This is a genomic window from Pseudomonas sp. MDT1-85, assembly GCF_054898065.1.
The window spans coordinates 3372613-3430283 of the sequence record NZ_CM142715.1; the positions used below are offsets into that span (position 1 = coordinate 3372613).

Annotated in this window: 49 protein-coding genes and 2 pseudogenes (2 of these 51 only partly in view); 27 read left to right on the forward strand and 24 right to left on the reverse strand. The window is 58.4% G+C overall.

The window, feature by feature from the left end; genetic code table 11:
* The 6 genes and pseudogenes from ACYZT2_RS15150 to ACYZT2_RS15175 all read left to right on the forward strand — a co-directional run.
* Positions 1-90 carry the 3' portion of a hypothetical protein gene (locus ACYZT2_RS15150; RefSeq protein ID WP_461965186.1) on the forward strand. It extends 36 nt beyond the left edge of the window, so only the last 90 of its 126 coding nucleotides appear in the window; the start codon falls outside the window, past its left edge; its stop codon occupies positions 88-90.
* Complete coding sequence (gene arnE, locus ACYZT2_RS15155; RefSeq protein WP_008072369.1) at positions 87-431, forward strand: 4-amino-4-deoxy-L-arabinose-phosphoundecaprenol flippase subunit ArnE; 345 nt, start codon at positions 87-89, stop codon at positions 429-431. Before ACYZT2_RS15150 ends, arnE begins: the two co-directional genes overlap by 4 nt.
* A gap of 65 nt (positions 432-496) precedes the next feature.
* Positions 497-841, forward strand: a complete 345-nt coding sequence (arnF, locus tag ACYZT2_RS15160) for a 4-amino-4-deoxy-L-arabinose-phosphoundecaprenol flippase subunit ArnF (RefSeq protein ID WP_461973120.1) — start codon at positions 497-499, stop codon at positions 839-841.
* Entirely contained in the window at positions 838-2217 is a 1380-nt protein-coding gene (locus ACYZT2_RS15165; RefSeq protein WP_461965188.1) for a UDP-glucose dehydrogenase family protein, read from the forward strand. Before arnF ends, ACYZT2_RS15165 begins: the two co-directional genes overlap by 4 nt.
* Before the next feature lie 213 nt (positions 2218-2430).
* Positions 2431-2925: pseudogene (locus ACYZT2_RS15170) on the forward strand (Hcp family type VI secretion system effector).
* Complete coding sequence (locus ACYZT2_RS15175; protein WP_461965190.1) at positions 2913-3623, forward strand: DUF4225 domain-containing protein; 711 nt, start codon at positions 2913-2915, stop codon at positions 3621-3623. Before ACYZT2_RS15170 ends, ACYZT2_RS15175 begins: the two are co-directional and overlap by 13 nt.
* Before the next feature lie 349 nt (positions 3624-3972).
* On the opposite strand, the gene ACYZT2_RS15180 is transcribed toward ACYZT2_RS15175, so the two are convergent.
* Positions 3973-4938 carry a LysR family transcriptional regulator gene (locus ACYZT2_RS15180; protein WP_461965192.1) on the reverse strand — a complete coding sequence of 322 codons (966 nt, stop codon included), beginning with the start codon at positions 4936-4938 and terminating at the stop codon, positions 3973-3975.
* Between the two features lie 321 nt (positions 4939-5259).
* Between ACYZT2_RS15180 and argH the strand changes: the two genes are divergently transcribed.
* From argH to ACYZT2_RS15235, 11 genes are all read left to right on the forward strand, one after another.
* Positions 5260-6687 carry an argininosuccinate lyase gene (argH, locus tag ACYZT2_RS15185; protein WP_461965194.1) on the forward strand — a complete coding sequence of 476 codons (1428 nt, stop codon included), beginning with the start codon at positions 5260-5262 and terminating at the stop codon, positions 6685-6687.
* Between the two features lie 173 nt (positions 6688-6860).
* The gene (locus tag ACYZT2_RS15190) at positions 6861-7739 is read left to right on the forward strand and encodes an amino acid ABC transporter permease (protein WP_461965196.1); all 879 of its coding nucleotides are present in this window, start codon (positions 6861-6863) and stop codon (positions 7737-7739) included.
* A 10-nt stretch (positions 7740-7749) separates the two neighbouring features.
* Positions 7750-8514 (forward strand): amino acid ABC transporter ATP-binding protein, encoded by a 765-nt coding sequence (locus ACYZT2_RS15195; protein ID WP_150727267.1) that lies wholly within the window; start codon positions 7750-7752, stop codon positions 8512-8514.
* A gap of 53 nt (positions 8515-8567) precedes the next feature.
* Positions 8568-9392: an ABC transporter substrate-binding protein gene (locus ACYZT2_RS15200; protein WP_461965199.1), complete on the forward strand. Its 825-nt coding sequence runs from the start codon at positions 8568-8570 to the stop codon at positions 9390-9392.
* A gap of 258 nt (positions 9393-9650) precedes the next feature.
* The gene (locus ACYZT2_RS15205) at positions 9651-10499 is read left to right on the forward strand and encodes a polysaccharide deacetylase family protein (RefSeq protein WP_461965201.1); all 849 of its coding nucleotides are present in this window, start codon (positions 9651-9653) and stop codon (positions 10497-10499) included.
* A complete protein-coding gene (locus ACYZT2_RS15210) occupies positions 10492-11379 on the forward strand; it encodes a polysaccharide deacetylase family protein (protein ID WP_461965203.1) in 888 nt (295 codons plus the stop codon). Before ACYZT2_RS15205 ends, ACYZT2_RS15210 begins: the two co-directional genes overlap by 8 nt.
* A 92-nt stretch (positions 11380-11471) precedes the next feature.
* Positions 11472-12830, forward strand: coding sequence for an MmgE/PrpD family protein (locus ACYZT2_RS15215; RefSeq protein ID WP_461973122.1), 1359 nt, complete (start codon positions 11472-11474; stop codon positions 12828-12830).
* A gap of 174 nt (positions 12831-13004) precedes the next feature.
* On the forward strand, positions 13005-14180 hold the full coding sequence (locus tag ACYZT2_RS15220) for an MFS transporter (protein ID WP_461965205.1): 1176 nt from the start codon (positions 13005-13007) through the stop codon (positions 14178-14180).
* Between the two features lie 158 nt (positions 14181-14338).
* A complete protein-coding gene (locus ACYZT2_RS15225; RefSeq protein ID WP_461965207.1) occupies positions 14339-15037 on the forward strand; it encodes an HPP family protein in 699 nt (232 codons plus the stop codon).
* A gap of 255 nt (positions 15038-15292) precedes the next feature.
* Positions 15293-16399, forward strand: coding sequence for an enoyl-CoA hydratase/isomerase family protein (locus ACYZT2_RS15230; RefSeq protein WP_461965209.1), 1107 nt, complete (start codon positions 15293-15295; stop codon positions 16397-16399).
* Between the two features lie 3 nt (positions 16400-16402).
* Entirely contained in the window at positions 16403-17554 is a 1152-nt protein-coding gene (locus tag ACYZT2_RS15235) for an acyl-CoA dehydrogenase family protein (protein WP_461965211.1), read from the forward strand.
* Positions 17555-17667: 113 nt separating this feature from the next.
* Here the strand turns inward: ACYZT2_RS15235 and ACYZT2_RS15240 are convergent, their stop codons facing one another.
* The 7 genes from ACYZT2_RS15240 to pssA form a co-directional block, all read right to left on the reverse strand.
* The gene (locus ACYZT2_RS15240) at positions 17668-18441 is read right to left on the reverse strand and encodes an enoyl-CoA hydratase (protein WP_461965213.1); all 774 of its coding nucleotides are present in this window, start codon (positions 18439-18441) and stop codon (positions 17668-17670) included.
* Positions 18442-18571: 130 nt separating this feature from the next.
* Positions 18572-19699, reverse strand: a complete 1128-nt coding sequence (locus tag ACYZT2_RS15245) for an acyl-CoA dehydrogenase (RefSeq protein WP_461965215.1) — start codon at positions 19697-19699, stop codon at positions 18572-18574.
* Positions 19700-19847: 148 nt separating this feature from the next.
* On the reverse strand, positions 19848-21041 hold the full coding sequence (locus tag ACYZT2_RS15250) for an acetyl-CoA C-acyltransferase (protein WP_461965217.1): 1194 nt from the start codon (positions 21039-21041) through the stop codon (positions 19848-19850).
* A gap of 12 nt (positions 21042-21053) precedes the next feature.
* The gene (locus ACYZT2_RS15255) at positions 21054-21815 is read right to left on the reverse strand and encodes an SDR family NAD(P)-dependent oxidoreductase (RefSeq protein WP_461965219.1); all 762 of its coding nucleotides are present in this window, start codon (positions 21813-21815) and stop codon (positions 21054-21056) included.
* 15 nt (positions 21816-21830) lie between these two features.
* Positions 21831-23495, reverse strand: coding sequence for an AMP-binding protein (locus tag ACYZT2_RS15260; protein WP_461965221.1), 1665 nt, complete (start codon positions 23493-23495; stop codon positions 21831-21833).
* Between the two features lie 275 nt (positions 23496-23770).
* Positions 23771-24787, reverse strand: coding sequence for an AraC family transcriptional regulator (locus ACYZT2_RS15265; protein WP_461965223.1), 1017 nt, complete (start codon positions 24785-24787; stop codon positions 23771-23773).
* Positions 24788-24943: 156 nt separating this feature from the next.
* A complete protein-coding gene (pssA, locus tag ACYZT2_RS15270) occupies positions 24944-26287 on the reverse strand; it encodes a CDP-diacylglycerol--serine O-phosphatidyltransferase (RefSeq protein WP_461965225.1) in 1344 nt (447 codons plus the stop codon).
* A gap of 216 nt (positions 26288-26503) precedes the next feature.
* Here pssA and ACYZT2_RS15275 point away from each other — a divergent pair, with 216 nt between their 5' ends.
* From ACYZT2_RS15275 to ACYZT2_RS15285, 3 genes are all read left to right on the forward strand, one after another.
* Positions 26504-27067: a TetR/AcrR family transcriptional regulator gene (locus tag ACYZT2_RS15275; RefSeq protein ID WP_461965227.1), complete on the forward strand. Its 564-nt coding sequence runs from the start codon at positions 26504-26506 to the stop codon at positions 27065-27067.
* A gap of 56 nt (positions 27068-27123) precedes the next feature.
* Positions 27124-27600 (forward strand): nuclear transport factor 2 family protein, encoded by a 477-nt coding sequence (locus ACYZT2_RS15280; RefSeq protein WP_461965229.1) that lies wholly within the window; start codon positions 27124-27126, stop codon positions 27598-27600.
* Positions 27601-27834: 234 nt separating this feature from the next.
* The gene (locus ACYZT2_RS15285; protein WP_095631017.1) at positions 27835-28614 is read left to right on the forward strand and encodes a TSUP family transporter; all 780 of its coding nucleotides are present in this window, start codon (positions 27835-27837) and stop codon (positions 28612-28614) included.
* Here the strand turns inward: ACYZT2_RS15285 and nudC are convergent.
* Positions 28582-29412 (reverse strand): NAD(+) diphosphatase, encoded by an 831-nt coding sequence (gene nudC, locus ACYZT2_RS15290; RefSeq protein ID WP_461965231.1) that lies wholly within the window; start codon positions 29410-29412, stop codon positions 28582-28584. The genes ACYZT2_RS15285 and nudC overlap by 33 nt on opposite strands.
* Before the next feature lie 6 nt (positions 29413-29418).
* Positions 29419-30231 (reverse strand): crotonase/enoyl-CoA hydratase family protein, encoded by an 813-nt coding sequence (locus ACYZT2_RS15295; protein WP_461965233.1) that lies wholly within the window; start codon positions 30229-30231, stop codon positions 29419-29421.
* Positions 30232-30645: 414 nt separating this feature from the next.
* On the opposite strand from ACYZT2_RS15295, the gene ACYZT2_RS15300 reads away from it, so the two are divergent.
* Together ACYZT2_RS15300 and ACYZT2_RS15305 are read left to right on the forward strand one after the other, a co-directional pair.
* Positions 30646-31641, forward strand: coding sequence for an IS110 family RNA-guided transposase (locus tag ACYZT2_RS15300; RefSeq protein ID WP_461965059.1), 996 nt, complete (start codon positions 30646-30648; stop codon positions 31639-31641).
* A 201-nt stretch (positions 31642-31842) separates the two neighbouring features.
* Positions 31843-32174 (forward strand): annotated as a pseudogene (locus tag ACYZT2_RS15305) (isochorismatase family protein).
* Positions 32175-32281: 107 nt separating this feature from the next.
* On the opposite strand, the gene ACYZT2_RS15310 reads toward ACYZT2_RS15305, so the two are convergent.
* Positions 32282-33583, reverse strand: a complete 1302-nt coding sequence (locus ACYZT2_RS15310) for an ATP-binding protein (RefSeq protein ID WP_461965235.1) — start codon at positions 33581-33583, stop codon at positions 32282-32284.
* A gap of 4 nt (positions 33584-33587) precedes the next feature.
* Complete coding sequence (locus ACYZT2_RS15315; protein WP_461965237.1) at positions 33588-34289, reverse strand: response regulator; 702 nt, start codon at positions 34287-34289, stop codon at positions 33588-33590.
* Positions 34290-34559: 270 nt separating this feature from the next.
* Here ACYZT2_RS15315 and ACYZT2_RS15320 point away from each other — a divergent pair, with 270 nt between their 5' ends.
* The 4 genes from ACYZT2_RS15320 to ACYZT2_RS15335 all read left to right on the forward strand — a co-directional run bounded on the left by ACYZT2_RS15320 (position 34560) and on the right by ACYZT2_RS15335 (position 40324).
* Complete coding sequence (locus tag ACYZT2_RS15320; protein WP_461965239.1) at positions 34560-35717, forward strand: efflux RND transporter periplasmic adaptor subunit; 1158 nt, start codon at positions 34560-34562, stop codon at positions 35715-35717.
* Between the two features lie 15 nt (positions 35718-35732).
* Positions 35733-38831, forward strand: coding sequence for a multidrug efflux RND transporter permease subunit (locus tag ACYZT2_RS15325; protein ID WP_461965241.1), 3099 nt, complete (start codon positions 35733-35735; stop codon positions 38829-38831).
* 180 nt (positions 38832-39011) lie between these two features.
* The gene (locus ACYZT2_RS15330) at positions 39012-39653 is read left to right on the forward strand and encodes a DUF1345 domain-containing protein (RefSeq protein WP_461965243.1); all 642 of its coding nucleotides are present in this window, start codon (positions 39012-39014) and stop codon (positions 39651-39653) included.
* A gap of 170 nt (positions 39654-39823) precedes the next feature.
* On the forward strand, positions 39824-40324 hold the full coding sequence (locus tag ACYZT2_RS15335; protein ID WP_461965245.1) for a hypothetical protein: 501 nt from the start codon (positions 39824-39826) through the stop codon (positions 40322-40324).
* Between the two features lie 67 nt (positions 40325-40391).
* Here the strand turns inward: ACYZT2_RS15335 and ACYZT2_RS15340 are convergent, their stop codons facing one another.
* The 9 genes from ACYZT2_RS15340 to ACYZT2_RS15380 all read right to left on the reverse strand — a co-directional run bounded on the left by ACYZT2_RS15340 (position 40392) and on the right by ACYZT2_RS15380 (position 52999).
* On the reverse strand, positions 40392-42524 hold the full coding sequence (locus ACYZT2_RS15340; protein ID WP_461965247.1) for an autotransporter outer membrane beta-barrel domain-containing protein: 2133 nt from the start codon (positions 42522-42524) through the stop codon (positions 40392-40394).
* A 328-nt stretch (positions 42525-42852) separates the two neighbouring features.
* Positions 42853-44868, reverse strand: coding sequence for a hypothetical protein (locus ACYZT2_RS15345; RefSeq protein WP_461965249.1), 2016 nt, complete (start codon positions 44866-44868; stop codon positions 42853-42855).
* A gap of 103 nt (positions 44869-44971) precedes the next feature.
* Positions 44972-45775 carry a hypothetical protein gene (locus tag ACYZT2_RS15350; protein ID WP_461965251.1) on the reverse strand — a complete coding sequence of 268 codons (804 nt, stop codon included), beginning with the start codon at positions 45773-45775 and terminating at the stop codon, positions 44972-44974.
* Positions 45776-45971: 196 nt separating this feature from the next.
* Positions 45972-46139: a hypothetical protein gene (locus ACYZT2_RS15355; RefSeq protein WP_461965253.1), complete on the reverse strand. Its 168-nt coding sequence runs from the start codon at positions 46137-46139 to the stop codon at positions 45972-45974.
* A gap of 155 nt (positions 46140-46294) precedes the next feature.
* On the reverse strand, positions 46295-47116 hold the full coding sequence (locus ACYZT2_RS15360; protein ID WP_461965255.1) for a WG repeat-containing protein: 822 nt from the start codon (positions 47114-47116) through the stop codon (positions 46295-46297).
* Between the two features lie 254 nt (positions 47117-47370).
* The gene (locus ACYZT2_RS15365) at positions 47371-48558 is read right to left on the reverse strand and encodes a pyridoxal phosphate-dependent aminotransferase (RefSeq protein ID WP_461965257.1); all 1188 of its coding nucleotides are present in this window, start codon (positions 48556-48558) and stop codon (positions 47371-47373) included.
* A 40-nt stretch (positions 48559-48598) separates the two neighbouring features.
* Complete coding sequence (locus ACYZT2_RS15370) at positions 48599-50224, reverse strand: methyl-accepting chemotaxis protein (protein ID WP_461965259.1); 1626 nt, start codon at positions 50222-50224, stop codon at positions 48599-48601.
* 222 nt (positions 50225-50446) lie between these two features.
* On the reverse strand, positions 50447-51595 hold the full coding sequence (locus tag ACYZT2_RS15375) for a glycerate kinase (RefSeq protein WP_461965261.1): 1149 nt from the start codon (positions 51593-51595) through the stop codon (positions 50447-50449).
* 276 nt (positions 51596-51871) lie between these two features.
* Positions 51872-52999: a sugar diacid recognition domain-containing protein gene (locus tag ACYZT2_RS15380; protein WP_461965263.1), complete on the reverse strand. Its 1128-nt coding sequence runs from the start codon at positions 52997-52999 to the stop codon at positions 51872-51874.
* 169 nt (positions 53000-53168) lie between these two features.
* Between ACYZT2_RS15380 and ACYZT2_RS15385 the strand changes: the two genes are divergently transcribed.
* Positions 53169-54479: an MFS transporter gene (locus ACYZT2_RS15385; RefSeq protein WP_461965265.1), complete on the forward strand. Its 1311-nt coding sequence runs from the start codon at positions 53169-53171 to the stop codon at positions 54477-54479.
* Between the two features lie 125 nt (positions 54480-54604).
* Here ACYZT2_RS15385 and ACYZT2_RS15390 read toward each other — a convergent pair whose 3' ends face one another.
* The 3 genes from ACYZT2_RS15390 to ACYZT2_RS15400 form a co-directional block, all read right to left on the reverse strand.
* Positions 54605-54958: a DUF6124 family protein gene (locus ACYZT2_RS15390; RefSeq protein ID WP_461965267.1), complete on the reverse strand. Its 354-nt coding sequence runs from the start codon at positions 54956-54958 to the stop codon at positions 54605-54607.
* Positions 54959-55436: 478 nt separating this feature from the next.
* A complete protein-coding gene (hppD, locus tag ACYZT2_RS15395) occupies positions 55437-56513 on the reverse strand; it encodes a 4-hydroxyphenylpyruvate dioxygenase (protein WP_461965269.1) in 1077 nt (358 codons plus the stop codon).
* A 246-nt stretch (positions 56514-56759) separates the two neighbouring features.
* On the reverse strand, positions 56760-57671 hold the 3' portion of the coding sequence (locus tag ACYZT2_RS15400) for a DMT family transporter (RefSeq protein ID WP_461965271.1). It continues 36 nt past the right edge of the window; the window shows 912 of its 948 coding nt (coding positions 37-948); its start codon lies beyond the right edge, outside the window — the gene reads right to left on this strand; the stop codon is at positions 56760-56762.

The window sequence follows — 57671 nt, forward strand, 5'->3', positions numbered from 1 at the left end:
CTCGAAGTCCACCAGCGACTGCCCAAGGATGGCAAACGTTATGAACAAGGCAATCTGATGATGCTGATTTTGCCTCAGGAGGCATCATGAGCCTGCTGCTCGTATTGGCTGCCTGCCTGCTGACCTGCCTGGGCCAGATCGCCCAGAAGTACGCCGTGGAAAGTTGGCGCGGCAAGACGTCGGGCTGGGGCGAGAAACTGCGCTCGCCGTGGCTGTGGCTGGCGCTCGCCTCTCTGGGATTGGGCTTGCTGGTCTGGCTGCTGGTGTTGCAGCGCCTCGAAGTCGGCGTCGCCTATCCCATGCTCAGCCTGAACTTCGTGTTGATCACATTGGTTGCCCGCTTCGTCTTTCACGAAACTATCGACCGCCGTCACTGGCTGGGCGTGGCGCTGGTGATCGCTGGTGTGGCCTTGCTGGGGCAACACGCTTGAGCCTGCGTCGCGGACTCGCCTTCGCCCTGGGCAGCGTGCTGTTGGGCAGCGCCGCGCAGTTGGGCATGCGCTGGAGCATGACCCGCCTGCCCCATCCCGGACAGTTGATAAGCGCCTTGAGCAACGGCAGCGTCGATGCGTTCGCCGTGGCTGTCGTGCTGGCCGCCATCCTCGCCTATGCCGTGTCGATGTTCACTTGGCTCGCCGCCCTGCGGGATTTGCCCTTCGGTCGGGCCTATTCACTGCTGAGCATCAGCTACGCGCTGGTGTACGTGCTGGCGGCCAGCCTGCCGCTGTTCAACGAAACCTTCAGCTTTTCGAAAACCCTGGGGGTGGCGTTGGTCATCCTCGGTGTCATCACTATCAACTCTCGACCTGCTCACGCGCCCACTATCAGGAGAGCTCCATGAAAATCAGTGTATTTGGCAGCGGTTACGTTGGCCTGGTGCAAGCCGCCGTGCTGGCTGAAGTCGGCCACGACGTGGTGTGCATGGACATTGACGAGGAAAAAGTCGCGCTGCTGCAACAAGGCCACGTCAGCATCTTCGAACCGGGGCTGGCCAGCCTGGTGCGCGAAAGCCTGGAAGCCAAACGGCTGCAGTTCACCACCGACGAAAACTTCGCGGTGCAACATGGCCAGGTATTGTTCATCGCCGTCGGCACGCCGTCCCGGGACGATGGGTCGGCGGACCTGCGCTACGTGTTGTCAGTGGGTGAAGCGGTGGCGCGTCACCGTGAACAACCGGTGATCCTGGTGGAGAAATCCACGGTGCCGGTGGGCACGGGCGATACGCTGCGCGCGCATATCGAAAAGTGCCTGCTCAAGGTCGGTCGGCTGCTGCAGTTCGATATTGTCTCCAACCCCGAGTTTCTCAAGGAAGGTTCGGCCGTGGCCGATTGCCGGCGCCCGGACCGCATTGTCATCGGCTGTGAACGCGATGACGTGCGCGACGTGATGCGCGACCTCTACGCCCCGTTCAACCGCAACCATGACCGCATCATGTTCATGGACCTGCGCAGCGCCGAGCTGACCAAATACGCCGCCAACTGCATGCTGGCGACCAAGATCAGTTTCATCAACCAGATCGCCGAACTGGCCGAGCACCTGGGCGCCGACATCGAATCGGTGCGGCTGGGCATCGGCGCCGATTCGCGCATCGGTTATCACTTTATCTACCCCGGCTGCGGTTACGGTGGCTCGTGTTTCCCCAAGGACATGCGCGCGCTGATTCACAGTGCCGAAGCGGCCCACTGCTCCAGCGACCTGCTGCAAGCGGTGGAAGCCATCAACCAGCGGCAGAAACACAAACTGTTCGAACGCATCAACGCCTTCTACAAGGGTGATTTGCGCGGCAGGACCTTCGCCGTGTGGGGCCTGGCCTTCAAGCCCAATACCGACGACATGCGCGACGCGCCGAGCCGGGTGCTGCTGGAATCGCTATGGGCTGCCGGGGCTCATGTGCGGGCGTTCGACCCGGAAGCGATGCAGGAAACCCAACACCTTTACCCTGACGAATCTAAGCTGATGCTCATGGGCACGCCGGAATCGGTGCTCGCGGGGGCCGACGCACTGATCATCTGCACCGAATGGCAGCAGTTCAAGGCGCCGGACTTCAACCTGATCCAGCAACGGCTTAACGCGCCGGTGATCTTCGACGGGCGCAACCTGTACGACGCCGAACGCCTGGCCCGCAGCGGTTTTCTGTACTTCCCGATGGGCCGCGGTGAATCGCGCAACCTGCCGATTCCCCATCAGCAATGGCCAGCGGCCTCGGTCGTGGCGTGAACACGGTATCGCCCGGTATTCGTCGGGGTAAGTTGCAACCGGTATTGAGCGGCCGATTCGATAAGAACGATTTCGTGTTGCTGCACTTCGTGCAGTAACGCGGGAACGCTCTAGGTAAAACGCTCTCGTCCCACCGAAAATTCGGAAACCTCCTACATCCCCCCTGAGACATTTTCAATAAGGTGCCCCTCCGATGAAAAGGAGTGCACCCCTATGGCCAATCACGGCTACATGACCATCACAGGCAACACCCAAGGACTGATATAGGCAGGCTGTTCAACTCAAGCGTCCATTGGCAATAAATGTCAAACAGGACATACAGACGAAATCATGGTGCTGTCTTACAGCCACAATATGGCCAATATAGGCAACATCAATAAGCCTACACACAGCCCACTCGTCATCACAAAAAATGTCGACAAATCCTCCCCTTTGCTCGCTCAAGCGCTATCAAGTAGAGAGGAAATTAGCTGCGCAATAAATTTCTATCGAATTTCTTCGTTTGGCCTTCAGGAGAAATTCTTCAGCATTGAAATCGAAGGCGGCATTATTGCCAGCCTGACACTTGATATGCCCCATGTTGTTTTACAAAACGACGTCGAACCCCAAGAGCACGTCGCTATTCGTTATCGCGAAATCACCTGGAGGCACCACCTCGCGGGCACCAGTGGGCACGGATCCTGGGGGCACAGCGAATGGGACAACTGAAGGGCGATTACTGGGTGGTTAGCAAGGCCGCAACTAACTTGACCCAACAAGCCTGCACATTGGGCGCCCGTCATATCAATGACGGCACGCTGCGTCTGCAATTCAATCGAGAGGTGTCTTATTACGCTCGGGGGATTGTTAATGATGTGGCGCAGGGGCGAAAGAGTGCTGAGCAGGGTTTGAAGGAGATCAAGAGCGAACAGGGTAGTTTGCTGAGTCAGGCATCGGAGATTGCACAGAAAGGTGTCGGAGCAATTGCAGGAGCACTTCAAATCGCGACAGGTGCTGGGATTTGCTACGGATCGGCGGGTACGCTGTGCCTTTTATTCGGGGCGCCAATAATGGCCCATGGTGCAAATAATGTTTATGAAAACGGACGTAATATCCTAGAGAATCGCACTGATACAGTAGGTCCGGTAAGAAAAACATACCAAGCAGTGGCACAGTCATTTAAATACACGGAACGAGAAGGAAACATCGCCTATGGTTCCTTCGATGTGGGAATGTCGATATATGGAGCTGGAAGATTTGTATTGAAACCTGACTCGTGGCGATTGTTTCGGCACGTTCGAGCAGACTATGTTCGCGCATACCAAAATACACCCACTCCTATATTTATATTGGAGCGCAGCGCTGATGCAATAACCACAAATGGAATATATAAAGAGTGGAAAATCAAAGATGGGACCAATCAATGATTATCAACAAAATCATAAAAATTATATTTCTCGTCCGAATGTATTTATTGATCATTTCTTGTGCCGGCTTCCACACTGTAGTCATTTTATCCATAATCTCTTACTTCATAGAAGTTGATTATATGATTGCTAGGCTAATGGGCGTCATTTGCTTTGCCGGCTTATCTGTTTATTTTCTGGCAGCTTTCCCTAAAAAACTTCAGGAGGCGTTACAGGGAAAGCGAGAATAACAAACGGTAGTTGCCGCACGGTATTAGTCCAACTAAAAAACTTAACTTTTACCGTATTCCGGGCTCCCGATGCGCTGTCTGAATTCATCCCTGTTTTACAAGTTTGATGTGTCTGGCTTTCAAATCGACGCCTTCAAATCCACACCCAGCGCCCGCGCAAACGCCTTTACCAGCGGACTACGCACAGTGTTGTGACGCAGGATCAAATTGAACGGCGTAACGATGTTGATCAGGTCCGGGCGTACGGCGCGAAGCTGCCCTTGAGCGACCATATTGGCGGCGTAGTGCTGCGGAAGGAAACCTACGAACCGACCAGTTTTGACCAACAGCGCCACGGCTTCCACCTGAGTCGCCAAGGCAGAGAAGCTGTCGTACTGGGCAAAATTCAGCTTGTCGCGGTGAATCGCATAGCGATGGTTGATGCACTCGTAATCCTTGAGCACCTTGCCGCTCATTTCGGCCTCGGACATGGAGAACAACGGATGACCGACCGCGCAGTAAACCTCCGAGCGTTCTTCATATAACGCGTAGTAATCAAACTCTTCCCGTTTTTGGTACACCGGCACGATGCCCGCCACCAATCGCCCCTCAACTACGCCTCTTTCCACTTCATCTAACTGAGATGCCTGAAGTTGAAACCTTACTTTTGGCGACTCTTCATTCAGTTTTCTAAGCGCAGCAACTAACGGCGAATGATCATCGGTGATCGTATTATCAATAACACCCACCCCAAGGTCGCCGACAAGTTCGTTCTGCGCCGAACTAAGCCGATCACGAAAGTTATCGACCGAGGCAAATAGATCAATTGACGCCTGATACACCAGACGCCCTTCTTCGGTCAGGTGAAAACCCTCTCGGCCTCGAGTACACAGGCGCATACCGATGCGAATCTCAAGGTCGGAGATCTGTTTGCTGATGGCCGCCAGGCCCACATTCAGCTCATTCTGCGCTGCACTGAAGCCGCCGGCTTCGACCACGGCCTTGAACACTTTGAGCAGTTTGAAGTCCAGGCCGCTGAGGGCCAGCGGAGCCCGATGTACCGTTTTTGGCGGCGGGTTTCCGGAATTGGAAAGTGGGGTTTCCATAATGCTTATTTACCTCTGGCGCCCTATTCAACACTCTGTGTCCAACAACAAAAACAGTGCTGGCTAATAATAATGAACACAGAAAACAAGGCTTGGCAACCGTTAATAAATCCCGCACATCAGTGCCAACTCACTGATTTAGAACTATTAAAAGCTGACACTTCGATGTAGGAGCTGCCGAAGGCTGCGATCTTTTGATCTTGATCTTTTATGGGTCAACCAAGATCAAAGGATCGCAGCCTTCGGCTGCTCCTACATGAAATATCGCTTCCGCCTGACGGCACACTGATTTCAGTTCGTTTACCGACGAGGAAACCAACAATGTCTCAAACCACCGACCGTCTCTGGGGTGCCCGCTTCAAAAGCGGCCCGTCCGAAGCCCTGGCGGCCCTGTCCCGTTGCCCCGAGCGCTACTTTCGCCTCACCCCGTACGACCTCGCCGGCTCCAAGGCGCATGCCCGGGAATTGCAGCGCGCAGGGCTGTTGAGCGAGCAGGAAACCCAGACCATGCTCGACGCCCTGGAGCGCATCGGTGATGACTTCCGTGCCGGCAGTATCGCGCCGACGCTGGACGACGAAGACGTCCACACCTTCATCGAGCGCCTGCTGACCGAACGCCTCGGCGCATTGGGCGGCAAGCTGCGCGCCGGCCGCTCGCGCAACGACCAGACCGCCAACGATCTGCGGCTGTTTCTGCGTGATCACGTGCGCACCCTGGCCGTCGAAGTGCTGGCCTTGCAACAAGCGCTGGTGGATCAGGCCGAGCAACACATCGAGAGCATCTGCCCGGGCTTCACTCACTTGCAACAGGCCCAGCCGATCGTCTTCGCTCATCACTTGCTGGCTCATGCCCAATCGATGCTGCGCGACGTGCAGCGTCTGGTGGATTGGGATGTGCGCACCTCGCTGTCGCCTCTCGGTGCCGCTGCCTTGGCCGGTTCCGCCATCGCGCGCCTGCCGCAGCAGTCGGCCAAGGAAATGGGCTACAGCGGTGTTTGCGAAAACTCCATCGACGCCGTGGCCAGCCGCGATCACGTTGCCGAGTTCCTGTTTATCGCCAGCATGCTGGGGATCAACATTTCCCGACTCGCCGAAGAATTCTGCCTGTGGTCGTCGCGGCAATTTCGCTGGGTCGCACTGGACGATGCCTATGCCACCGGCAGTTCGATCATGCCGCAGAAGAAAAACCCGGACATCGCCGAACTGGCCCGGGGCAAGGCTGGCCGCCTGATTGGTAACCTGACTGGTTTGCTGTCGACCCTCAAATCCCTGCCGCTGTCGTACAACCGCGATCTCAGCGAAGACAAAAACGGCGTGCTCGACAGCGTCGACACCCTGCTGCTGGTGTTGCCGGCCATGGCCGGAATGGTCGCGACCATGAAGGTCAACGTTGAAGAACTGCGTCGTCAGGCGCCGCTGGGTTTCACCCTCGCTACCGAAGTCGCCGACTGGCTGGCAGTGCGCGGTGTGCCGTTCAAGGAAGCACACGAAATCACCGGCGCGCTGGTCCAGGCCTGTGAGAAGCACGATATCGAATTGTGGGAAGCGTCCCCGGCGCTTCTGGCGGAAATCGATCCGCGTCTCAAGCCTGAAGTGCGCGACAGCCTGACCCTCGAAGCCGCCATCGCCGCCCGTAGCGGCTGGGGTGGTACCGCGCCGCAACAGGTGCGCGAGCAGATTGGCCGCTTGAAAACCGCCCTCGCGGCGCAGCAGCAATGGACCGAGAACTATCAGGGTTTCCGTCTTTAAGTCAGAGCGCAAAACCTGTGGGAGCGAGCCGGCTCGCGATTGCGGTATTACATTCAACATCCATGTTGACTGACCCGCCCCCATCGCGAGCAGGCTCGCTCCCACAGGGATTGCGCTTAACCTGAAAAACCATTCGCGCCGTCTTGATTGAGCGCGGCGTACGGAGAAACAACATGAGCCAGACTCAGGCAGAACGACTCCAGGCGGAGCGCAAACTGGCGGAAAACCAGTTCGATATCACCCAGTACCAACATGTGCCACGGCGTTACTACGGGCGGATTTTCTTCGCCACGGTGATCGTGATTGCGATTGTCGGCCTGGTGCAGGCCTTCGCCGAAGGCAAGATCGAATGGTCGTACATCGGCCAGTTCCTTACCTCTCAGGCAATTATGTGGGGCTTGCTCAACACCATCGTCATGGCGGTGCTGGCGATGGCGCTGGGCATTGTCTTCGGGGTGATCACGGCGATCATGCGCATGTCGGCCAACCCGATCCTGCGCTATGTGGCGCTGACCTACACCTGGCTGTTCCGCGGTACACCGCTGATTTTGCAGCTGCTGTTGTGGTTCAACCTGGCGCTGATTTTCCCCACCATCGGCATCCCCGGCCTGTTCGAAATGGACACCGTGAGTCTGATGACGCCGTTCGTGGCCGCCCTCCTCGGCTTGAGCATCAACCAGGGCGCCTACACCGCCGAAGTGGTGCGCGCCGGCCTGCTTTCGGTGGACACCGGGCAGTACGAAGCCGCCAAGTCGATCGGCATGCCACGCCTGCAAGCCCTGCGCCGGATCATCCTGCCCCAGGCCATGCGGATCATCATTCCGCCGGTGGGCAACGAGTTCATCGGCATGGTGAAAATGACTTCCCTGGCGAGCGTCATCCAGTACTCGGAACTGCTCTACAACGCCCAGAACATCTACTACGCCAACGCCCGCGTGATGGAGCTGCTGATCGTCGCCGGTATCTGGTACCTGGCCACCGTCACCGTCCTGTCCTTTGGTCAAAGCCGTCTGGAGCGTCGTTTCGCTCGCGGCGCCGGCAAGCGTTCTTGAGGAGCCCCACATGAGAAGCATCGTCAAGGCCGTGAGCCTGAACAAGTACTACGACCATTTCCACGCGCTCAAAGACATCAACATCGAAGTCGAGCAAGGCGAAGTGCTGTGCATCATCGGCCCGTCCGGCTCCGGTAAAAGCACCCTGCTGCGCTGCGTGAATCAGCTGGAAAAAATCGACAAGGGTGGGTTGTGGGTCGACGGCGAACTGGTGGGTTACCGCATTGCCGGCAACAAACTGCACGAACTCAACGAGTCGCAGATCGCCCGTCAGCGCCTGGCCACCGGCATGGTGTTTCAGCGTTTCAACCTGTTCCCGCACATGACTGTGCTGCAAAACATCATCGAAGGGCCGTGCCAGGTGCTCAAGCGTTCGCCCAAAGAAGCGCACGAAGAAGCCTTGGAATTGCTCGCCCGCGTCGGCCTGGCCGACAAGCGCAACAGCTACCCGATCGAACTGTCGGGCGGTCAGCAACAACGGGTGGCGATTGCTCGCGCGTTGGCCATGCGACCCAAGCTGATGCTGTTCGATGAACCCACTTCGGCACTCGACCCGGAACTGGTCGGTGAGGTGCTGTCGGTGATGCGCGATCTGGCGCAGACCGGCATGACCATGATCGTCGTCACCCATGAACTGGGCTTCGCTCGCGAGGTTTCCAACCGCATGGTGTTCATGGACGAGGGACAGATCGTGGAGGCTGGAAGCCCCGAAGAAATACTAATAAGTCCACAAAACCCACGCACCCAAAGCTTCATTTCTGCCGTTCGAACCTAAGCGCCAGCCTCGGAAACCAAGAGCTGCGTAACAACACTCATAAGAGAACGACCATGAAGAATTTCGTTATTCCAGCAGTACTCGCAAGCGTTATGGCTTCCGGCTTCACTTGGGCCGCCGAGCTTCCGGCCAGCATCAAGGACAAGGGCGAGGTCGTTGTGGCAATCATGCCGAACTACCCGCCGATGGATTTCAAGGACCCGGCCACCAACACCCTCACCGGCCTCGACGTTGACCTGGGCAACGCCTTGGCCGAACGTTTGGGCGTGAAGATCAAATGGCAGGAAACCGGTTTCGAGCAAATGATCAACGCGCTCACCACCGACCGCGTGGACATGGTGATGTCGGGCATGACCGACACCGCCGAGCGTCAGGCCAGCGTGACCTTCGTCGACTACTTCACCAGTGGTCCGCAGTTCTACACCTTGCAGAAAAACAAGGACACGAACGAGATCATCGACCTGTGCGGCAAGAAAGTCGGCACCAGCCGACGTACGACCTTCCCGGCGGAAATCGCCGAGTGGAGCAAGGCCAACTGCGAGGCCGCCGGCAAGCCTGCGATCAACGTGATCGGCACCGAAGGCTCGGCCGACGCCCGCGCGCAATTGCGCCAAAGCCGTATCGACGCGGCCATGCAAGGCAGCGAAACCCTGCCGTACCTCAAGACCCAGGAAAAGGACATGTACAAAACCGTGGGCCTGCCGATTTCCAAGCAGTTCACCGGCCTGGGCGTGAGCAAGAAAAAGCCTGAGCTGAGTGAAGCGGTGAAAGTGGCGATGCAGAGCATGGTCGATGACGGCAGCTACCAGACCATCCTGAAAAAATGGGACCTGGAACTGGGCGCGATCAAGACCGTGACCATCAACGCCGGCAAGTAATGCTTGCCCCGTAGGAGCGAGGCTTGCCCGCGAAGGCGGTCTGTCAGGCGACATAGATGTTGAATGTGCTGGCCTCATCGCGAGCAGGCTCGCTCCCACAGGTTTGCTGGCTGACCACAGAATTGTGATCGACTCAAAACCAGTGTGGGAGCGGGCTTGCTCGCGAAGGCGGTGTGTCATTCAACGTCAATATTGACTGGCAGGGCCTCTTCGCTCCTACAGCGACTGTGTTTTACCTATAAATAGTTGGAGCACCAAATGTCCTCCTCACCCCAGCCGACCTGGCCCGATCAGCACACAGCCTGCCTCGCCCTGGCCTTCGACCTCGATGGCCCGACCGGCGATGCGATGCTCAACGGCTCGATCTGGCGCAAGCCCGAGTATTTCGGTTTCGGTGGTTACGGCCCCTATCGGGCGTTGCCGCGGATTCTCGATTTGCTGGATGAGTTCCGGATCCCGACGACATTCTTCGTCCCGGCCTGGGTCGTGGAGAACTGGCCGAAACAGTGCCAGGCAATTGTCGAGCGCGGGCATGAGGTGGCGTACCACGGCTACAAACACGAATCCTTTTACGCCCTGACGCTGGATCAGCAAAAGGACGTGATGCACAAATCCCGTGGGGTGTTCTGGAAGCACCTGAACATCCGCGCCGAAGGTTTTCGCACGCCGTCCGGCGACTGGCGGGCCGAAACACCGGCCATGCTGGTGGAAGCCGGTGTGACCTATTCCAGCAGCATGCGCGGCGATGACCGGCCATACCTGGTCAACGTGCCGGGCTTCGATACGCCGCTGGTGGAAATCCCCGGTCGCTGGGAAATGGACGACTATGCCTCCCTCGCCTACACCCGCGCGCCGGACTTTCCTTCGGGACTGGACCGCACCGCCAGCTACGCGCTGACCCTCGACAACTGGTGCCGCGAGTTCGACGGTGCCATGGATGAAGGGTTGTGCCTGACCACCCTGTTCCACCCCAAGATCACCGGCAAGCCGGGGCGCATCCTCCTTCTGGAAAAACTCTTCGAACACATGCGTCAGCGTAACGACGTCTGGTTCGCCACCTGCCGCAATGTCGCTCACTGGTGGCTGAAGGAGCATCACCATGGCTGATTTCAATGTCTGGCCCGAAGGCTATCGCTGCGCCGTGGTACTGACCGTCGATTACAACGACATCCACGGCATTCTCACCCAGGCGCCGGAAGTCGCCGGGCGCGACAAGACTTTGTCGGTGTGGCGCTACGGCACCCAACGCGGTGTCGAGCGTTTGCTCGGATTGTTCGAAGAACTGGGGGTTTCCAGCAGTTGGTGCATTCCCGGCATCGTCGCCGAGGAGAACCCGCAGCACATCCGAGCGATCCAGGCCGACGGGCATGAAATTGCCTGCGCCGGGTATCGCCATCAGAACTACGACAACCTGACGCTGGCCGAGCAAAGCTCTGAAATCGCCAAGGGTTGCGAGGCTTTAAAAATGCTGACCGGTCAGCGCCCGACAGGCTTTCGCATCCCGGCTGGCAACGGTGCGCCGGGTTTCATCGAGGCGTTAAGGGAGCAAGGCATCCGCTGGTCCTCGTCATGGCGCGGCGATGATTTGCCCTTCGCGCACCCGACCGCGCCAGACGTGATCGAGCTGCCGTTGCACTACGAATTGGAAGACGAGCCCTACTTCGCCTTCAACCTCAGCCCGGCAGTGCCGCCAGCGCAATCGCGGATCGCCTCCTACAGCCACACCCTGGGCAACCTGCAAATGGACTTCGCTGGATTTCACCGCTTCGGGCTGTGTTACGTGCTGCGGCTGCACCCGGAGATCATCGCCACGCCCGGGCGGATCGGCGTATTGCGCGAATTGCTGCAAAGCATTCAGCAGCGCGATGACGTGTGGATCGCCACCGGTGCCGAGGTCGCTCAGTGGTGGGCCGAGTCGGCAACGCCCGTGACCAAGGATCATCCGGCGGCCGTGTACGAACGGCATTATCGGGATTACGGCGTATGAAAGATCAAGATCAAGATCAAGATCAAGATCAAGATCAAGATCAAGATCAAGATCAAGAGATCGCAGCCTGCGGCAGCTCCTACGATGGGGTGATGCGGATGGAGCGGTTGGCGCAGTTCTGTGTCGATAGTTGCTTTGAAGATTTACCACCCGCTTTGGTGGCGCAAGCCAAGCGGCACATCCTCGACACCTTCGGCGTAACCCTGGCTGGGGCTGGCAGTGATGTGGCCAGACAGGCGCGTCAGGTTTTCGAGGGTGAAGCTGGCAGCACGTTGGTCTGGGGCACCGATCAGCGAGTCGGCGCGGCGCAGGCCGCCATGCTCAACGGCATCGCCGCGCATGCCCTGGAGCTGGACGACACCGGCGGCTGCGACCATTCCGGCGCGGTGGTGTTGCCGGCGGTGATGGCCGCTGTGTCGATGTCTGAGCTATCGGTCTCTGAAACACCGGTAAGTGGCCGCGAGTTGATTACTGCTGTAGTGATCGGCTACGAAATCGGCCGTCGGGTACTCGAAGCCTGCGGCAGTTATTCGGCCCACAACGGCGCTGGTTGGCACTCCACGGCGACGTGCGGAGTGTTTGGCGCAGCGGCGGCCAGTGCGCGGATTCTCGGTCTGGATGCACAACAAACCCTGGCGGCACTGGGTATCGCCGGCAGCTTCAGCGGCGGTCTTTGGGCCTTCATTCATGACGGCTCGCAAAGCAAAAAACTCCACAGCGGTCGGGCCGCCGAAGGTGGATTACTGGCGGCGCGGTTTGCTCAACAAGGCATCACCGGGCCGACAAAACTGTTCGATGATGTCTGGGGCGGTTTTCTCAAGACCCTCGCGGCGGATACCGCTGTGCCCGAGGCGCTGGATGCCGAACTGGGCCAGGTATGGAAACTCGCCCGCTGCTCGATCAAACCCTACGCAGCATGCCGGGGGACGCATTCGGCGATCGATGCATTGGGCCTGTTGCTGGATCAATTGCAGGTCAGCGCGTTTCAGGTCGAAAGCGTTCAGGTTTCGTTGTGCGGATTCCTTCAGGACATGTGTGGCGGTCAGGACATTAACTCCCTGCCGGCGGCGCAGATGAGCTTGCGTTATGCCCTCGCGGCCCGGCTGGCCCATGGTCATTGCCGGTTGGAAGCCTACGACGATGAACAACGCCACCACCCACGGATTGCTCACTGGATGTCGCGCATTCGCCTTGAAGTCGACCCGCTACTGTCGGAGGATGGCGAGCCTGTGGTCAGCCTGCAGACCGTGGACGGTCGGCAAGCGAGCCTATGTGTTGAAGTGCCGTTGGGTGCGCCGGGCAATCCGCTGAGTGATAAGGCGCTGGAGGAGAAATTCTTCAATCTGGCGGGGTGGGTGATGCCGCGGCAGCGGGCGGAAGGATTGATTGAGCAGTTGTGGCGGCTGGAAGAACTGGAATCGGTTCGGGTGCTTGAGCGGTGGCTGAGTTGAGTATGTGTTGTTTGTGCTGGCCTCTTCGCGGGCAAGCCTCGCTCCTACAAGATTCGCGTCGAGCCACGATTAAATGATCGACACCAAACCTGTGGGAGCGGGCTTGCTCGCGAATGGCAGCAACTCGGTATCACGTCGATACCATAGAAACTGAATAAGGACATTTGCCTCACCGTGTTCACTTACTCGCTCGTTATCCGCCGGCTGATGATCTGCTCGCTGACCATCGTCGTCAGCCGCGCCATCACAAGCCCGTTGCTCACTCTGTTTCTGAGCAACAAACTCGGCCTCAACCAACAGGATGTCGGCCTGCTGCTGGGCATCGCGGTGTTCATCGCCACCCTGCTCGCCCTTTACGGCGGTTACACCATCGACCGCCTCGAAAAGCGTCGGCTGCTGATTCTGACCATGCTTTCCAGCGCCATCGGTTTCGTGCTGCTGACCTTCGCCGAAAACCTTTACCTGACCACCGCCACCCTGGTGATCACCGAAACTGCCTCGGCGCTGTTCCTGATCGGGTCCAAGGCGATCCTCAGCGAAAACCTGCCTATGGGCCAGCGCGCCAAAGCCTTTTCGCTGCGCTACACCCTGACCAACATCGGCTACGCCACCGGCCCGATGCTTGGCGTGGTGATCGCCGGGGTGCAGCCAACAGCGCCGTTCCTGATCGCCGGCGGCATCGCGTTCTTCAGTATTTTCCTGATGAGCGGGATTCCCAAAGACCCGGCCCAGACACCCGCCATTGGCCAGCCCCAGAGTTTCCCCAAAACCCTGATCACCCTGAAGAACGACCGTACACTAATCATGTTCACTTGCGGCTGTCTGCTCAGCACCGTGGTGCACGGTCGTTTCACCCTGTACCTGTCGCAATACCTGCTGGTCACCCAAGACACCAAACGTGCCCTCGAAACAATGGCCGCCCTGCTCGCCTGCAACGCCATCAGCGTGATCCTGCTGCAATACCAGATAGGCCGTTTCCTCAAACGTGAACAACTGCGTTACTGGATTGCCGGCGGCACCAGCCTGTTCATCCTCGGGTTGATCGGTTTCAGCCTGGCTGACAGCTTGAGTTGGTGCGTGGCGATGTTCATTTTCACCCTCGGCGAAATGATCATTTACCCGGCCGAATTCCTCTTCGTCGACACCCTGGCCCCGGAAGAACTGCGCGGCAGCTACTACGGCGCGCAAAACCTCGCTGCCCTCGGTGGTGCTCTCAGCCCGGTGATCTGTGGCTATCTGCTGTTGCACACGCCCGCGCCCACCATGTTCTATGCCCTGAGTGCGTTGACGGCGATGGGCGGTTTGCTGTGCTTCATGAGCGGTCGGCGCGTGGCAATACTGCAAAAATAATGCACTGAAGCAGCATTAATATGAATTTGTCAGTACAAGGATTGATCGGCACACTGTGCGGCGTTCCTCCCCCAATAGTTGGAACTACTTCAAGGGCTTTCTGGGTATCCCAGCTAAGCCTTTTTTTTGCCTCGATTTTTGTACGGACCGTTTGCCTCATGTTTGCTCGCTGGTTACCTGCCGCCATCAATACCCGTCCTTCAGAATGGAGCCGCGCCGCTATCGGCATGTCGCTGGGCACGATGTTCAGCGTCTGGCTCTGCAGTCAGGTATTCGGCATGCAAGTGGCGCAGCACCTGATCGGCCCGCTGGGTGCATCCGCAGTATTGCTGTTTGCTGTGTCCTCGGGCGCCCTCGCCCAGCCGTGGTCGATTCTTGGCGGTTACTTGAGCGCGGGGGTGATTTCGCTGCTAGTCGCTCACGTACTCGGACGCACCCTCGGCAGCGCCTGCCTCGCGGCGGGCATGGCGTTGATTCTGATGTGCTGGCTGCGTTGCCTGCACCCGCCGGCGGGGGCGTTGGCATTGCTGTTGGTGTTGGCAGACCCGGCGACCATCGCATTGGACTGGAAAGCCCTCGGCCCGGTGATGCTCAGTGGTTCGACGATGCTGCTCAGCGCACTGGCGTACAACAATCTGACGCGCATTCGTTACCCCAAAATTGCCAGCGAACAGGCACCGCTAATGATCCCCGCCACCGACAGCCAGGCGATCACTGCCGCGGATCTGAAACTGGCCCTCGCCGACATGGAGGCCTTCTACGACGTCACCCCCGAAGACCTCGAACAGTTGATTCATGCCAGTGAATTGCATGCCAAGCGTCGTAGTATCGGAGCTGTATTTTCCAGTCAGGGTTGAAGATCAAAAGAAAGATCAAAAGATTGCAGCCTTCGGCAGCTCCTACATTGACCGCGTCCACCGCGATTTTTCAGTATGAACGCCCATCCCGTAGGAGCTGCCGACGGCTGCGATCTTTTAATCTTGCTTTAAGGTAAAAACGCAAACTAACCCTGCACATATGCCGGTTGTACATCACAAATTTGCACTGATACGATCCAGCATCGCTCGCGCGCGAGCTTCTCTATAAAGAACAATAAAAGCAGGGAGTTAGTGATGACTGCTCAGGTTTCATCCCCGACAACACAGCCCATGGATGCCACGCAAAACGAAGTGTTGGCCGAGGTTCGCAATCACATCGGTCACCTGACCCTCAATCGCCCCGCCGGCCTCAACGCCATTACCCTGGACATGGTCCGCAGCCTGCAACAGCAGCTCGATGCCTGGGCACAGGATCCGCAGGTGCGCGCGGTGGTGTTGCGCGGCGCGGGTGAGAAAGCGTTCTGTGCCGGCGGCGATATCCGCTCGCTGTACGACAGTTTCAAAAGCGGCGACACACTGCATGAAGACTTCTTCGTCGAGGAATACGCCCTCGACCTCGCCATCCATCACTATCGCAAACCGGTCCTGGCCTTGATGGACGGCTTTGTGCTGGGCGGTGGCATGGGGCTGGTGCAAGGCGCCGATTTGCGGGTGGTCACGGAGCGCAGCCGTCTGGCGATGCCGGAAGTGGCCATCGGTTATTTCCCGGACGTTGGTGGCAGCCACTTCTTGCCGCGCATTCCTGGTGAACTGGGCATTTATCTCGGCGTCACTGGCGTGCAGATTCGTGCCGCCGATGCACTCTATTGCGGCCTGGCCGACTGGTACCTGGAAAGCAACAAGCTGGGCACTCTGGACGAGCAACTCGATCAGCTCGAATGGCACGAAACTCCATTGAAGGACCTTCAAGGTCTGCTGGCGAAACTCGCCGTGCAGCAATTGCCGGTAGCGCCCCTGGCGGCGTTGCGGTCGGCTATCGATCACTTCTTCGCCCTGCCCGATGTGCCGAGTATGGTGGAACAACTGCGTGAAGTGACCGTCGCCGACAGCCATGAGTGGGCCATGGCCACCGCCGACTTGCTGGAAAGCCGTTCACCGCTGGCCATGGGCGTGACCCGGGAAATGCTGCGACGCGGTCGGCACCTGAGCCTGGAACAGTGCTTCGCCCTCGAATTGCACCTGGATCGCCAGTGGTTCGAACGCGGCGACCTGATCGAAGGCGTGCGCGCCTTGCTGATCGACAAAGACAAGAACCCGCGCTGGAACCCGCCGACTCTGCAGGCGCTGGACGCCGAGCACGTGGCGAGTTTTTTCACCGGGTTCGACCAGAGCTGGAGCTGAGCCATGCACGATATCGAATTAAGCGAAGAGCAAGTGATGATCCGCGACATGGCCCGGGATTTTGCCCGCGGCGAAATCGCGCCCCACGCACAAGCCTGGGAAAAGGCCGGCTGGATCGATGACGGTCTGGTGGCGAAGATGGGCGAACTGGGCCTGCTGGGCATGGTAGTGCCGGAGGAATGGGGCGGCACTTATGTCGACTACGTCGCCTACGCCTTGGCGGTGGAAGAGATTTCCGCCGGTGACGGCGCCACTGGTGCACTGATGAGCATCCACAACTCCGTGGGCTGCGGGCCGGTGCTCAACTACGGCACCGAAGAACAGAAACAGCAATGGTTGCCGGACCTCGCCAGCGGCCAGGCCATCGGTTGCTTCTGCCTCACCGAACCTCAGGCCGGTTCCGAGGCCCACAATCTGCGCACCCGCGCCGAACTGCGCGACGGCCAGTGGGTGATCAACGGCGCCAAGCAATTCGTCAGCAATGGCAAACGGGCGAAGCTGGCGATCGTGTTCGCCGTGACCGACCCGGAGCTGGGCAAGCGCGGCATTTCGGCGTTCCTGGTGCCGACCGAAACCGCGGGTTTCATCGTCGACCGCAGTGAACACAAGATGGGTATTCGTGCTTCCGATACTTGCGCCGTCACTCTCAACAATTGCACGATCCCCGAGGCCAACCTGCTGGGCGAACGCGGTAAAGGCCTGGCCATCGCCCTCTCCAACCTCGAAGGCGGCCGCATCGGCATCGCCGCGCAAGCCTTGGGCATCGCCCGGGCGGCGTTCGAAGCGGCGCTGGCTTACGCGCGGGATCGGGTGCAGTTCGACAAGCCGATCATCGAGCACCAAAGCATCGCCAATATGCTGGCCGACATGCATACCCGTCTGAACGCTGCGCGCTTGCTGATCCTGCATGCCGCACGGTTGCGCAGTGCTGGCAAACCGTGTTTGTCGGAGGCTTCACAGGCCAAGCTGTTTGCATCCGAGATGGCCGAAAAGGTCTGCTCGTCGGCGATACAGATTCATGGCGGGTATGGGTATCTGGAGGATTACCCGGTGGAGCGCTACTACCGGGATGCGCGGATCACGCAGATTTATGAAGGGTCGAGCGAGATACAGCGGATGGTGATTGCCCGTGAGTTGAAAAACTATCTGGTGTGATGCCTAAAAGCTTCGCGGGCAAGCCTCGCTCCTACAAGGATATGCATTCCCCTGTAGGAGCGAGCGGTGCGGCGATCCGACTTGCCCGCGAAGGCGTCCGCGAGAACGCTACATCACTTACCCTGGAACTCCGCCTCACGCTTGGCAATAAACGCCGCCATCCCTTCCTTCTGATCCTGCGTGGCAAACGCCGCATGGAACACCCGGCGTTCAAAGCGCACGCCTTCCGACAGGCTGACTTCAAAGGCGCGGTTGACGCTTTCCTTGACCATCATCGCAATCGGCAGCGACTTCCTGGCAATCAGCGCCGCGACTTTCAGCGCTTCTTCCAATAGCTCATCCGCCGGCACGATACGCGCAACAATCCCGCAACGCTCCGCTTCCACTGCATCGATCAAACGCCCGCTCAGGCACATTTCCATGGCCTTGGCCTTGCCCACTGCGCGAGTCAGACGCTGAGTGCCGCCCATGCCCGGCAACACGCCGAGATTGATTTCCGGCTGACCGAATTTGGCGTTGTCGCCGGCCAGAATGAAGTCGCACATCAACGCCAGTTCACAACCACCGCCCAAGGCGAAACCGTTGACCGCGGCGATGATCGGCTTGCGGCGGTTGGCCACGCGATCGCTGTCGCTGAACAGGTCATCGAGGTAGATCTGCGGGTAGGTCAGCTCGGCCATTTCCTTGATGTCGGCACCGGCGGCGAAGGCTTTTTTCGAGCCGGTCAGCACGATGCAACCGATGTTCAAATCGGCTTCCAGACCATCGAGGGCGTGGTTCAATTCGCTGACAATTTGCGCATTCAACGCGTTCAAGGCTTGCGGACGGTTGAGGGTAATCAGGCCAACGCGGTCCTTGATCTCCAATAAAATCGTTTCGTAGCTCATACATGACTCCTGATAAAGACTCGATCCCCCGTAGGAGCTGCCGAAGGCTGCGATCTTTTGATCTTGCTCTTTAAAAACAACATCAAAAGATCGCAGCCTCGTTGCACTCGACAGCTCCTACAGGTTCCTTTTAAAGATTGCGCGAAATGACCATGCGCTGAATGTCGCTGGTGCCTTCGTAGATCTGGCACACCCGCACGTCGCGGTAGATCCGCTCCAGCGGGAAGTCGTTCAGGTAACCGTAACCGCCGAGGGTTTGCAACGCCGAGGAACAGACCTTCTCGGCCATTTCCGAAGCGAACAGCTTGGCCATGGATGCTTCCACCAGCGCCGGTTTACCGCTGTCGCGCAACGCCGCTGCGTAATGCACCATCTGCCGGGCGACGGCGATCTGGGTTGCCATGTCCGCCAGCCGGAAGGCTACCGCCTGATGCTCGATGATCGGCTTGCCGAAACTCCCGCGCTCACGGGCGTAGTCGCGGGCCGCTTCGAACGCCGCCCGGGCCATGCCCACCGATTGCGAGGCGATGCCGACACGGCCGCCTTCGAGGTTGGCCAAGGCGATCTTGTAGCCTTCGCCCTCCTCACCCAGTCGATTGGCCACCGGGACTTTCACATCCTCGAAGAGGATCTGGCAGGTATCGGAGGCATGCTGGCCGAGTTTGTCTTCGACTCGCGCGACTTTGTAGCCCGGCGAATCGGTCGGCACGATCAACGCCGTGATCCCACGCTTGCCGGCACTCGGGTCGGTCACCGCAAACACAATCACAACCCCGGCGTTTTGCCCGGAGGTGATGAACTGCTTGCAGCCGTTGAGCACGTAATGATCGCCATCGAGCCGGGCGCGGGTTTTCAGGCTGCTGGCATCGGAGCCGGCTTGCGGTTCGGTCAACGCAAACGCACCGAGCATCGCGCCGCTGGCGAGTGGCTTGAGGAAGCGTTCTTTTTGATCGTCGGTGCCGAACTTGAGGATCGGCACGCAACCCACCGAGTTATGCACGCTCATGATGGTCGAGCAGGCGCCATCGCCGGCAGCGATTTCTTCCAGGGCCATGGCGTAGGCGAGGTAACCGGTGTCACAACCGCCCCACTGCTCCGGCACCAGCATGCCAAAGAAGCCCAGGTCGGCCATCTCGCCGATGGCTTCCTTGGGGAAGCGATGTTCACGGTCCCATTCAGCGGCGAACGGTTTCAGCCGTTCCTGGGCAAACTGCCGGGCCGCGTCGCTGATCTGAAGTTGTTCGTCATTGGGAATCATGCCAAGTCCTTAAAATGTAATTGCCCCGTAGGAGCTGGCGAAGCCTCGGGCCGCGTTCGAACGATCTTTTGATCTTGATCTTAAAAAACAAGATCAAAAGATCGCAGCCTCGTTTCACTCGACAGCTCCTACAGAAACCATGCGGGCCTTAGTACAGGCATTCCACAGCCATGGCCGTGGCTTCGCCGCCGCCAATGCAGATTGCTGCAACACCGCGTTTCAGGCCTTTTTGGCGCAGGGCCGAGAGCAAGGTCACGAGGATCCGCGCGCCAGACGCACCGATCGGGTGGCCCAAGGCACAGGCACCGCCGTGAACATTGATTTTCTCGTGGGGGATCTCCAGTTTGGTCATGGTCACCAGACTGACCACAGCAAAGGCTTCATTGACTTCGAACAACTCGACTTCGTCCAGCGACCAGCCGGCTTTCTTCATCAACTTTTTGATCGCACCCACCGGTGCCACCGGGAACAGCCCCGGCGTGTCGGCAAATGCAGCGTGACCATGAATCACCGCCAGCGGTTTCAGGCCTTGTTTCTCTGCTTCGGAACGGCGCATCAGCACCAGCGCTGCCGCGCCGTCGGAGATCGAACTGGAGTTCGCCGCCGTCACGGTGCCGCCATCGCGGAACGCCGGTTTCAGCGAGGCGATCTTGTCCAGTTTGGCTTTCGGCGGCTGTTCGTCGTGGCTGATCAGCACTTGCTCTTTGCCGACCATCACCTGCACGGGCACGATCTCCGCGTTGAAACTGCCGTCCTTGATCGCCTGTTGGGCGCGGGTGGTCGAAGCAATGGCAAACGCGTCCTGATCTTCACGGCTGAAGCCGTTGGTTTCGGCGCAATCCTCGGCGAAGGTGCCCATCAGGCGGCCCTTGTCGTAGGCGTCTTCCAGGCCGTCGAGGAACATGTGATCGAGCACCCGGCCATGGCCCATGCGGTACCCGCTGCGGGCGCGGTCCAGCAGGTACGGCGCGTTGGACATGCTTTCCATGCCGCCGGCGACGACCACATCGGCACTGCCGGCGATCAGCATGTCGTGAGCCAGAATCGTGGCTTCCATGCCCGAGCCGCACATTTTGTTCAGCGTGGTGCAACGGGTCGATTTATCCAGTCCGGCGCCCAGGGCCGCTTGCCGCGCCGGGGCCTGGCCGAGACCAGCGGAGAGCACGCAGCCGAACAGCACTTCTTCCACGGATTCAGGGGCGATACCGGCGCGCTCAACGGCAGCACGAATCGCCGCGGCGCCCAGTTGCGGTGCGGTCAGGCTTTTCAGTTCGCCCTGGAAACCGCCCATCGGGGTGCGGACGGCGCTGACAATAACAATCGGATCGTTGGAAAGTGTCATGTCTAATCCTCCTTATTTCGCGGCCATGCGCAAGGCACCGTCGAGACGGATCACCTCGCCGTTGAGCATGCTGTTTTCTATGATATGCCTGACCAGCGCGGCGTACTCGCTCGGCTTGCCCAGGCGCGGTGGAAACGGCACGCCAGCGGCCAACGACTCGCGCACTTGCGGGGTCATGCCGGCCATCATCGGCGTTTCGAAAATGCCTGGGGCAATGGTCATCACTCGGATGCCAAAGCGCGCCAGTTCACGGGCGGCGGGCAAGGTCAGGCTGACGATCGCGCCTTTCGAAGCCGAATACGCGGCCTGACCGATCTGACCATCGAAAGCTGCGGCCGAAGCGGTGTTGATGATCACGCCACGCTCACCGTCTTCGTCGGCTTCGGTTTCGGCAATCGCCGCCGCCGCCAGGCGCAACATGTTGAAGCTGCCGATCAGGTTGACGTTGATCACCTGGCTGAAGCTGGCCAGTGCGTGGGGGCCGTTCTTGCCGAGGATCTTCTCGCCACGCACGATACCGGCGCAATTGACCAGACCATTGAGGCCGCCAAACGCTTTGACCGTCGCCTGGACTGCCGCTTGCGCAGCCGCTTCATTGCTGATATCCGCCAGCACGCTTTGCGCGCCGAGACGTGCAGCCTGGGCCGCGACGGCTTCGGCGTTCATGTCCACCAGCGTCACCTTGGCGCCGGCAGCCACCAGCATTTCAGCGGTGGCGGCACCGAGGCCGGACGCACCGCCGGTGACGAGAAAAACCTTGTTTTCGATCTGCATCATTGTTCCTTGGATTCAAGCTGAAATGTTCTTCGCGGCGGCCTCTTGAGCCTTGGCGATTTCCTGGTTGCGCAAGATAAAGCGCTGCAATTTGCCGCTTGGGGTTTTCGGCAATTCGCTGACAAATTCGATTTCACGGGGGTATGCGTGCGCCGCCAGACGCTTGCGCACGTGTTGGCGAAGCTCTTCGGCGAGCGCAGGTTCGGCACGGTATTGCGAGCTGAGCACGACGAAGGCTTTCACCAGCTCGGTGCGCTCCGGGTCGGGCTTGCCGATCACCGCCGCTTCGACCACTGCCGGGTGTTCTATTAGCGCGCTTTCCACGTCGAACGGGCCGACGCGATAGCCGGAGGTAGTGATCACATCGTCACTGCGACCGACGAAGCTGATGCTGCCGTCCGGGTTCCACTCGACGGTGTCGCCGCTCAGGTAATAGTTGCCGACGAACGCCTTGGTCGGCGCGCCCTCGTAACCGCCGAACCAGCACATCGGCGACTGGGTACGGTCGATGGCCAGAATGCCTGGCTGGCCGACACCCAGTTCTTTGTATTCGTCGTCGAGCACCACGATGCGGTGGCCCGGCGAGGCGAAACCGGCAGCGCCGATGTGCACCGGATGATCGAGGCCATGGTGATTGCACAAAACCATGCCCAGCTCGGTCTGGCCGTAATGGTCGTGGATCACCACGCCGAGGTTATCGGCGAACCAGCGGATCACTTCAGGATTCAGCGGTTCGCCGGCGCTGCTGACGATGCGCAGCTTGCCCTTGACCGAGCGGGCAAATTCATCACCACCGGCAATCAGAAAGCGGTAGGCGGTCGGTGAACCGGTGAGGTTGGTAATCCCGTATTTGTTGATCACCCGGCAGGTGCTTTCGAGGGTGAACGGGCCATCGTAAAAGGTGATCGGGTGCCCCATCGCCATCGGCCCGGTGACGCCGAAATAGATGCCGTAGGCCCAGCCCGGATCGGCGACGTTCCAGAACGCGTCTTCAGGGCGCAGGTCCACCGCGTCACGGGTGTAACTCTGGAATGCGACGATGGACTTGAGCGGCACCGACAGCGCTTTCGACGGGCCGGTGGTGCCCGAGGTAAACATCAGCAGGAACGGGTCTTCACCGGTCAGCAATACCGGTTCGCAGACATTGGAGTAGTTGGCCAGTTCGGCCCAAAAACTGAAATCACCCCGAACAATACCTTGGCCTTTCGGGCCGCCGACGGTGACGATGGTCGGGCAGTCGGCCACTTCAGCGAGTTTCGGGCGATTGACCGCGTCGGTTACTACGACTGCGGCGCCGGAGCTGTTGAGGCGATGTTCAATGGCTTTCGGGCCGAAGGCGGTAAACAGCGGCTGATAGACCGCGCCGATGCGCCAGGTGGCGAACACGGTGATCAGTAATTCGATGTTGCGTGGCAAGAGGCCGGCGACTTTATCGCCCTTCTTCACGCCTTGGGCCAGCAGGAAATTGGCAAACCGTGCGGCTTTGTCCTGCAAGTCGCTGAAGGTGTACGTCGCGCTGGCGCCGTCGCGGCCTTCCCAGAACAGCGCGATACGCCCCGGCAAGGCGTGCCGGTCGCAACACTCGACGCAGGCGTTGAGCGCGCTCAACGACCCTGTGAGCGCGGCATCGACGGTGTGCTGATAATTGAACTGTGACGTAGCAGACAAGTAATCGCGCATTGCCAGAATCCCTGTGTATTTTTATTAGGTTGGGGAACCGTAAATAACAAGGAAATACTCGCTCTGCGCGGGGCGCGGGACAATGGTCAAAGCTATCAAGTTGTGTGACTGGTTTGGCCAAGGTTCAAGGGATGCGTCGTCTGGGCGGACGCCTTCGCGGGCAAGCCTCGCTCCTACAGGTCCCGGATCGTTCTCACCGTTTGTGATCCACCACAGCCCCCGTAGGAGCGAGGCTTGCCCGCGAAGGCGTCAAACCAATCACCACAAGTTCTGGATCAGCTGGCCTCGTTGAGTATCAAACTCCGGTAATGCCCCGGATTAGACCCCGACCACTTGCGAAACGCCTTGTAGAACGAACTGGTATCGGCAAACCCCAAACGGGTGGCGATTTCGGCGAAGCTGATGGCAGGCTCGGCCAGCCAGACGATGGCCAATTCCTTGCGCACACTGTCCTTGAGCCCCTGATACGTCTGCCCCTCTTCGGCCAAGCGTCGGCGCAGGGTCGAGGCCGACATGCACAGTTGCTGCGCCAGCGCCTCGGTTTCCGGCCAGCGTTCGGCAGGCAGTTGCCGCAGATCGTGCTTGATCCGACTGGCCAGGCTCTCGGGATCGCGGTACTTGACCAGAATGTTCGCCGGCGCATGGCCCAGAAATCGCTTGAGCTCTTCAGCGCTGCGCTTGATCGGCAAATCCAGGCAATCGGCCGAGAAAATCATCCGCGTGCGCGGCCGGTCGAACCGCAGGTTCTCGGAGAACATCACCCGATAGTCATCACAAAAATCCGGCGCCGGGCAGCGTAGCTCGATGGCCAGGATCGGTATCCGACGCCCCGCCAGCCAGCAGGCAACACCGTGCACGATCATCCAGTAAGTGAAATAGGTGAAGGCGCGGCGCGGGTCTTCGTCGTCCTCCAGCAGGACGATTTCCGCCAGGCTTTGCTGGCGTACCAGTTGCGCGGGCATGCGCTCAAGCATCAACGACAGAAAGCTAAGCCCCGAGGTCAGCCCCGCGGCCAGGCTCGGCTGAACCATCGAGCAACGACAGAGAAACTCCAGGCTGCCGGACTTGAGCTTGCGCGGGTCCATGCCAAAAAACTCATCGTCCCCGCGCCGGGCCAGCAAGTGCCACAGCCTTGCATAAGCAGTGGCCGGAACACGGGCGTCGGTAGTTTCCAGCAGTACCGGATCAATGCCGACCTTGTTCAACACCTCTTCGGTGGCAGCGCCCGGGACGCAACTTTGCAACAGCGCTTCACGCACCAGTTGAATGGAGATGGTGTCTTTTTCCGACATGGACCGGGGTGAGCCTTGTTCTTGTTTGAGTGGTGAGCATATTAGCGCAGCCATCAGCCTGGCGCAGATCCCTGTGGCAACCTAGATCCCTGTGGGAGCGGGCTTGCTCGCGAAGGCACTCTCACCGGCAACCCACCTTCGACGCCGGGTTGAACCTCACAGAATCCGATACAACAACCGCTCGATCCGTACCCGACTCACACGCTTGAGAAACTTGGCCACTCCCGCCGGGTAATCCGGCAGCGTTTCCAGATCCTGATACCGCTCAATACGGCTGGTGTGCCGGAAAATCTCCGTCAGCTCCTTACCACGCGGCTCCAGCATTTCACCTTTCGGATCATCGATCAGCAACGCGTTTTCCAGGTCGAGACGGAACGCACGCGGGTTGAGGTTGTTGCCGGTCAGCAAGGTGTAGCGCTGATCGATCCACATGCCCTTCAGGTGATAGGTGTTGTCGCCATCCTTCCACAAGTGCAGGTTCAGCTTGCCACTGTCGATGCTGCGCTGATGACGCTTGGCGAAGCGTCGCAGGCTGATTTCGTAAAGGTATGGCAGCGCCGCGATCACCTTGAACGGCTCGCTGGGCGGAATGTAGAAGTCGTTGGCGGTTTTGTCGCCGACAATGATGTCGATCTTCACGCCGCGGGCCAGGGCTCGATTGATTTCCCGGGTCACTGCCAGGGGCAGGTTGAAGTACGGCGTGCAGATGGTCAGCTGATGTTGGGCGCTGGCGATCAGCTCGCAGATCACCCGACTCAACGGGTTGTTCTTGCCCACACCGAGCAATGGACTGACGGATAAACCGCCCTTCGCCGTACTGCCCGCCGTGGTGTCGTACGCCGCGTGCTTGAGACGGCTGCGCAAGTCACCGATGTCGTTGCGCAGGCTGCGGGTTGTCGGCAAGTTCGGCAGGTCGAGGCGATGCACCGCTTTGGAGGCGATAAGACCGTGCTGAATCAGGTGCTGCATCGAGTCGGCCAGCGCGTGGTTGCGCAGCAGGTGATAACGGTCGAAGCGGTACTTGTCGAATTTATGCAGGTAGACATTGTTCAGGCTCGCGCCGCTGTAGAGCACGCAATCGTCGATCACGAAGCCCTTCAAATGCAGCACGCCGAACAGCTCGCGGGTCTGCACCGGCACGCCGTACACCGGCACCACGCTTTCGTGGGTGCGGGTCGTTTCCTGATACCAGGCCGAGTTGCCCGGCTGCTTGCCGGCACCGATCAAACCGCGCTGGGCACGCAGCCAATCCACAACCACCACCACGTCCAGTTCCGGGCGCGCCAGTTTGGCGGCGTGCAGGGCATCGAGGATTTCCTGCCCGGCCTCATCCTGTTGCAGGTACAGCGCGACGATATAGATGCGCTGGGTTGCCTGGGCGATTTGTTCCAGCAGACAACGACGGAACTCGGCGGCGCCAGAGAGGATGGTGACGGCATCGGCGGTCAGCGGAAAACTGCGCAGTTTAGGCAGCAGAGAGCGTTTGAAAAGCGACGGCATAGGGCTCGCAAAGGGTCGAATCCGAAGAGCCCGAGAGCTTACACCATGGATTGCCTTGGGTCTTGTTAGTGTCTGTAAAGGCCCTATCGCAAGCAGGCTCGCTCCCACAGGGGAATGCATTTCAAATGTGGGAGCGAGCCTGCTCGCGATGGCAATTTCACAGACACCAAAAACAACCCCTTGACCAAGGAGAACGATCATTCTACTGTTCGCCGCATGAACGAAATCACTAGCAACGCCACACGCGAAATCATTCTGGATGTCACCGAAAAGTTGATCTACAAAAGTGGCATCGCTGCCACCGGCATGGACCTTCTGGTGAAAACCGCCGGCGTCTCCAGAAAAAGTATTTACCGCTACTTCGCCAACAAGGAGGAGCTCACCGTCGCGGCCCTGCAACGTCGCGATGTGCGCTGGATGAGTTGGTATCGAAGCGAAGTCGGCAAGGCGCAAACCCCGGCCGAACGGCTACTCAACCTGTTTACCGTGCTCAAGACCTGGTTCGCCTCCGAAGGCTTTCGCGGCTGCGCATTCATCAATACCAGCGGCGAAACCGGCGATGCGCAAGCCCCGGTTCGCCTGGTCGCCAAAGACCACAAACAGAAGCTGCTCGACTACGTGCGCGAGCTCTGTACCGAACAGGGCGCACAAGACCCGGAGACGCTGGCCAAACAGCTGCTGATCCTGATCGACGGTGCCATTACCGTAGCGCTTGTGATGGGTGATCACAGTGCCGCCGATAATGCACAATGCATGGCGCGAAAGTTATTGGACCTGTAACACTTTTAATAAGCCCGACCATTTGCTTGAACGTTAATTTGATAGGGAGACTTTATATGTCTACTGCCGAAGTTCGTCCGCCATTGCCGCCGTTTACCCGTGAATCGGCCATCGAAAAAGTTCGCCTCGCCGAAGACGGCTGGAACTCCCGCGACCCGCAACGGGTGTCCTTGGCCTACACCCTGGACACCCAGTGGCGTAACCGCGCCGAGTTCGCCCACAACCGCGAAGAAGCCAAAGCTTTCCTGACCCGTAAATGGGCCAAGGAACTGGACTATCGGCTGATCAAGGAACTCTGGGCCCATGGCGACAACCGTATCGCTGTGCGTTACGCCTACGAATGGCATGACGACTCAGGCAATTGGTTCCGCTCCTACGGCAACGAGAACTGGGAGTTCGACGAGAACGGCTTGATGTTCAACCGTTACGCCTGCATCAACGACATGCCGATCAAGGAAGGCGACCGCAAGTTCCACTGGCCGCTGGGCCGCCGGCCGGATGATCACCCGGGCTTATCCGATCTGGGCCTGTAAACACAATCCCCTGTAGGAGCTGCCGAAGGCTGCGATCTTTTGATTTTGCCTTTTAAGATCAAAAGATCGCAGCCTTCGGCAGCTCCTACAGAGACTGTGTGCAGCCATGACAATTTGGCCGTATCCGATCATGCGCATGCATTGCGCCAGACCGGTCGCCGCAGAAGTTGGATATGGGTAAGATACCGGCCTTTCGTGCAGCCCTTTCTGCACCCTGCCAAATAAGCCGATTCCATGCCTTTCGAACTCAGCGTTGACCTCACTACTCTGGCCGTTCTGGCCCTTGTCGCTTTCATTGCCGGTTTCATCGACGCCATCGCCGGCGGGGGTGGTCTGTTGACCACTCCGGCGCTGCTGACTGCCGGCCTGCCGCCGCACCTGGTGCTGGGCACCAACAAGCTCAGTTCGACCTTTGGCTCGGCCACGGCCAGTTTCACCTTCTACCGGCGCAAGCTGTTCCATCCTCGGCAGTGGATGCACGCCATCGTTGGCACGTTGGTGGGTGCACTCACCGGCGCCGTGGTCGCTCATTACCTGCCGGCGGAATGGCTGAACAAGATGCTGCCAGTGATCGTTTTCGCTTGCGGTCTTTACCTGTTGTTCGGCGGCACACCGAAGGCGCCGCTGGACAGCGACGCGCCGATCAAGAAAAAGTGGCAATCGAGCCAAGGCTTCAGCCTTGGTTTCTACGACGGCGTGGCCGGCCCTGGAACAGGTGCGTTCTGGACCGTCAGCAGCCTGCTGCTCTACCCCATCGACCTGGTCAAGGCCAGCGGCGTGGCGCGCAGCATGAACTTCGTCAGCAACATCGCGGCGCTGTCGGTGTTCATATTCTCCGGGCAGGTGGACTGGATCATCGGCCTGAGCATGGGCCTGTCGGTGATGGTCGGCGCCTTCTTCGGCGCGCGCACCGCCATCAGTGGCGGTGCGAAATTCATTCGCCCGGTGTTCATCACCGTGGTGCTCGGCTTGACTGTCCGGCTAGCTTGGCAGCACTGGTTCAGCGTGGCCTAAGCGCCGCGCCACATAGACGTCGATCAGGTAACGGGCAATCGAGCGTGACGCCGGTAACGGCGGCAGCTCGTGCACGTTGAACCACTGGGCGTCTTCGATCTCGTCTTCCTGACAGACAATCTCGCCGCCGGCGTACTCGGCGTGAAAACCGAGCATCATCGAATGCGGGAACGGCCAGCACTGACTGCCCATGTACTGGATGTTCTTGACCTCGATCTGCACCTCTTCGCGGACCTCGCGAATCAGGCAATCCTCGGCCGATTCACCCGGCTCGGCAAACCCCGCCAACGTGCTGTAGACCCCGGTGACAAATCGCGGCGAGCGGGCCAACAGAACCTCGTCGCCTCGGGTCACCAGCACGATCATGCTCGGTGAAATGCGCGGATAGTGGCGTATATCACACGGTTCACAGTACATCGCCCGCTCACGCGGCACCTGAATCATCACCTGCCCACAGTTACCGCAAAAACGATGTTCGCGGGCCCAGGTACCGATTTGCGCGGCATAGCCGAGAACCTTGTAGACGGTGTGATCGCCCTCGAGCATGAACGCTCGCAGGCCTTTCCAGTTGCAGCCCGGCACTTCGCTGTGACTGCGCAACTCCAGCAGGTAGACCGGTTCGCCATCCAGGTGACCGATGCCATGCTCGGCGAGAATCGACAAGTCCTGACGCTTGAGCCATTCCCGAGGAAACAGCGCACCATTGTCATCGAACAGAAAGCCTTCGGGGCTGCGCGCCACGGCCCAACCGCCGGGTTGATCGGTGTCCAGTACTGCGGTGGTCCAGCGTGAAGTCATGGTTAATCAATCCAGAAATTCGGGTTTCTGTTTGCTCATATGGGCGGCCATAGCCACGCGCAGATCGGTGGATTGCAGCATGGCGGCGTTCCAGGTGGCGACGTATTCGAGGCCGTCGTCGATGCGATGGTCGCGCATGTAGCTGATCATCTCTTTGGTGCCGGTGATAGCAATCGGCGACTTGCTGGCGATCTCGCGAGCAATGCCCATCACACCTTCAAGCAGGCTGGCGGCATCGCTGTAGACGCGATTGACCAGGCCGATGGTGCGCGCTTCGTCGGCGCCAAAGGTGCGACCAGTGTAAGCCAGTTCACGCAGCATGCCGTCACCGATTATCCGTGGCAAGCGTTGCAAAGTGCCCACATCGGCGGCCATGCCGATGTCGATTTCCTTGATGGAGAATTGCGCGTCCTCGGCGGCGTAACGCATGTCGCAGGCCGAGATCAGGTCGATGGCGCCGCCCAGGCAATAACCCTGAATCGCCGCCAGCACCGGTTTGCGGCAGTTGTCGACGGCATTGAATGACGCTTGCAGGTTCAGGATTTTCCGGCGCAACAGACGCGCATTGCGACCGACATCCTTGCCCAACTCATTAGCCACACCGGCCAGCATCATCAGGTCGATGCCGGAAGAAAAATGTTTGCCGGCGCCGCTGAGGACCACCACGCGCACTTCATCGGTGTCATCGATCCACTGGAAAATCTCGATGATCTCGCTCCAGAACGCGGCGTTCATCGCATTGATCTTTTCCGGGCGGTTGATCTGCACATGGGCGATATTATCGGCCAGTTCGACGCTGAAGGCGGTGTATTGAGACATGGCAGTGATCCTTTACCGGGCAGAATATGAGGCCCGAACTATAACAAGGCATCAGTGCCGGCAGTAAGGCAGCGGTTCGGCCAAATGCGGGACTGTTGCGGGTTCTGTGGTGTCTGGACTGGCCTCTTCGCGGGCAAGCCTCGCTCCTTGTATGTTGACCCTGACTCCAACGAGAGAGGTTACGCTCAAGGAGTCATACAACAGCAAGTGCGTTTCTGGGGGAGGCCGATCGCTCCTGAAGGCAGGATTTGCTCCTGACCTTGTCTGTAGAGAGGCCCCCCGCCTCATTGCCCACCACGAAGAGTATCGAGAAGCCGACAAGTCGGACTTCGCATTACAAGGTTGCAGTGGCATGAAGTTCGAGGTCGGGGGAACCAGGAGCAATCTTTACCTAAAGCCAAGGAAGTGAAAAGCATGAATGCTCATATCGGCATAGACATTGGTTCGCGCACGTCTGCCATGGGATGGCGGCAGAACGGTAAAACGTCCGGCCAGTGGGACATTCAGCACACACCCAAGGGCCGCAAGGCTGCCGTGGAGAAGTTGTTGAAGCTCAAGCCGCTGAGCGTTGTCATGGAAGCCACCGGCATTTACTACCTGGACCTTGCGATGGAGTTGCACGCTGCCGGCTTGCCGGTCTCGGTGATCAACCCCAAAAGTTTCCACAACTTTGCCAAGCTGATGCTGCAAAACAGCAAGACTGACCAGATTGATGCCCTATTGCTGGCTGAATATGGTGAGCGCATGTCGCCTAGGCTTTGGGTGCCCCCTACGGCCGATCAAATGACGTTGCGGGCAATTGGCCGTCATATCAATCGGCTGATTGGTCATCGAACGAGAGCCAAGAACGAACTCCATGCGCTACAGGCGACAGAAACGAGTGTTGAGCTGCTGATCAAGGATGAGAAAGATGCGATTGCAGCCTTGGACGCCCGGATTGATCGCTTGAAAAAAGCGGCACGTGATGCCATCGCCAAGTGCCCGGATCTGAGTTTGCAGTTTCGCTGCATGATGGCTGCGCCCGGTGTGGGCGAGGCTTCGGCGATTGCGGCACTGGCGGAGCTGACGACGCTACCTGTGACGCTTAAATCGGCCCAGGTAAGCCGTTATGCGGGGCTGGATGTGAGGCTGACCCAATCAGGTACGAGCGTGAACCGCCCAGGACGCATGTCCAAGTGCGGCAACGCTTACTTGCGTGCAGCGATGTTCATGCCAGCGATGACGGCAATTCGCTGTGATGAAAATGTGAAGGCCTTTTACGAGGCGCTGGTCGCTCGCGGCAAGAAGAAAATGCAGGCCATTGGAGCGGTGATGCGCAAATACCTGACGGGGTTATGGGCGTGCATGCGTTCTGGAGAAGAATTTGATACGGCCAAGCTTTTCAGCGAAAAACATCTCGCGAAAGCTTGACCGTGAACAGAGTATCTACAGGTTATGTGTCGGTCGCACGTTCATTCCCCTGTAGGAGCGAGGCTTGCCCGCGAAGGCCACACCGCCGATCCAACTGCCCTGCACTGTCACAAACGCAGCCATTTAATAAAACCGACTTAGCACACCAGCAAAGTTGTCACACTATGCTTGCACCTGACTTTCCAAGGAGGAACCCCACCCATGCCAATCTCTTCACGTGCAGCCTTGCTGGTTATCGACGTCCAGAACGACTTCATCCCCGGCGGTCAATTACCGGTGCCGGAGGGTGACCTGATTGTGCCCTTGATCAACCGCCTCGGCCGCCAGTTCAAGCAGGTCATCATTGCCCAGGACTGGCACTGGATTTCTGCGTGATGTTTTCCGCGCTGGACGCGCGGGCCGCGGGGTTCAATGCGTTTGTGGTGATGGATGCGTGTCGGGCGATTGATCTGGAGGGATCGCTGGCGGCAGCAATTGACCGGATGCAGGTGGCTGGGGTTGGGTTGATTCCATCAACCGAAATACTCGGCTGAGCTGTCAATAACCTGTGACTGGTGATGCCCCCGGCATTGCTACTTACACCGCTCCTACATTTGGATCGAGTGAAACCCGCAAACGCGAATCGTCTGAAAGCGTGCCTTTAAACCGGTGTAGGCAACCACAACCGAAACCGCGCACCACCCAGCGGCGACGCTTGCGCGGTAAGTGTGCCGCTCTGTGCTTCCAGTGCCCGGCGGCTGATCGCCAGCCCCAGGCCAAACCCACCCGTTGCACGATCCCGACTACGATCCAGCCGATAAAACGGCTCGAAAATCCGCTCCCGCTCCTCCTCCGGGATGCCGATGCCATCGTCATCCACCCAGATCTCACAGCCCTTGGCGCACACCTGCACACCGATCTGAATGCGTTTTTCGCAATAGCGCATGGCGTTACGCAACAGGTTCTGGATCGCCCGGGCGGTCAGTCGCGGGTCCAGCGAGAAGCGTTCGAGCTGGCCATTAAGCAGCACATCGATGACGATTTCCGGGGATTCCAGTTCTTCGTCGACACTGCCGAGGATGCTGTCGATGAATTCATCCAGCGACACGTCGACCTGTTCGGGCAACCGCGCCGGGTTTTGCAAGCGGCTGTAAGACAGCAGTTCCAGCACCAACTCATCCAGCTCGCGAATGTGCGCGACCAAGCCTTGCAGACGTTCGCGGCTGGTGGCTGGCAAGTCGTCGGACAGCGCCAGGGCCAGGCCAAAATCCAGCCGCGTCAGTGGTGTGCGCAGTTCGTGGGACACAGCGTTGAGCAGATCGCGTTGTTGGTTGAGCAAGTTTTCGATGTCGCCGGCCATGGTGTCGAACACGTGGGCCAGGCTGCCGATGTTGGAGCTGGAGGAAATCTGCGTGCGCTCGCTCAAGTGGCCCTTGCCGAAGCGTTCGGCGGTGCCTTTGAGGCGTTCCAGATCGCGCCAGTGCGGGCGCAACCATAGCAACAGACAGGCGAGCATGGTCGCGCCGATCAGTACGTTGATGCTCCAGTACAACCAACTGACGTCCGTCGGGTCTGGCGGCACGACCATTTTCACCACCATCTGCTCGTTCAGCGGTGCCACCGCCAAGGTGCGCCAGCCCCAGTCACCGATACGCACAACGTTCTCACCGCGCTGCAAGCGTTCACGTTCATCCCGGGTGAATTCAGCGTCGTCATTGCGGGTCAGTACGATGTGCAACGGCTGGAATTCCTCGTCCATTTCTGCAGCCAACGCCGGCCATTGCTCAATCGGCACTGCGCGAAACTGTTTGACGATCAGGGTTTGCAAACCTCGGGAATAATCGAGGTTGTAGGTGACAAAACGTTCATGAAAGACCTGGATCACCAGGTCCGGCACCAGATAAATTGCGGCGCTGAACGAGACGATAGTCACCAGATAAAGGCGAAACAGGATTCTGAACATCGACTCAGCATTCCCACTCGGAGCGGCTGAACAGGTAGCCCTTGCCCCACACGGTTTTGATCTTGCGCGCCTCGCCGGCGTGGTCGTCGAATTTGCGCCGCAACTTGGAGATGGCCACGTCCACCGAGCGGTCGGTGCCGTTGAATTCGATACCGCGCAAACGTTGCAGAATCTGATCGCGGCTCAGCACTTCGCCGGCATGCCGGGCCAGCACCACCAGCAAGTTGTATTCACCGCTGGACAACTCGATCAGTTGCTCGCGCCAGGTCACGGTGCGTTCGGACAGGTCGATGCACAGATTGCCCATGAGAATACGGTCGTTGGCGGTCATCGGTTCGCTGAGGCTGCTGCGGCGCAGCAAGGTCCGCACCCGGGCCAGCAACACCCGCGGCTCACAAGGTTTGGTGACGTAGTCATCGGCGCCCATCTCCAGGCCCAGCACTTGATCGTGACTGTCGTCGCGGGCAGTGAGCATCAGGATCGGCAACGTCGCCGAATCGGCCCGCAACAAGCGGCAGACCTGCAAGCCGTCGAGCCCCGGCAGCATCAGATCAAGAATCACCAGATCCGGAGGATTGACCCGCGCCCGTTCGCGCACAAGGTCGCCACGGCTGATCACGCTGACGCAATAGCCGTTGCGTTCCAGGTAGCTGGCAATCAGTTCGGAGAGCGCGGTGTCGTCTTCGACCAAGAGGATGTTGGGCATGGGGTGTTTCCAGAAAGTGCAGTGGCGACATTTAGGGCCTCTTCGCGGGCAAGCCTCGCTCCTACAGGGGTTCGCGATACCTCTGTAGGAGCGAGGCTTGCCCGCGAAGGCGGCCTAACCGTCGCAAAAGGAGTCAAGCCGCCAAGGATATACGCCCTCACACGCCCATGAGCAAAACCCTTACACAATTTCACACAGCCCCTACAAAGCTTAACCGCTACCCTCGTCGGCTCCCCGTAGGATGCGGGAGGTCATTATTGGGGTATTTACATGTCAAAGAATCTGCTCGCCCGGCTCAGCCTGATTGCACTGGCATTGACGCTGAGCGCTTGCGACCAATCCTCGACCGCCGAAGAACAGGCGCCGCTGGCCACCGTGCGCATCGAGACCATCGAAGCCCGGCCGCTGTCGATCAGCAGCGAGCTGAGCGGGCGGATTGTCGCGCCACGCATCGCCGAAGTGCGCGCCCGTGTGGCCGGCGTGGTGTTGCAACGCGCCTTTCGTGAAGGCAGCGACGTAAAAAAAGGCGACGTTCTCTTTCGTATCGACCCGGCGCCGTTCAAGGCAGACCTGGACAGCGCCGAAGCCGCATTGCGCAAGGCCGAAGCCAACGCGTTCCAGGCCAGACTGCAAGAGCAGCGCTACGCCCAGTTGATCGAAGGCAACGCCATCAGCGGCCAGGATTACGACAATGCTCGCGCCAATGCCCGGCAGACCGCCGCCGATGTCGCTGCCAATAAAGCCGCCGTGGAGCGGGCGAAACTGAACCTGGGTTACGCCACCGTCACCGCACCGATTTCCGGGCGCATCGGCCGAGCACTGGTAACTGAAGGCGCGCTGGTGGGGCAGAACGAAACCACGCCGCTGGCGCTGATTCAGCAGTTGAACCCGATCCACGCGGACCTGACGCAATCGACCCGTGAACTCAACGACCTGCGCCGCGCATTCCGTTCCGGCCAGTTAAAGGAAGTGGGCCAAGGTCAGGCCAAAGCCACGTTGATTCAGGACGACGGCAGCCTCTATCCGCTGCCGGGCAAGTTGCTGTTCACCGACATCACTGTCGACCCGGGCACCGGTCAGATCATCCTGCGCAGCGAGTTTCCCAACCCGGACCTCGACTTGCTGCCGGGCAGCTTCGTTCGCGTGCGTCTGGAGCAAGCGTTCAATCAGCAAGGCATCAGCGTGCCGCAACGGGCCATCCAGCGTGACAGCGCCGGCATCGCCCAAGTGCTGCTGCTCGACGCCGAGCAGCGAGTCGGCCAGCAACCGGTCGAACTGGGCGCGGTGCAGAACGATCGCTGGATCGTCACCCATGGCCTCAAGCCCGGCGACCGCATCGTCACTGAAGGCCTGCAACATGCGCGCCCCGGTGAAAAAGTCCAGATAGATGACACCCCTCTTCCACTTGCCCAGGTTTCTGGTCAGTAAGCAGGACGCTTTTTTATGCCGCAGTTCTTTATCGACCGCCCGGTGTTCGCCTGGGTGATCGCCTTGTTCATCCTGCTGGCCGGTGCGCTGGCCATTGTGCAGTTGCCGGTGGCGCAGTACCCGAACGTTGCGCCGCCGAAAGTCGAAATCTATGCCACCTACCCGGGCGCTTCGGCGCAGACCGTGGACGAAAGCGTGGTCAGCCTGATCGAGGAAGAGCTCAACGGCGCCGACCATCTGCTGTATTTCGAATCCCAGAGCAGCCTCAGCAGCGCCACCATCACCGCGACGTTCCAGCCGGGTACTGACCCGGAAATGGCGCAGGTCGATGTGCAAAACCGTCTCAAGGTTGTCGAGTCGCGCTTGCCGCAAGCTGTCACCCAGCAGGGTTTGCAGGTGGAGAAAGTCTCCGCCGGTTTCCTGCTGCTGATCACCCTCACCGCAAGCGATGGCAAGCTCGACGATGTGGCGCTCAGCGATTACCTGGCGCGCAACGTGATGAACGAGATCAAGCGTCTGGACGGCGTCGGCAAGGCCCAACTGTACGGTGCCGAACGGGCGATGCGGATCTGGATCGATCCACAGAAGCTGATCGGCTTCAACCTGACTCCGGCCGATGTCAACGCCGCCATCGTTGCGCAAAATGCTCAGGTTTCCGCAGGCAGCATCGGCGACTTGCCGACCCGCACCACGCAGGAAATCACCGCGACCATTCTGGTCAAAGGCCAGCTGTCGACGCCTGAAGAGTTCGCCGACATCGTGCTCAAGGCCAATCCTGACGGCTCCACGGTGCGCATCGGCGATGTGGCGCGGGTCGAGATCGGCAGTCAGGAATATCAATTCTCCACCCGGCTGAACGGCAAACCGTCGACCGCCGTCAGCGTGCAACTGTCGCCGGGCGCCAATGCCCTGAGCACCGCGACGCTGGTGCGGGCGAAGATGGATGAACTGGCGCGCTACTTCCCGGCCGGCGTCGAATACAAGATTCCGTACGACACCTCGCCCTTCGTCAAAGTCTCGATCACCAAAGTGGTCTACACCCTCGTCGAGGCGATGGTGCTGGTATTTGCGGTGATGTTCCTGTTCCTGCAGAACATGCGCTACACGCTGATTCCGACGCTGGTGGTGCCAGTGGCATTGATGGGCACTTTCGCGACCATGCTCTTGCTGGGTTTCTCGATCAACGTGCTGACCATGTTCGGCATGGTGCTGGCCATCGGCATTCTGGTGGACGACGCGATTGTGGTGGTGGAGAACGTCGAGCGGATCATGGCCACCGAGGGCCTGTCGCCCAAGGACGCGACGCGCAAGGCGATGAAGCAAATCACCGGGGCGATCATCGGCATCACCCTGGTGCTGGTGGCGGTGTTCATTCCGATGGCGTTCATGCAGGGCTCGGTCGGGGTGATTTACCGCCAGTTCTCGCTGTCGATGGCCACGTCGATTCTGTTCTCGGCATTCCTCGCCCTGACCTTGACCCCGGCGCTGTGCGCGACGCTGCTCAAGCCGATTGCCAAGGGCGAACATCACGCCAAGGGCGGTTTCTTCGGCTGGTTCAACCGGTGCTTCGAACAACTCACCGAGCGCTATCAGGGCTGGGTCGCCTACGCACTGAAACGCACCGGCCGTTACCTGTTGATCTACGGCGTGCTGTTGATTGGTCTGGGGCTGTGCTTCAGTCGTCTGCCTTCCTCGTTCCTGCCGGTGGAAGACCAGGGTTACACCATCACCGACATTCAACTGCCACCGGGCGCGAGCAAGAACCGCACGGTGCAGGTGGTCGAGCAGATTGAAGCGCACAACGCCACGGAGGCGGGTGTCGGCGACAGCACGGTGATTCTCGGTTTCAGCTTTTCCGGTAGCGGGCAGAACGCCGCGCTGGCGTTCACCACGCTCAAGGATTGGTCGGATCGCGGCAGCGACGATTCGGCGAGTTCGATTGCCGACCGCGCCAACATCGCCCTCAGTCAGATCAAGGACGCCATGGCCTTCGCGGTGTTGCCGCCGCCGGTCGATGGCCTCGGCACGTCCAGCGGTTTCGAGTTCCGCCTGCAAGACCGTGGCGGCCTCGGCCATGCCACGCTGATGCAGGCGCGCAGCCAATTACTGGCCGCTGCCGAGAAGAGCCCGGTCCTGATGAACGTGCGCGAAAGCGCCCTCGCTGAAGCGCCGCAGGTGCAACTGGAAGTCGACCGCAAGCAAGCCAACGCCTTGGGTATTTCGTTTGCCGACATTGGAAACGTATTATCCACGGCGGTTGGGTCGGCCTACATCAACGACTTCCCCAACCAGGGGCGGATGCAACGGGTGGTGGTCCAGGCCGAAGGTGATCAACGCAGTCAGGTCGACGACCTGCTGAAGATTCACGTGCGCAACGACGCCGAGAAAATGGTGCCATTGTCGGCCTTCGTCCGGGCGAACTGGACCCAGGGTCCAGCGCAGTTGACCCGTTACAACGGCTACCCGGCCATCAGCATTTCCGGCGAACCGGCAGCGGGTTACAGCACCGGCGAAGCCATGGCGGAAATCGAACGGCTGGTGGCGCTAGGCCCGGCCGGGTTGGGTCAGGAATGGACCGGGTTGTCGTTGCAGGAACGCTTGTCCGGTAGCCAGGCGCCCATTCTGCTTGGGCTGTCGCTGCTGATCGTGTTCCTGTGCCTGGCGGCGCTGTATGAGAGCTGGTCGATTCCGACGTCGGTGCTGCTGGTGGTACCGCTGGGTGTGCTCGGTGCAGTGTTGGCAGTGACTTTACGCGGGATGCCCAACGATGTGTTCTTCAAGGTCGGGCTGATTACCATCATTGGCCTGTCGGCGAAGAACGCGATCCTGATCATCGAATTCGCCAAGAGCCTGTACGACGAAGGCCATGACCTGATCGATGCCACCCTGCAAGCCGCACGACTGCGACTTCGCCCCATCGTGATGACCTCGCTGGCATTCATTCTTGGCGTGGTACCGCTGGCAATTGCCACCGGGGCCAGTTCGGCGAGCCAGCAAGCCATTGGCACCGGGGTGATTGGCGGGATGATCACCGCGACCCTGGCGGTGGTGTTTGTACCGGTGTTTTTTGTGGTGGTGATGAAACTGGTGCGCAAACGCCACAAGAACATCTAACCAACCACACACCCCTGTAGGAGCGAGGCTTGCCCGCGAAAGGGCCGTAACATTCAGCATTTATGTTGACTGATACACCGCCTTCGCGGGCAAGCCTCGCTCCTACAGGTGATCGGTGTTGTGGTCACAACGGACAACGCTGGGCTAAGGTGTTTGCACACCCAGGCCCATCGAGTTCTCATGCCCCTACTCGCCCGCACCCACCCTCGCCTGTCCGCCGCTGCCGTGCTCGGTCTCGCGGTGGGCATTCTGGCGCCGGCCGATTCGATTCTTGGCAAAATCCTCATCGGCTGGAACGCCGGGGTCTGGACGTATCTGGCCCTGATCCTCTGGCTGACGATGCGCTCAAAAGCCGACGACGTGAAACGCATAGCCGACGTCGAGGACGAAAACGCCGGGCTGGTGCTGTTCACCGTGTCCATGGCAGCGCTGGCCAGCCTCGCCGCCATCACCCTGGAACTGGTGGGTAGCAAAGATCTGGAGACTTATCACCGCCTGCTGCACTACGGCTTCACCGGGTTGACCGTGATGGGTTCATGGTTGTTGATCGGGGTGATTTTCAGCCTGCACTACGCGCGGCTGTTTTACACCTGGGAAGGCAAGGAGCCTGCGCTGCGCTTTGCCGAGGGGCAATTGAAGCCCGATTATTGGGACTTTTTGTACTTCTCGTTCACCATCGGCGTAGCCGTGCAAACGGCAGACGTGGGCGTCGCCACCCGCGATCTGCGTAAAATCGTGCTGGCGCAGTCGCTGATCGGCTTCTTGTTCAACACGGCAATTCTCGGGTTTTCGATCAATATCGCGGCGGGGCTGTTTGGCTGATGGCTGCACAAACGTTTTAGCGTCCAACACTTCAGAAAAAATCACATTCAAGACAACTTGTAAACTGTCAGGTCTGCCAGTTTACAGCGAGATCCATTGGCGGTTTGATACCTCATCCCGGAAGTTCCTTTAAAGCGGGATACCTTGTCATGACTATGGAGACCGTATTGATGAACATGATCACGCAGAAACTCAGACAGAAAGTTGGCGCTGGTAGTTGTATCGGAACAATAGACGACACAGAAGAATTTAGCGCAGGCTTGGTGGAACTCTCGGAGCGCACTTTCCCACTGCCGCATGGCGCGGCTTACGTGCTGTTTGCACGTCAGCGCGAGCCGAAACCGGAATACACTACAAAAGAACTTATCCTGTCTTTTTCCAAGGGACTGGAAAGTGGATCCTACGAACTGACACCAGACTCACATCACGCCCGTCTGACATTCACTGATAATAGCGATCCACAAAAACCTGTTATTTATACTCAAGATTCGGGAACTGCCGAATTGGCGTATGACGATGCTTCCGGCATTTTTTCCGGCACCTTGACAACGGTTGTCGTTGTAAACCGGGACGATGATGTTCTTAAACAGTTGACCCTTGACGTGGTCTTTTCGGCCAAGGGTAATATTGCTGCCAGCCGCCACCCTGGCGGACGGTCACTGGCGGCATAACAGATTGATCTGACCATTAAAAAGGAAGCGTAAAGCTTCCTTTTTAATTTATCGCTGCCGGAATTGTTCACCACCTATAACGAAGTCCCAGGTTGACTCCAAAAGGCTGCTCTATATGTCGGCCATTGCTGTATTCGAAATCCGCGTGCACGTGCAGATTTTCCGCCATTGAAACCGCAAGCCCGGTGCCCAGTTCGGCTCGAGAACCTGACAGGTCGTTATTGAAGACGTTGTTGTTGATTTGAACTTCATTATTTTTTGCAAATTCATGAGCCCACGCCGCGCGCAGATAAGGTTGTACCACACGTCCTTGCTCCATCCTGATATTTCGGCCTAGCGTAGCGCCCACCTTGCCGACAAACGAACGTGTCCGGTCTCCTTCGGCTTGCAAATCGTTGCTTAGGGAATAGTCCTTGCCCTGAATGACCACGGTAGACCATTGAGTGAAGGGTTCAATGAAATTGTCATTGTCGAAGCTGATGTGTTTTCCGAATTCAACAGACCCACCCAAACCGGAGTTATCATAATCTCCCTTGGCCCGGGTACCATCGCTCAAACCTACTTTCGCGTCATTGCGAAAGCGGTTCGCTTTCAGCACACCATCGAAGTAATAACCTGTCCGGGAGTCGAGCCAGGTGACATAGGTCCCCAGGTAGTAACTGTCGACACTTCCTGAAGTACCGGCATTCAGATTGAGATCGGATTGACTATGACCGACTATCACCCCCACCAACCACTGGCCGTCTCCGAGAGGTAGCGGTGCATCGGCGCCCAAGGTAAAACCTTGTTGGGTTTGCTGGTAAGCAACACCCGAGCCATCGGCTATGTTGTACTTGTTGGCATAGGTGCGCGCCCACGCACCCGCCTGGCCGCCATTGAAACGCAGTTCCCCCATCCGAGTGCGCAATGAGGTCAGCTCACCCAGCCAAACGGTCGATGCGGTGTTGAATAGCGCAAGTACAGAACGTGCACCAGGACTCACTGTACGGGTGCTTGGATCGAGTACCCAGTCATTACCGCTTTTCGCGAGCGCGTAAGAAAATGCGCCAAGTTCAACCGCGCCATTGACCAGCGCAAATTGCGCGTTACCACCTGCGGTTTGAACGACACGAATAGGCTGACCGGTGGCGGGCTCCACACCACTGCTGGCAATCAGGAGTTCATGACTGCCACTGGCGCTTCCGGTGACATTCAGCAAGTCAGTCCGGCCCGTGCTGAAATCCGTCCCCATCACAAATCGGCCATTGCCGGAAAGGCTGGTCACGTTCAATTGATAGAAGGCAGTGTTATCTCCAAATATCACGGAGCCCCCCCGATTGAGAATGAGCGCTTCAATCTGGCCGTCATCCACCATTACCCATCGAGAACTGTCATTGATCGTGGTGCTGGCAACATTTTGCAGCCGACCGGTCAACACCGAATCGTTCTGCAGGATGAGTTGGGTAGTACTGCCTTGCTCGGTAACCACATCCCCCTTTAATGTACTGCCATTAACGGTCAGGGACGTGTGAGCACCGCCTCTCACATCCACCAATGCTTCATTGCCTGCCAACAAGCGGGAGTTGTTCAGCGAGATGCTCGCAGTCGAAGTTGAAGCGTTACCGAAGTCAACCAGGATTGCCGAACCAGTCAGGCCCTGGACGGTCGTGTTTTCGAGAGCCAGTACAGCAGGTTGAACATCATTCGGGTCAAGATCAATCAGTACACCGTATTGCCCGCCCACAATAGTGCTGTTGCTGGCAGTGGCTTGTCCGCTCCTCAACCGAATGCCATAACTGGTTGCGCCGGTACCTTGAATGGTCGAATCGTTGACGGCCAGCGTGCTATAAGCGCTGACCAGAGCACCTCCCAGGACACCACTGATGGTACTTTTTCCGGCTACGACAACGTTGGAACCGGTCTGAGTCGACGTGTTGCGAATCGCCTGCAACCCCAGGCGAGTGCCAGTAACAGTGCTGTTATCGATAGTGGCGTCGCTGTTACTCAGTAATACCGCGGCGAGACCTCCGCCTGCCACGGTCGCTCCACTCAGATTGATGCTGGAACCATTGCTGGCCGAAATCTGCTGAGTGGTGCTACCGGCGTTTACATTAAGTGTCGAGTTGTCAGAGGTGATGGCAAGCGTTTGCGCGCCATTGACAGTCAGTGTTGCCTGCTGGCTCAACCCCCAACTTTCCGGTATGCCGCCATTGATGGTCACATTCCCCCCTACAATGGGCGCTGCGGTGACACATGAACTGAAGAGTGCCAACAGCGATGGACACAGCGCTGCAGAGCGACACACATTTCTTGAGATATATAATAGTTTTCCTCGCATTGGGCACCTGCCTGAATATAAAACTTGAATGCCGACTTGAGCAGGTCAGCTATTAGAGGGGTGCTAGGCTAGCTGGAACATTCACAAAGTTCTGTAGGATTAATCCGTTTTTACAAGAGGAAAATCCTTCGTGATCCCCACCAAAAAATAAACCGAATATGTAAAAGATGCGGCGAGAGTTTTATTTCTCGCCACACCAACGCTACTCGTTTTAAACGAAGGTCTCTTCGCAGTATTTTCCTTGATTATCTGTTAGAAACACACCGTGCTCAGCAGGTAATGAGTCAGGCGTAGGATTATTACCAACACCTCCTCTCGAAATCGAATAAGTAACTCTCCCCCTTCCGAGATGGGCGGGCTTGAAGTGTGTCGGGTAAGCCCCGATTTGAATCACGGCGCCACCGGAGGGGAACTCGCCGACAATCGGGTAATCCTGCGTTGTATCGGCGCCTGGAATAGGGGCTGGTGGGGTTGCGTTGTCATATGGCACCCATTTAACGGTAATGGTTTCCGCGTCAACTGTGTATTGATTTTTTCTGACAAGCACCTCCAGATTTCGCCTTGGTGTCCCATCCCCTGGATTACCGGTCGCAGGAAAGTTCAAAGTTGGACAACTGATTCTTCTAAGTGGACCTCCGAGACGCATGATTTCCGGCGCATCCATTTCGATTGGAAACGCCTCTACGGTAATTGTATTTTCCTTGGAATGAGTCGGGTTGACCCCATTTTGCGTATACAGCGTGTATCGCAAGACCTTGGGTCCGCTTTGCTGCTGGAACACCGTGCTCCATGGCAGCGGAATATCGAGTGTGTCGCCCTCCTGACCTCCAACCAAGGGGATGGTTGCGCCGATCTTCACATCATCATAAAAAACATCGATCAACCAACCCTCTTCTGTAGGAGGAGTAGTGAACAACTCAATATGAATTTGGATTCCTTCATCACCAAAGTCTGCTTCCTTGATCTCATCAGCGCTGCCCTTAGTCGTTGTCAGCGTGGGAGCATCCAAACCGATAGTAATAGGATCAGGGCCAATATATGAAATGTCGACATCGATATTCACATTGCCATCTGCCTTTTCGCTCAAACCGCGGAACATTTTGTAGCTGACATTGGTAACCACTGTCCCATCAGTGTTGCCGTACACTTGTTTTACAAGATCATAACTGGTAAAAAAAGATAACTCGGTATTGGTTTCAACTCGTTGTTCTGGAGTAATCGCCACCCCTCCCCAATAAAGAACGATGGTGTCAGACGGTGCATTCGGCGTCGGCACCGTCACCTTGGTTTCGACACCTCGAATATCAAATTGAGTGTCAGCCAGGTCGATCAGACCATCGCCATTATTACCATTCGCCAATGTAACCACTGGTGGCAAGCCAACACCAGGATCGGGCAAAAACACTACATTCCGCTGGCTCTGGTTTGATCTTCTTCCTGCATTGCCAGGTCGATCCGTCGCTTTATAAATAAGCCGATTGGCACCTTCTTCTGCATTTCTAAACACATCAACAGGGATTAGCGCCTCCCCCGCTGTCAACACATCTTTGAACACCGGCGTGTCGCGATCCGGATCAGGTGCAGTGCCAAAGAAGAACTCGTAAGTATCTGTCGGGTGATAGTTTGGATCGACAAAAGGTTTGACAAGAATCCCCTGTTTGCCGTCGAGATAAGCTTCATCGATCGGGGCCGTCGGCCCCAGATCTGCGGGCCATGAAGGTGCCCCCGGCGTTCGATCCGCCGGTGGGTTTTTAACTTTGAAAGGAGGTGTCAAGTCAATCGCGTATGTGGTCAAGAACGAGGTGGTTTCGTTCGTTCCGCCAGCCCACATGATGTACCGCAACTCATACTCAGTCGGAGCCTCTGGAGTGATTTCCTCTTTCAATAAAACTACCGGAATCTCGAACGGCACATCCCAATCCCGATCAGCCACGGGGCCCAGTTCGATATAGAATGGATCCGGCAGAATGTCGATCCAGACTGTGTCTCCTTTTTTTCGATATTGCGGTTGCAGCAAATCATCGTCATCCTCAAGCACTGGCTTGGCAATAGTGTACTTCAAGGGCGATTTGAGACTTGCGACAGGTATACGCAAGTCGGGCAATAACGTCTGCGCCACAATGGCAGGGGCAGGCGCAGTATCGGACAATGGATTGCTACCTCCCGCACTCTTTTCTTTAAGTACCGCCAGCCTTGATAACTTACCTTGTTCAACTCTAGCATTCATGTTTGCCATCTCCATGCATTCACAATAAATTGCGATACGACTCCAAGAAGGCATTGGCCTCTTCGCACGCCTTTGCTTACCACGCTTAATATCCAGACTGGCCTTACGGCCCGCATGGAAGTTCGTTACCACTTATAATCCTGTCAATTTTTGCCACGGCGGCTTGTGAGCCTCCGACAAGCCGGGTACCGCGATATATTCTGTAAACAACCATGGCAGATGCGTCATTCACCATTGGTTTTATATGAACGTCATAAGGTTCGATAACCAAGGTAAAGCCTTCACGGATATCTTGATCGCTTAAACCCGGCCGATTGACGCGTTTTCGAGCTTTGCTGATCTCAGCGCCACTGGCATTCAGGCTTGAATATCCTCGCCAGAGCACTTCACAGCGATCACCCACCCTGAAACCCGGTAGTGCGGGAATCTTTACGGTGACGCCATCCCATAATGGAGGAACGGTTTGGCAATTTAGATAACCCCAACCATCTACATGAGAAAATTTTGCGGGTGGAAGGTCATTCGGGATTGGCGTGTGATCAATCGTCAGTTGCCGACGATAGGATTTGGATGAATTATCGGCAGTATTGAGTAGCTCATACCACAACTCGCCTGCGCCATCATTTTTTAGATGTTCCGGGCCGATTCGGATGATGAATTCAGGTTTCATATCCGCGGGTGTGTAGGTATTTACTATCTTTACCGGCAACTGTCCGGGTTGTTCAAAGCGAACCGTAAGAATATCTCTTTCTTCGGGGTCCTTTGCCGGTTCGTCCCATAACGGAACGACCACATCAATGCCCGTAAGCAATAATGGAAAGGGAATATAGCCCTCTGGGTCAATATCTGGATCAGCCACACCTATCACTTTCGGCGCATCGAAATCCATCGGTTTGTTGGGCGTCATAGTGTAAGTCCTTCTTATGCATTGCCCGATTGTTTTTCATCGCTGTAATCGAGTGCTGAAGGAATTAAACGCCGATATCCGGGGCGCGGCTACTGTCATATCTGACAGGTAAAGCTACCGCTCGTCGGGTTTTTCTTACTTTCCGATAGAGACTTGTGGGGGAGATACGTCTCATGTGTTTTTTGGAAGGCAGTCCTTATTCTTCTTTCTGCACGAGATTGCCATCGGCGTCATAGACCAGAGACTCGTCAGGGTTACTCGGATCCTCCACGTAGTAACGGGCTTCGTTGCCGTTATCAGGGACTTTCAGGCTGGTGTAGGAACCGAGTTTCTTGACCTGTTGGTTGTTTTGACTGATCAACACCAGCCCACTACTACTGCCGACCGGGACGGCGGCGTAGCGGGTAACTTGATGGGCAGCAGCGTCTCCTGGCGGTTGATAAAAGCAAATTTCCTGCTTTTAGCGTCCTGCACCAGCAGCGGCTGCTCGCCAAAAAACCGACCTATCACGTTGTAACCCTAGAGGTTGATCCGTTTACCTTCCAGGTCGAAAACGTCCTGACGACTCCGATCGGCTGAGTGGGTATAGAGGTAACCACCGCTTTGCTCGATCTCGGAGAACTGCGGCGGTAGAACCTCCTTGCCGGCCAGGGTATAGGCGTCGTAGTGGCCCTCCGTGGCGTACGTTTTGTTGCCGAGACGGGAGATGAACAGGTTGTCGCTCACGGTGAGGTTGACGAACTTCATCGGCAGCGTGAAACGGTGATTCCTGGAGTCGTAGAGCCCGTAGGGGCCGTTGGTTTCACGCTCCACCAGCAGCAGGCCATCGTCCATTGTCTGCGTTATGTATTCGAACGGCAGGTCTATGAGTTTATTGCTGCCAGCGGGGAAATAGGCGAGTTGGTCCTGCAATTCCTGCAATTCCTGCATGTCCGATTGAGGGTCGCTGGACTTTTTCAGCGTAAACAACGTGTAGATATCCGCCACCACGGTATCGTGCACCTCTACCCAACGTGGTTTGATCAACCACTGTCCGGCCTGATCGATGAAGCCGTAGCGATCGGATTTCCGGTCAAGGGCGATGTAACGCGTTTGCTCCCCAAGGACGTTGTGTACTTGGGTGATAACGGCAGTGTTGTCTTCCATCGGATCAAGCACATCAATGACGATACGTTGCGGGGTAGCCTCGAAGTGGTAGTTGGTCTCGGTGTTTTTCAGCAGCCCTCCCCGGGTGGCAAGATCCTTGGTCAAATGCTCCAGCTGTTGTTGTACAGCCTGACTGGTCTTGAACTGCTCGAGATCATCCTTGGTCTGTAGCAGGGCTTTGTGAAAGTCACGCAATGCTGCGATATCGCCATCCGAGGGGAAGGAACGGCTGTTGTTACCGTTGCAGTGCCGGCAGCTAACCACAGCATTGCGGACTGCAAATCGCCTGGACGGCTCTATGCCGGGGCGTGGAAGGGCTTAGATAGTCGGCGTCTGTGAGTCAGTCTTCGCGGGCAAGCCTCGCTCCCACAGGGGATTTGTGGCGTTCACAAAACCCTGTGGGAGCGAGGCTTGCCCGCGAAGAGGCCATCAAACTCAGCAAAAATCGATCAGGCTCGCCGCGCCTGCAGCAAATCCGCCGCACACGATGCAATCCGCTGACACGCATCCGCCAGCCTTCCCTGATCCACCACCAACCCGATGCGAATATGCCCCGCCGCGCTCGGCCCGAAGGCTTCGCCGGCCAGCACCGACACGCCATACACTTCAAGCAGCCGCTCGGCAAAATCTTGGGCGCCGAGCCCGGTCTGGCGCACGTCGACCATCACGAACATTCCGCCATCGGGTTTGATCGGCCGCAGGCCCGGGCGACCGTTCAGACTCGCGCATACCAGATCGCGACGCTGGCGATATTCCTCGCGCATCAGCGCCACTTCCGGCAAGTCTTTATCGAGCGCTACTTGCGCGGCGTTCTGGACGAAATCCGGAAGGCCGAACAGCATGCACAGCGACAGATGCATCAAGTGTTCGGCCAGCGGTTTCGGGCCGATCATCCAGCCCACCCGCCAGCCGGTCATGGCATGGGACTTGGACAAACTGTTGATCGTCGCGGTGCGCTCGGCCATGCCCGGCAGACTCGCCGGGCTGATGTGCTCGCCCTCATACAACAGGTCGCTATAGACCTCGTCGCTGATTAGCCAGAGGTCATGTCGCACGCACAGCGCTGCCAGCGCCTGCCAGCACTTCAACGACAGACTGGCACCCGAGGGATTGTTCGGGCTGTTGAGCAGAATGGCCCGGGTTTTAAGGGTGATCAGCGCCGCCACATCCGCAGGCTCTACCCGAAAGCCATTCTCCGGACACACCGCCACCGGTACCACGCTGGCGCCGCAGGCACCGAACACGCCCTCATAGGTCACGTACATCGGCTCGGCGACGATCACTTCGTCGCCCGGATCGAGCAGGCATTGGGCAACCGAATACACCGCGCACTGCGCACCGGGCAGCACGATCACATGGTCGGCGTCCACCTCCTGACCGCTGCGCCGCTGATGACGGCTGGCGATGCTGCTGCGCAGTGTGCGGGTGCCGCGTACATCCGAGTAATGGGTGTCACCGGCCAGCAGGCTATCGATGGCGGCATGAATGATCGGCAGCGGCGTGTCGAAATCCGGATCGCCGACAGACAGCAACAGCACGTCGAAGCCCTGCTCGCGCAATTCCAGCGCTCGATCGTGAATCTTCCAGGCTGCTGCTCCGTCACCGGAGATTCGTTGGGTCAAGGCTGAATAGCGCATGTACTTCTCCTAACGCGCGGGGTCCAGTTTCAACCCTATCTCAAATCACGAAACGCGCCACCATGGCATTCAAATCAACTGCCAATCGCGACAGTTCGTGAGTGGCGGCGCTGGTCTGGTTGGCACCGGCGGCAGACTGAGTGGCCAGGTCGCGGATGTTCACCAGGTTGCGGTCGACCTCACGGGACACCTGAGCCTGTTCTTCCGAGGCACTGGCGATCACCAGGTTACGTTCGTTGATCAGTTGAATCGATTGGGTGATCTGCTCCAGGGCGATACCGGCAGCACGGGCCATTTCCAAGGTGCTTTGGGTTCGCTGATTACTTTGTTGCATCGACGAGACCGCTTCACCGGTGCCGTTCTGAATGCCGGCGACCATTTTCTCGATCTCCTGTGTCGACTGCGCGGTGCGATGGGCCAGCGCCCGGACCTCATCCGCCACCACCGCAAAACCGCGTCCGGCTTCACCGGCACGGGCGGCTTCGATCGCGGCGTTGAGGGCCAGCAGGTTAGTCTGCTCGGCAATGGCGCGGATCACGTCCAGCACTTTGCCGATGTCGCGGCCCTGAGTTGCCAGGCCCTCGATCATCAACGCCGTGTTTTGCACGTCGTGGGTCATGGTCTGGATCGCATCGACGGTTTCCACCACCCGATCGCGACCTTCACGGGCGGCCTGCGTCGACTGGTTCGAGGCCTCGGACGTCGACACCGCGTTGCGCGCCACTTCTTCCACAGCGGCAGTCATTTCGTTGACGGCGGTGGCAGCCTGTTCGATTTCGTTGTTTTGCTGTTGCAGGCCACGAGACGCTTCTTGCGTCACGGTGCTGAGTTCTTCAGCGGCGGCGCCCAGTTGAGTCGCGGAGCCGGCGATCTGTTCGATGGTCTTGCGCAGGTTGGCCTGCATGGCGGACAAGGCGCCCAGCAAACGCGCCGGTTCATCCTTGCCGTCGACTTCGATGGCTTTGCTCAGGTTGCCGCCGGCAATGGTTTCGGCCGCGAGCACTGCACGGTTCAGCGGCGTGAGGATGCTGCGGGTCAGCAGCCAGGCCAGCAGCACGGTCATCAGCGCAGCAATCACTGCCACGGCGACGATACCGGTAATGGCGTTGCTGTATTCCTCGCCCGCTTCTGCCGAGGCCGCCTTGGCATAGCTGCTGTTAAGTGCCACCAGTTTATTGAGTTGCTCGCCCATCTGGTCCGTGCCGTCCTTGATCCGCGTATTGATCAGAGTGCGCATCTCCTCGATCTTGTTTTGTCGCGAAAACTCCATCATCTGGTTCTGCGCTTGCATGTAGTTGTCGAGTGTCGCCGTGAACGTCTTGTATAGCGCGATTTCTTCCGGCTGGGCAGGCAAGGCTGCATAACTGGCCTGGGCGCTGCGAACCTTGTCGACAAGGACGTCGATGCGGGTCTGGGCTTCCTGCAAAGCGGCTGGATCACGGTTAACCAGCACCCGGAACGAAAGAACCCGCAAACGCAGGACGTTCTCCGTTACGTTGCCCAGAAATACGATGCTGGGTAACTGCGTTGCTTCCATGTCAATAGAGGCCTGGCGGATGATCGTCATGCGGTTCACGGCAAACACACCCAGCACGATGACCAGCAAGGCAATGAAGGCGAAACCGAGGAAAGCTCGAGGCGCGATGTTCAGATTACGCAGTGACATAGGATTGATCTCGGTAATAGAAGCGGCGAGCATCCTTGCGGGGATCACTGTAAGACGGGCGATGGCGCGCACCTTTCAGTTTGGCGCCACTGTTGTAATTGGTTTGTGTGCGCCTGTTAGCTGTATCGGCCGGGGTTGAGGTTTTTTGCAGGGGTTGGAGAAATATTTTTCAAGCGTGTAGCAGCTGTCGAGCCTGCGAGGCTGCTGCTACAGGGAATTGTGTCAGTCCTGGATTTTGCAGGCCGCCACTCGCCACACCCGCGCAATATCACTGGCGCGCTCGCGCAACAAACGCGGCGCCTCGGCGCAGGCCTGCTCCAATGTCATCGGTCCGCTGGCCAAGGCAAAGGCCGCATCGAGGCCATGCTCGTACAGCGCCTGATACCCCTCGCCCAAGGTGCCGGCGATGACGATGACCGGCACGCCGTGCTGGCGTGCAATGCGCGCCACGCCAAACGGGGTTTTGCCGCGCAACGTCTGGGCATCGAAACGACCTTCACCCGTGATTACCAGGTCGGCGCCTTTGACCGCCTCTGCCAAACCCACCAGTTCAGCGACCACTTCCACCCCGGCCTGAAATTGCGCACCGAGAAACGCCTTCGCGGCAAACCCCAGACCGCCCGCCGCGCCGCTGCCCGGTTCGTCGCGCACGTCTGTGTCCAGAGCTTGCGCGCAGAGTTCGGCAAAGTGCCCAAGGGCGTAGTCCAGTTGCTCGACTTGTTCGGGTGTCGCACCTTTCTGCGGGCCGAAAATCGCGGAGGCACCATGAGGGCCGCACAGCGGATTATTGACGTCGGCGGCAATGTCGAAGCGCACCTCGGCCAGACGCGGATCGATGTCGCTCAGATCGAGCCGGGCCAGTTGCGCCAGGGCCAAACCGCCCGGTGCCAGGGGTTGGTCCTGAGCGTCCAGCAGTTTCACACCCAAAGCCTGCATCGCTCCGGCACCGCCGTCGTTGGTGGCGCTGCCGCCAATCGCCAGGATCACTCGTTGCGCGCCGGCATCCAGCGCGGCGCGGATCAATTCACCGGTGCCGAACGTGCTGCTGGTGCAGGCATCGCGCAGGTTCGGCGGGACCAATTGCAGACCACTGGCCTCGGCCATTTCGATGATCGCGGTAAGACTCTGCGGCAACCAGCCCCACGCGGCATCGACCGTGGCGCCCAACGGCCCGCGAACACGGGTGCGACGCAGCTCTCCGTCGCACGCGGCCAGAATCGATTCGACCGTGCCCTCCCCGCCGTCAGCCATCGGGCACTTGAGCAAGTGCGCATCTGGCCAGACTTCCGCCAACCCCAACGCAATGGCGTCGGCCACACCTTGGGCACTCAAACTGTCCTTGAACGAATCGGGGGCGATGACGATTTTCATGCGAATTCTCCAGTTCCAATGCGTCCATGCTGCCAGCCGCCATGAACAATAACGCCGGTCCGCTGCACAAGTGGTGGTAGCGTTTATTGTTCATTTTTACAAAGTCCGTATTTTTAGATCCGGCATTGATGTGAGCTGTCAGTCCGCTATCGCGAGCAGGCTCGCTCCCACAGGGGGTCAGCGTCGCTCACAAATCTGTGCTTCACCACGGACCACTGTGGGAGCGAGCCTGCTCGCGATAGCATCCTGAGATCGCCACTACCGCAAGCCTAGCCGCTATAGGGTTGCTGGCGCGTCGGTTTGGGGCAGGAGCTGGACGCCGAGGTAGAGCGCGAGCATTCCATCCAGCTTAAGCGGGTCGACGCCGCTGAGTTCGGCGATCCGTTCCATGCGGTAACGCAAACTGTTTCGATGGATACCCAAGGCCTCGGCGCAGGCCTGGCTCTGCCCGTCGTGTTCGCACCAACTGCGCAGGGTCGCCAGCAGTTGACCGTTGCCATCCTTGGCGATGACTTTACGCAGCGGCCGCAGCAGTTCATCCAGGGCATCGTCATTGCGGTGTCGCCAGAGCATCACCGGCAATCGATAACGGTTCAGCGTCAGCAAGCGCGAATGCGGCAACACATCACGCCCGTAGGCCAGCAGATCACCGACCCGACGATAGCAACGGCGCAACCCCGACAATCCATCGGCCTGCCCGCCCACGGCAATGCGCAAAATGTTCCAGCCGAGACCATCGAGTTTTTCCAGCAGCCGCTCGTTCTCGATCGCAGGCATTGCCGGTCGACACCACAGCAACGAGGACTTGGCCGAGCTCACGCACCAACTGTCCGGGTAACGCGACATCAGCCAGGCGCTGAGCGCTTCGACGGTCTGGCCCGGGCCATGTTCCATGCCCAACTCGAACAGATACGGCACTCGCGTCAACTGCGGTTTGAGCCCCAATTGCTGCGCTTCGTCCAGCAACCGTGGCGAGTCCCCCGCTTCGCTGAGCAGCAGCGCCAGCAGATCATCGCAACGCTGGCGCCGCCATTGCTGCTCGGCCTGCTGATTGCGCTGGCCCACCAGCATTTCGGCGGTCATGCGCACCAGCTCGGCGTAAGTGCGCAATTGCTCGGGTTCGCCGGTGATGCCCAGCACACCAATCAAACGCTGGTCGAGCAACAGCGGCAGGTTGATGCCCGGCTGCACGCCTTTGAGATGAATCGCAGTCTGCGCGTCGATCTCTACTACGCGTCCGTTGGCCAACACCAGTTGCGCGCCTTCATGACGGGTGTTGATGCGCCCCGGTTCGCCGCTGCCGAGAATCAGCCCTTGGCTGTCCATGACATTGACGTTGTACGGCAGGATGGCCATCGCCCGGTCGACGATGTCCTGGGCCAGGTCGTGATCGAGTTCGAACATAGCGCGGTTCCTTGAAAACGTGATGGAACGGGTTGTTCACCCGCACAGGCCTTGGTCGCAAACCCTGTGCTCAGGCACAAAGACAACCACCCAAGGGGTGGCCGAGACTCACTGGGCGATCAACGTTACCCTTGCGTCGCAAAAAATCATAATAAAGAGAGAGCCCGCCATGTCACAGAGCGCCGCAGCTACCCTGGCCACCGCAGACGACAAAAACGCCGTCTACAAACGCATTACCCTGCGTTTGATCCCCTTCATCTTCATCTGCTACCTGTTCAATTACCTCGACCGGGTGAACGTCGGGTTTGCCAAACTGCAGATGCTCGACGCACTGAAATTCAGCGAAACCGTGTACGGCCTCGGTGCCGGGATCTTCTTCATCGGCTATGTACTCTGCGGCGTGCCGAGCAACCTGGCCCTGACCAAATTCGGCCCGCGACGCTGGATCGCGCTGATGATGATCACTTGGGGCACGCTGTCGACCTGCCTGTTGTTCGTCACCACACCGACCGAGTTCTACACCCTGCGCCTGTTTACCGGCGCCGCCGAAGCCGGGTTCTTTCCGGGTGTGGTGCTTTACCTCTCGCAGTGGTTTCCGACGTTCCGTCGTGGTCGCATCATGGCGCTGTTCATGTCGGCGATCCCTGTGTCCGGTTTGCTCGGCAGCCCGTTTTCCGGCTGGATCCTCACTCACTTTGCCGCAGGCCAGGGCGGTCTCGCTGGCTGGCAGTGGATGTTCCTGCTGCAAGGCATTCCGACGGTGATCCTCGGCGCCCTCGCCTACTTCCTGCTCAGCGACAGCTACGCCAACGCCAAGTGGCTGACCCCTTACGAGCGTTCGGTGCTTGAGGCCGATCACGCTGAAGACCTGGCCAGCAAACCGAAAACCGCTACTGATTCGCTGTTGGCGGTGTTCAAGAATCCAGCGATCTGGGCCTTCGGCCTGATTTATTTCTGCATCCAGAGCGGTGTCTACGCGATCAACTTCTGGTTGCCGTCGATCATCAAGAACCTGGGTTTCAGCGATAACCTGGTGATTGGTTGGCTCAGCGCGATTCCGTACCTGCTGGCGGCAGTGTTCATGTTGATGGTCGGTCGCTCGGCGGACCTGCGCAAAGAACGTCGCTGGCACCTGGTGGTGCCAATGCTGATGGGCGCGGTGGGTCTGTTGATCGCGGTGAACTTCGCCGCCAACCCGGCCATCGCCATCCTCGGCCTGACCATCGCCACCATGGGCGCCCTCACCGGCCTGCCGATGTTCTGGCCGGTGCCGACCGCAATGCTCAGCGCGGGTGCGGCTGCCGGTGGGTTGGCGTTGATCAACTCCATGGGGCAGATGGCGGGTTTCCTTAGTCCGTATCTGGTGGGCTGGGTCAAGGACAGCACCGGGTCGACTGATGCGGCGCTGTATCTGCTGGCGGGTGTGATTGTTTATGGGAGTTTGCTGGCGTTGCGCATGACGCGGACGTTGCGGGTTTAAAAGGGCAGATCAAAAGATCGCAGGCTGCGCCAGCTCCTACATTGGAATCGCGTACACCCGTGAAATATCGGGCGGACAAAATTATGTAGGAGCTGCCGAAGGCTGCGATCTTTTGCTTGTTCTGGCTAGCCCTGCGGATCGAGATTATCCAGCACTCGATTGACCGCCAGCTCACCATTCATCACGACCTGTTGAATCCCGAGCATCGTGCTGCGATAGGGTTCGCCCACCAATGCGGCGAAATCGCTGAGCATCACGCTTGCCGATTTCATGGATTCGCAGGCATGGGCCAGCAGGCTTTCCGAATCGACATCAGGCGCAACGATGAACATCTTGCTGGGTTTGCGGGCAGGTTCTTTGGGGGGCTTGAGGTAATGATCGAGGGCGCGGTCTGCGGCTTCGTTAAGTTTTTTTGAATCGAGGGATTCGTAGGGGGATGTCGAATCTGATTCTGGCGGATTGGGTGTTGGTTTGAACATAGATGGAACCTCTTACGTCATTTAAAAGAAGCCATCACTCTCGCTACCAAACGAAGGGTGGCGGCCATGCGCAGGTTGGTAGACCGGGACGTAAGGAAACCGGCGCGCTCGAAAGCGCCCTGTGCATGACCACCATATAGCAGAGTCGAACAAACGCTGCAGATCATGATGCTTATGCACTTACGTCACCCCGGGGCTACCAAACCCCATCGCTGTTTTTCAGCGACAGGGAAAACGATACAGCCCGGGCCAAAGGCGCACTAGCCGGCGGATTCTGGCGTAGTCGTAGGCAACGGCGCAAGGATGTGTAGCCTCTGAGAGCATTCATCGATGCCATTTAAACATTGCTGTTTATTGCCACCGACTCAATGTGGGAGCGAGCCTGCTCGCGATGGCGTCATCAGACTCAACATTGATGTTGACTGATAAATCGCCATCGCGAGCAGGCTCGCTCCCACAGTTTTATCGGTGAAACGGCTTAATCGGTGGAGAGCACACCCCGACGAACCTGATCACGTTCGATGGATTCGAACAGCGCCTTGAAGTTGCCTTCGCCGAAACCATCGTCGCCTTTACGCTGGATGAATTCGAAGAACACCGGGCCCATCAGGGTTTCCGAGAAGATCTGCAGCAGCAGACGCTTGTCGCCCGACTCGGACGAACCGTCCAGCAAAATGCCCCGCGCTTGCAATTCGTTGACCGGCTCGCCGTGGTTCGGCAAACGGCCTTCGAGCATTTCGTAGTAGGTGTCCGGCGGCGGCGTCATGAAGCGCATGCCGATGCTTTTCAGGTGATCCCAGGTCTTGATCAGGTCATCGCTGAGGAAGGCCACGTGCTGGATGCCCTCGCCGTTGAACTGCATCAGGAACTCTTCGATCTGCCCGGCGCCCTTGGACGACTCTTCGTTGAGCGGGATACGGATCATGCCGTCTGGCGCGGTCATCGCCTTGGAGGTCAGGCCGGTGTATTCGCCTTTGATGTCGAAGTAACGGATCTCGCGGAAGTTGAACAGCTTCTCGTAGAAGTTGGCCCAGTAGGCCATGCGACCGCGATACACGTTGTGGGTCAGGTGATCGATGATCTTCAGACCGGCCCCGACCGGGTTGCGGTCCACGCCTTCGATGAACACGAAGTCGATGTCGTAGATCGAACTGCCTTCGCCAAAACGGTCGATCAGGTACAGCGGCGCGCCGCCGATTCCTTTGATCGCCGGCAAGTGCAGTTCCATCGGACCGGTTTCGATGTGGATCGGTTGGGCGCCGAGTTCCAGGGCACGCTTGTAGGCCTTTTGCGAATCCTTGACGCGAAACGCCATGCCACACACCGACGGACCGTGCTCAGCCGCGAAGTATGACGCCACGCTGTTGGGTTCATTGTTGAGGATCAGGTTGATCGCGCCCTGACGGTACAGGTGCACGTCTTTGGAACGGTGGGTCGCAACCTTGCTGAAGCCCATGATCTCGAAGATCGGCTCCAGGGTGTCAGGGGTCGGCGATGCGAACTCGATGAACTCAAAGCCCATCAGGCCCATTGGGTTTTCGTATAAATCTGCCATTTTGGAGCCTCATCATTTCTTATCAATTAACGGATCGTTAGTTGCTAGCAATGCTGAGACCGGCGGGTGGCGCACAGGAGATGCCCCGCACGCTGCGAGCGAGGAAGTCACCGTAGATCAATTGAAACCCAAATATCTTCATTGTCGACCCAAGGCTATTACGGGCGAGGCTTCTGCTGCCAGAAGACGATTATTCTTATATGCGTAACCGGATTCTACACAGCGTAAATCTGTTGTCCATCCTTCTTATAAAATCCCCCTTTTCGCAGCTTGTGCAAGCGGTTTGTTGCACAGAAAAATCCCCGCCAGGATCAGCCCACCGCCCAGACACATCACCAGGGTCAATTGCTCGCCCAGCAACAACGCGCCAAACAGAACAGCGGTCAGCGGGTTCAAGGCGATGAACACACCCGAACGCGTCGCACCGATTTTGCGGATACCGTCGTAATAACCAATATAGGCCAATGCCGAACCCAGCACGCCCAGGTACATCAGGCTCAACCATTGTTGCGGGCCGAGTTCGGCCAACGCCGCGACACTCAACTCACCACGCACGGCACTGGTCACCCAGAGCATCAGCGTGCCCAGCAAAATCGAGTACGTCACCGTCTGCACCGGCCCCAGCGTTTGATTCAGGCCTTTGGAGAACAGCGAATAAATGCCCCAGCCGAGCACGCAGCCGAAGATCAACAAATCGCCGATCCAGGCATCAGTACCACTGGTCAGCAATTGCGGATTGCGGCTGACGATTACCAGACTGGCGCCGGCAATGCAGATCGCGATACCGACCACTTTCACCCCGCTTAGTCGCTCCTTGAACAGCAGCCACGATGCCAGACCGATCACCGCCGGGTTCAAGGCCACGATCAACGACGCCCGTGACGCGTTGATGTAATGCAGCCCGTAAAAGAAGCAGAGGTTGTAGAAGAAGATCCCGAAAAAACCCAGCAGCGTCAGTTGCAGCCATTGCCGGGGGCTGGGGCGCACCAAAGGCACCCGCGCCAGCAACAGAAACAGCAGCAACGCGACGCTCGCCAGCAAGAACCGCAGGCTCGCGGCCAATAACGGACTGAGGCTGTCGGCCAGAAATCGCCCGGCGACGAACGTCCCGCCCCAGATCATGGTGACCGCTGCCAGTTTCAGATAAACCGGTACATC

Excerpts from the sequence above, each read along its gene's own strand:
- ACYZT2_RS15385 (WP_461965265.1), top strand. The coding sequence starts at position 53,169 with ATGTCACAGAGCGCCGCAGCTACCCTGGCCACCGCAGACGACAAAAAC.
- nudC (WP_461965231.1), bottom strand. The coding sequence starts at position 29,412 with ATGACTTCACGCTGGACCACCGCAGTACTGGACACCGATCAACCCGGC.
- ACYZT2_RS15250 (WP_461965217.1), bottom strand. The coding sequence starts at position 21,041 with ATGACACTTTCCAACGATCCGATTGTTATTGTCAGCGCCGTCCGCACC.
- ACYZT2_RS15335 (WP_461965245.1), top strand. The coding sequence starts at position 39,824 with ATGAACATGATCACGCAGAAACTCAGACAGAAAGTTGGCGCTGGTAGT.
- ACYZT2_RS15200 (WP_461965199.1), top strand. The coding sequence starts at position 8,568 with ATGAAGAATTTCGTTATTCCAGCAGTACTCGCAAGCGTTATGGCTTCC.
- pssA (WP_461965225.1), bottom strand. The coding sequence starts at position 26,287 with ATGCCGTCGCTTTTCAAACGCTCTCTGCTGCCTAAACTGCGCAGTTTT.
- ACYZT2_RS15375 (WP_461965261.1), bottom strand. The coding sequence starts at position 51,595 with ATGAAAATCGTCATCGCCCCCGATTCGTTCAAGGACAGTTTGAGTGCC.
- ACYZT2_RS15365 (WP_461965257.1), bottom strand. The coding sequence starts at position 48,558 with ATGCGCTATTCAGCCTTGACCCAACGAATCTCCGGTGACGGAGCAGCA.
- ACYZT2_RS15165 (WP_461965188.1), top strand. The coding sequence starts at position 838 with ATGAAAATCAGTGTATTTGGCAGCGGTTACGTTGGCCTGGTGCAAGCC.
- ACYZT2_RS15390 (WP_461965267.1), bottom strand. The coding sequence starts at position 54,958 with ATGTTCAAACCAACACCCAATCCGCCAGAATCAGATTCGACATCCCCC.
- ACYZT2_RS15285 (WP_095631017.1), top strand. The coding sequence starts at position 27,835 with ATGCCTTTCGAACTCAGCGTTGACCTCACTACTCTGGCCGTTCTGGCC.
- ACYZT2_RS15210 (WP_461965203.1), top strand. The coding sequence starts at position 10,492 with ATGGCTGATTTCAATGTCTGGCCCGAAGGCTATCGCTGCGCCGTGGTA.
- ACYZT2_RS15325 (WP_461965241.1), top strand. The coding sequence starts at position 35,733 with ATGCCGCAGTTCTTTATCGACCGCCCGGTGTTCGCCTGGGTGATCGCC.
- ACYZT2_RS15245 (WP_461965215.1), bottom strand. The coding sequence starts at position 19,699 with ATGATTCCCAATGACGAACAACTTCAGATCAGCGACGCGGCCCGGCAG.
- ACYZT2_RS15295 (WP_461965233.1), bottom strand. The coding sequence starts at position 30,231 with ATGTCTCAATACACCGCCTTCAGCGTCGAACTGGCCGATAATATCGCC.
- ACYZT2_RS15320 (WP_461965239.1), top strand. The coding sequence starts at position 34,560 with ATGTCAAAGAATCTGCTCGCCCGGCTCAGCCTGATTGCACTGGCATTG.
- arnE (WP_008072369.1), top strand. The coding sequence starts at position 87 with ATGAGCCTGCTGCTCGTATTGGCTGCCTGCCTGCTGACCTGCCTGGGC.
- ACYZT2_RS15230 (WP_461965209.1), top strand. The coding sequence starts at position 15,293 with ATGACTGCTCAGGTTTCATCCCCGACAACACAGCCCATGGATGCCACG.
- ACYZT2_RS15240 (WP_461965213.1), bottom strand. The coding sequence starts at position 18,441 with ATGAGCTACGAAACGATTTTATTGGAGATCAAGGACCGCGTTGGCCTG.
- ACYZT2_RS15235 (WP_461965211.1), top strand. The coding sequence starts at position 16,403 with ATGCACGATATCGAATTAAGCGAAGAGCAAGTGATGATCCGCGACATG.
- ACYZT2_RS15280 (WP_461965229.1), top strand. The coding sequence starts at position 27,124 with ATGTCTACTGCCGAAGTTCGTCCGCCATTGCCGCCGTTTACCCGTGAA.
- ACYZT2_RS15195 (WP_150727267.1), top strand. The coding sequence starts at position 7,750 with ATGAGAAGCATCGTCAAGGCCGTGAGCCTGAACAAGTACTACGACCAT.
- ACYZT2_RS15275 (WP_461965227.1), top strand. The coding sequence starts at position 26,504 with ATGAACGAAATCACTAGCAACGCCACACGCGAAATCATTCTGGATGTC.
- ACYZT2_RS15310 (WP_461965235.1), bottom strand. The coding sequence starts at position 33,583 with ATGTTCAGAATCCTGTTTCGCCTTTATCTGGTGACTATCGTCTCGTTC.
- ACYZT2_RS15315 (WP_461965237.1), bottom strand. The coding sequence starts at position 34,289 with ATGCCCAACATCCTCTTGGTCGAAGACGACACCGCGCTCTCCGAACTG.
- ACYZT2_RS15330 (WP_461965243.1), top strand. The coding sequence starts at position 39,012 with ATGCCCCTACTCGCCCGCACCCACCCTCGCCTGTCCGCCGCTGCCGTG.
- ACYZT2_RS15260 (WP_461965221.1), bottom strand. The coding sequence starts at position 23,495 with ATGCGCGATTACTTGTCTGCTACGTCACAGTTCAATTATCAGCACACC.
- argH (WP_461965194.1), top strand. The coding sequence starts at position 5,260 with ATGTCTCAAACCACCGACCGTCTCTGGGGTGCCCGCTTCAAAAGCGGC.
- ACYZT2_RS15215 (WP_461973122.1), top strand. The coding sequence starts at position 11,472 with ATGCGGATGGAGCGGTTGGCGCAGTTCTGTGTCGATAGTTGCTTTGAA.
- ACYZT2_RS15350 (WP_461965251.1), bottom strand. The coding sequence starts at position 45,775 with ATGACGCCCAACAAACCGATGGATTTCGATGCGCCGAAAGTGATAGGT.
- ACYZT2_RS15225 (WP_461965207.1), top strand. The coding sequence starts at position 14,339 with ATGTTTGCTCGCTGGTTACCTGCCGCCATCAATACCCGTCCTTCAGAA.
- ACYZT2_RS15175 (WP_461965190.1), top strand. The coding sequence starts at position 2,913 with ATGGGACAACTGAAGGGCGATTACTGGGTGGTTAGCAAGGCCGCAACT.
- ACYZT2_RS15345 (WP_461965249.1), bottom strand. The coding sequence starts at position 44,868 with ATGAATGCTAGAGTTGAACAAGGTAAGTTATCAAGGCTGGCGGTACTT.
- ACYZT2_RS15380 (WP_461965263.1), bottom strand. The coding sequence starts at position 52,999 with ATGTTCGAACTCGATCACGACCTGGCCCAGGACATCGTCGACCGGGCG.
- ACYZT2_RS15190 (WP_461965196.1), top strand. The coding sequence starts at position 6,861 with ATGAGCCAGACTCAGGCAGAACGACTCCAGGCGGAGCGCAAACTGGCG.
- arnF (WP_461973120.1), top strand. The coding sequence starts at position 497 with ATGCGCTGGAGCATGACCCGCCTGCCCCATCCCGGACAGTTGATAAGC.
- hppD (WP_461965269.1), bottom strand. The coding sequence starts at position 56,513 with ATGGCAGATTTATACGAAAACCCAATGGGCCTGATGGGCTTTGAGTTC.
- ACYZT2_RS15370 (WP_461965259.1), bottom strand. The coding sequence starts at position 50,224 with ATGTCACTGCGTAATCTGAACATCGCGCCTCGAGCTTTCCTCGGTTTC.
- ACYZT2_RS15265 (WP_461965223.1), bottom strand. The coding sequence starts at position 24,787 with ATGTCGGAAAAAGACACCATCTCCATTCAACTGGTGCGTGAAGCGCTG.
- ACYZT2_RS15205 (WP_461965201.1), top strand. The coding sequence starts at position 9,651 with ATGTCCTCCTCACCCCAGCCGACCTGGCCCGATCAGCACACAGCCTGC.
- ACYZT2_RS15255 (WP_461965219.1), bottom strand. The coding sequence starts at position 21,815 with ATGCAGATCGAAAACAAGGTTTTTCTCGTCACCGGCGGTGCGTCCGGC.
- ACYZT2_RS15180 (WP_461965192.1), bottom strand. The coding sequence starts at position 4,938 with ATGGAAACCCCACTTTCCAATTCCGGAAACCCGCCGCCAAAAACGGTA.
- ACYZT2_RS15300 (WP_461965059.1), top strand. The coding sequence starts at position 30,646 with ATGAATGCTCATATCGGCATAGACATTGGTTCGCGCACGTCTGCCATG.